The organism is Bradyrhizobium nanningense, assembly GCF_004114535.1.
In the GTDB taxonomy this organism is placed as follows: domain Bacteria; phylum Pseudomonadota; class Alphaproteobacteria; order Rhizobiales; family Xanthobacteraceae; genus Bradyrhizobium; species Bradyrhizobium nanningense.
Genome location: NZ_LBJC01000023.1, coordinates 221,504 through 277,795, shown reverse-complemented (window position 1 = coordinate 277,795; position 56,292 = coordinate 221,504). Strand labels below are relative to the sequence as shown.

At 64.9% G+C, this 56,292-nt stretch carries 51 protein-coding genes, 1 tRNA gene and 2 pseudogenes (2 of these 54 only partly in view); 28 read left to right on the top strand and 26 right to left on the bottom strand.

Annotated elements, in window-relative coordinates; all coding sequences use genetic code 11:
- Positions 1-15: the end of an MgtC/SapB family protein gene (locus tag XH84_RS17470; RefSeq protein ID WP_128921710.1), read on the top strand. It extends 702 nt beyond the left edge of the window; the window shows 15 of its 717 coding nt (coding positions 703-717); the start codon falls outside the window, past its left edge; the stop codon is at positions 13-15.
- Positions 16-116: 101 nt separating this feature from the next.
- Positions 117-455, top strand: a complete 339-nt coding sequence (locus tag XH84_RS39880; RefSeq protein ID WP_164936535.1) for a hypothetical protein — start codon at positions 117-119, stop codon at positions 453-455.
- Positions 456-570: 115 nt separating this feature from the next.
- On the opposite strand, the gene XH84_RS17460 is transcribed toward XH84_RS39880, so the two are convergent.
- The 5 genes from XH84_RS17460 to XH84_RS17435 form a co-directional block, all read right to left on the bottom strand.
- Entirely contained in the window at positions 571-2,013 is a 1,443-nt protein-coding gene (locus XH84_RS17460) for a homospermidine synthase (RefSeq protein WP_128921709.1), read from the bottom strand.
- A 64-nt stretch (positions 2,014-2,077) separates the two neighbouring features.
- Positions 2,078-2,467, bottom strand: coding sequence for a RidA family protein (locus tag XH84_RS17455; RefSeq protein WP_128921708.1), 390 nt, complete (start codon positions 2,465-2,467; stop codon positions 2,078-2,080).
- Positions 2,468-2,614: 147 nt separating this feature from the next.
- Positions 2,615-3,202, bottom strand: coding sequence for a GNAT family N-acetyltransferase (locus tag XH84_RS17450; protein ID WP_128921707.1), 588 nt, complete (start codon positions 3,200-3,202; stop codon positions 2,615-2,617).
- A gap of 145 nt (positions 3,203-3,347) precedes the next feature.
- The gene (locus tag XH84_RS17445) at positions 3,348-4,490 is read right to left on the bottom strand and encodes a type III PLP-dependent enzyme (RefSeq protein ID WP_128921706.1); all 1,143 of its coding nucleotides are present in this window, start codon (positions 4,488-4,490) and stop codon (positions 3,348-3,350) included.
- A gap of 671 nt (positions 4,491-5,161) precedes the next feature.
- Positions 5,162-5,416 carry a hypothetical protein gene (locus XH84_RS17435; RefSeq protein ID WP_128921705.1) on the bottom strand — a complete coding sequence of 85 codons (255 nt, stop codon included), beginning with the start codon at positions 5,414-5,416 and terminating at the stop codon, positions 5,162-5,164.
- 140 nt (positions 5,417-5,556) lie between these two features.
- On the opposite strand from XH84_RS17435, the gene XH84_RS17430 reads away from it, so the two are divergent.
- Genes XH84_RS17430 through XH84_RS17420 form a run of 3 tightly spaced genes read left to right on the top strand, consistent with a single transcriptional unit; the run spans position 5,557 to position 9,385 of the window.
- Positions 5,557-7,638: a M3 family metallopeptidase gene (locus XH84_RS17430; RefSeq protein WP_128921704.1), complete on the top strand. Its 2,082-nt coding sequence runs from the start codon at positions 5,557-5,559 to the stop codon at positions 7,636-7,638.
- The gene (locus XH84_RS17425) at positions 7,638-8,276 is read left to right on the top strand and encodes a DUF1007 family protein (protein WP_128921703.1); all 639 of its coding nucleotides are present in this window, start codon (positions 7,638-7,640) and stop codon (positions 8,274-8,276) included. The genes XH84_RS17430 and XH84_RS17425 overlap by 1 nt, the downstream gene beginning before the upstream one ends.
- Positions 8,267-9,385, top strand: a complete 1,119-nt coding sequence (locus XH84_RS17420; protein ID WP_128921702.1) for a nickel/cobalt transporter — start codon at positions 8,267-8,269, stop codon at positions 9,383-9,385. Before XH84_RS17425 ends, XH84_RS17420 begins: the two co-directional genes overlap by 10 nt.
- Before the next feature lie 276 nt (positions 9,386-9,661).
- Here the strand turns inward: XH84_RS17420 and XH84_RS17410 are convergent, their stop codons facing one another.
- Positions 9,662-10,060, bottom strand: a complete 399-nt coding sequence (locus XH84_RS17410) for an MAPEG family protein (RefSeq protein ID WP_128921701.1) — start codon at positions 10,058-10,060, stop codon at positions 9,662-9,664.
- Positions 10,061-10,142: 82 nt separating this feature from the next.
- Here XH84_RS17410 and hemH point away from each other — a divergent pair, with 82 nt between their 5' ends.
- The 5 genes from hemH (at position 10,143) to XH84_RS17385 (ending at position 14,577) form a co-directional block, all read left to right on the top strand.
- Complete coding sequence (hemH, locus tag XH84_RS17405; RefSeq protein WP_128921700.1) at positions 10,143-11,180, top strand: ferrochelatase; 1,038 nt, start codon at positions 10,143-10,145, stop codon at positions 11,178-11,180.
- Between the two features lie 4 nt (positions 11,181-11,184).
- The gene (locus XH84_RS17400; RefSeq protein ID WP_164936534.1) at positions 11,185-12,159 is read left to right on the top strand and encodes an ABC transporter substrate-binding protein; all 975 of its coding nucleotides are present in this window, start codon (positions 11,185-11,187) and stop codon (positions 12,157-12,159) included.
- A gap of 85 nt (positions 12,160-12,244) precedes the next feature.
- Positions 12,245-12,871, top strand: coding sequence for a 2-hydroxychromene-2-carboxylate isomerase (locus XH84_RS17395; protein ID WP_128921699.1), 627 nt, complete (start codon positions 12,245-12,247; stop codon positions 12,869-12,871).
- A 203-nt stretch (positions 12,872-13,074) separates the two neighbouring features.
- Complete coding sequence (locus tag XH84_RS17390) at positions 13,075-14,079, top strand: SPFH domain-containing protein (RefSeq protein ID WP_128921698.1); 1,005 nt, start codon at positions 13,075-13,077, stop codon at positions 14,077-14,079.
- A gap of 54 nt (positions 14,080-14,133) precedes the next feature.
- A complete protein-coding gene (locus XH84_RS17385) occupies positions 14,134-14,577 on the top strand; it encodes an NfeD family protein (protein WP_128921697.1) in 444 nt (147 codons plus the stop codon).
- Positions 14,578-14,612: 35 nt separating this feature from the next.
- Here the strand turns inward: XH84_RS17385 and XH84_RS17380 are convergent, their stop codons facing one another.
- Positions 14,613-14,939 carry a winged helix-turn-helix transcriptional regulator gene (locus XH84_RS17380; protein WP_128921696.1) on the bottom strand — a complete coding sequence of 109 codons (327 nt, stop codon included), beginning with the start codon at positions 14,937-14,939 and terminating at the stop codon, positions 14,613-14,615.
- 72 nt (positions 14,940-15,011) lie between these two features.
- On the opposite strand from XH84_RS17380, the gene XH84_RS17375 reads away from it, so the two are divergent.
- On the top strand, positions 15,012-15,575 hold the full coding sequence (locus XH84_RS17375; protein ID WP_128921695.1) for a carboxymuconolactone decarboxylase family protein: 564 nt from the start codon (positions 15,012-15,014) through the stop codon (positions 15,573-15,575).
- Between the two features lie 104 nt (positions 15,576-15,679).
- Here XH84_RS17375 and XH84_RS17370 read toward each other — a convergent pair whose 3' ends face one another.
- On the bottom strand, positions 15,680-16,687 hold the full coding sequence (locus tag XH84_RS17370; RefSeq protein ID WP_128921694.1) for a KpsF/GutQ family sugar-phosphate isomerase: 1,008 nt from the start codon (positions 16,685-16,687) through the stop codon (positions 15,680-15,682).
- A 193-nt stretch (positions 16,688-16,880) separates the two neighbouring features.
- Here XH84_RS17370 and XH84_RS17365 point away from each other — a divergent pair, with 193 nt between their 5' ends.
- The gene (locus tag XH84_RS17365) at positions 16,881-18,638 is read left to right on the top strand and encodes an outer membrane beta-barrel protein (RefSeq protein ID WP_128921693.1); all 1,758 of its coding nucleotides are present in this window, start codon (positions 16,881-16,883) and stop codon (positions 18,636-18,638) included.
- 221 nt (positions 18,639-18,859) lie between these two features.
- Here the strand turns inward: XH84_RS17365 and XH84_RS17360 are convergent, their stop codons facing one another.
- The gene (locus XH84_RS17360; RefSeq protein WP_128921692.1) at positions 18,860-20,311 is read right to left on the bottom strand and encodes a glutamate synthase subunit beta; all 1,452 of its coding nucleotides are present in this window, start codon (positions 20,309-20,311) and stop codon (positions 18,860-18,862) included.
- Between the two features lie 158 nt (positions 20,312-20,469).
- Complete coding sequence (gene gltB, locus XH84_RS17355; protein ID WP_128921691.1) at positions 20,470-25,203, bottom strand: glutamate synthase large subunit; 4,734 nt, start codon at positions 25,201-25,203, stop codon at positions 20,470-20,472.
- Between the two features lie 493 nt (positions 25,204-25,696).
- Between gltB and XH84_RS17350 the strand changes: the two genes are divergently transcribed.
- Positions 25,697-26,440 (top strand): hypothetical protein, encoded by a 744-nt coding sequence (locus XH84_RS17350; RefSeq protein WP_128921690.1) that lies wholly within the window; start codon positions 25,697-25,699, stop codon positions 26,438-26,440.
- Between the two features lie 236 nt (positions 26,441-26,676).
- Here the strand turns inward: XH84_RS17350 and XH84_RS17345 are convergent, their stop codons facing one another.
- Positions 26,677-27,447, bottom strand: a complete 771-nt coding sequence (locus tag XH84_RS17345; RefSeq protein WP_128921689.1) for an alpha/beta fold hydrolase — start codon at positions 27,445-27,447, stop codon at positions 26,677-26,679.
- Between the two features lie 151 nt (positions 27,448-27,598).
- Entirely contained in the window at positions 27,599-28,072 is a 474-nt protein-coding gene (locus XH84_RS17340; protein WP_164936533.1) for an Hsp20 family protein, read from the bottom strand.
- 219 nt (positions 28,073-28,291) lie between these two features.
- Between XH84_RS17340 and XH84_RS17335 the strand changes: the two genes are divergently transcribed.
- Positions 28,292-29,239, top strand: coding sequence for an alpha/beta fold hydrolase (locus XH84_RS17335; RefSeq protein WP_128921687.1), 948 nt, complete (start codon positions 28,292-28,294; stop codon positions 29,237-29,239).
- Between the two features lie 72 nt (positions 29,240-29,311).
- Here XH84_RS17335 and XH84_RS17330 read toward each other — a convergent pair whose 3' ends face one another.
- Both XH84_RS17330 and XH84_RS17325 read right to left on the bottom strand, forming a co-directional pair.
- Complete coding sequence (locus XH84_RS17330; RefSeq protein ID WP_128921686.1) at positions 29,312-32,086, bottom strand: di-heme-cytochrome C peroxidase; 2,775 nt, start codon at positions 32,084-32,086, stop codon at positions 29,312-29,314.
- Positions 32,087-32,277: 191 nt separating this feature from the next.
- A complete protein-coding gene (locus XH84_RS17325; RefSeq protein ID WP_164936532.1) occupies positions 32,278-34,074 on the bottom strand; it encodes an adenylate/guanylate cyclase domain-containing protein in 1,797 nt (598 codons plus the stop codon).
- Positions 34,075-34,292: 218 nt separating this feature from the next.
- Here XH84_RS17325 and XH84_RS17320 point away from each other — a divergent pair, with 218 nt between their 5' ends.
- Entirely contained in the window at positions 34,293-34,925 is a 633-nt protein-coding gene (locus tag XH84_RS17320) for a LysE family translocator (protein ID WP_128921684.1), read from the top strand.
- A gap of 96 nt (positions 34,926-35,021) precedes the next feature.
- Here XH84_RS17320 and XH84_RS17315 read toward each other — a convergent pair whose 3' ends face one another.
- Positions 35,022-35,774, bottom strand: a complete 753-nt coding sequence (locus XH84_RS17315; RefSeq protein ID WP_128921683.1) for a sulfite exporter TauE/SafE family protein — start codon at positions 35,772-35,774, stop codon at positions 35,022-35,024.
- A 172-nt stretch (positions 35,775-35,946) separates the two neighbouring features.
- Between XH84_RS17315 and XH84_RS17310 the strand changes: the two genes are divergently transcribed.
- Entirely contained in the window at positions 35,947-36,837 is an 891-nt protein-coding gene (locus XH84_RS17310) for a LysR substrate-binding domain-containing protein (RefSeq protein WP_128921682.1), read from the top strand.
- Positions 36,838-36,903: 66 nt separating this feature from the next.
- On the opposite strand, the gene XH84_RS17305 is transcribed toward XH84_RS17310, so the two are convergent.
- The 3 genes from XH84_RS17305 to XH84_RS17295 all read right to left on the bottom strand — a co-directional run bounded on the left by XH84_RS17305 (position 36,904) and on the right by XH84_RS17295 (position 40,096).
- Positions 36,904-37,869, bottom strand: coding sequence for a Bug family tripartite tricarboxylate transporter substrate binding protein (locus XH84_RS17305; RefSeq protein ID WP_128921681.1), 966 nt, complete (start codon positions 37,867-37,869; stop codon positions 36,904-36,906).
- Positions 37,870-37,891: 22 nt separating this feature from the next.
- Positions 37,892-38,674, bottom strand: coding sequence for a histidinol-phosphatase (gene hisN, locus XH84_RS17300; protein WP_128921680.1), 783 nt, complete (start codon positions 38,672-38,674; stop codon positions 37,892-37,894).
- A 531-nt stretch (positions 38,675-39,205) separates the two neighbouring features.
- Positions 39,206-40,096, bottom strand: coding sequence for an N-formylglutamate amidohydrolase (locus XH84_RS17295; protein WP_128921679.1), 891 nt, complete (start codon positions 40,094-40,096; stop codon positions 39,206-39,208).
- Between the two features lie 333 nt (positions 40,097-40,429).
- Between XH84_RS17295 and cpdR the strand changes: the two genes are divergently transcribed.
- From cpdR to XH84_RS17265, 5 genes are all read left to right on the top strand, one after another.
- Positions 40,430-40,789: a cell cycle two-component system response regulator CpdR gene (gene cpdR, locus XH84_RS17285; RefSeq protein ID WP_007597092.1), complete on the top strand. Its 360-nt coding sequence runs from the start codon at positions 40,430-40,432 to the stop codon at positions 40,787-40,789.
- Positions 40,790-40,864: 75 nt separating this feature from the next.
- Positions 40,865-40,939 (top strand) — tRNA-Val (locus XH84_RS17280).
- 201 nt (positions 40,940-41,140) lie between these two features.
- The gene (locus XH84_RS17275; RefSeq protein WP_128921678.1) at positions 41,141-41,368 is read left to right on the top strand and encodes a hypervirulence associated TUDOR domain-containing protein; all 228 of its coding nucleotides are present in this window, start codon (positions 41,141-41,143) and stop codon (positions 41,366-41,368) included.
- Between the two features lie 25 nt (positions 41,369-41,393).
- Positions 41,394-41,930 (top strand): DUF488 domain-containing protein, encoded by a 537-nt coding sequence (locus XH84_RS17270; RefSeq protein WP_128921677.1) that lies wholly within the window; start codon positions 41,394-41,396, stop codon positions 41,928-41,930.
- Positions 41,931-42,002: 72 nt separating this feature from the next.
- The gene (locus XH84_RS17265; RefSeq protein WP_128921676.1) at positions 42,003-42,476 is read left to right on the top strand and encodes an L-2-amino-thiazoline-4-carboxylic acid hydrolase; all 474 of its coding nucleotides are present in this window, start codon (positions 42,003-42,005) and stop codon (positions 42,474-42,476) included.
- A 171-nt stretch (positions 42,477-42,647) separates the two neighbouring features.
- On the opposite strand, the gene XH84_RS17260 is transcribed toward XH84_RS17265, so the two are convergent.
- On the bottom strand, positions 42,648-43,739 hold the full coding sequence (locus XH84_RS17260; protein WP_128921675.1) for an enolase C-terminal domain-like protein: 1,092 nt from the start codon (positions 43,737-43,739) through the stop codon (positions 42,648-42,650).
- A gap of 188 nt (positions 43,740-43,927) precedes the next feature.
- On the opposite strand from XH84_RS17260, the gene XH84_RS17255 reads away from it, so the two are divergent.
- The gene (locus XH84_RS17255) at positions 43,928-45,490 is read left to right on the top strand and encodes an adenylate/guanylate cyclase domain-containing protein (protein ID WP_128921674.1); all 1,563 of its coding nucleotides are present in this window, start codon (positions 43,928-43,930) and stop codon (positions 45,488-45,490) included.
- A 231-nt stretch (positions 45,491-45,721) separates the two neighbouring features.
- On the opposite strand, the gene XH84_RS17245 is transcribed toward XH84_RS17255, so the two are convergent.
- The 3 genes from XH84_RS17245 to XH84_RS17235 all read right to left on the bottom strand — a co-directional run bounded on the left by XH84_RS17245 (position 45,722) and on the right by XH84_RS17235 (position 49,171).
- Positions 45,722-46,945, bottom strand: a complete 1,224-nt coding sequence (locus tag XH84_RS17245; RefSeq protein WP_164937392.1) for an ABC transporter substrate-binding protein — start codon at positions 46,943-46,945, stop codon at positions 45,722-45,724.
- Between the two features lie 415 nt (positions 46,946-47,360).
- Positions 47,361-48,290 (bottom strand): alpha/beta hydrolase, encoded by a 930-nt coding sequence (locus XH84_RS17240; protein ID WP_128921739.1) that lies wholly within the window; start codon positions 48,288-48,290, stop codon positions 47,361-47,363.
- A gap of 311 nt (positions 48,291-48,601) precedes the next feature.
- Complete coding sequence (locus XH84_RS17235; protein WP_128921672.1) at positions 48,602-49,171, bottom strand: alpha-ketoglutarate-dependent dioxygenase AlkB; 570 nt, start codon at positions 49,169-49,171, stop codon at positions 48,602-48,604.
- 81 nt (positions 49,172-49,252) lie between these two features.
- On the opposite strand from XH84_RS17235, the gene XH84_RS39875 reads away from it, so the two are divergent.
- Complete coding sequence (locus tag XH84_RS39875; protein ID WP_164936531.1) at positions 49,253-49,393, top strand: hypothetical protein; 141 nt, start codon at positions 49,253-49,255, stop codon at positions 49,391-49,393.
- Positions 49,394-49,463: 70 nt separating this feature from the next.
- Here the strand turns inward: XH84_RS39875 and XH84_RS17230 are convergent.
- From XH84_RS17230 to XH84_RS17220, 3 genes and pseudogenes are all read right to left on the bottom strand, one after another.
- Positions 49,464-49,790: pseudogene (locus XH84_RS17230) on the bottom strand (histidine kinase dimerization/phospho-acceptor domain-containing protein); the annotation flags it as partial.
- A 188-nt stretch (positions 49,791-49,978) separates the two neighbouring features.
- Positions 49,979-50,531: pseudogene (locus tag XH84_RS17225) on the bottom strand (DUF892 family protein); the annotation flags it as partial.
- 102 nt (positions 50,532-50,633) lie between these two features.
- On the bottom strand, positions 50,634-51,242 hold the full coding sequence (locus XH84_RS17220; protein WP_128921671.1) for a TetR/AcrR family transcriptional regulator: 609 nt from the start codon (positions 51,240-51,242) through the stop codon (positions 50,634-50,636).
- Between the two features lie 103 nt (positions 51,243-51,345).
- Between XH84_RS17220 and XH84_RS17215 the strand changes: the two genes are divergently transcribed.
- The 3 genes from XH84_RS17215 (at position 51,346) to XH84_RS17205 (ending at position 52,735) form a co-directional block, all read left to right on the top strand.
- Positions 51,346-52,041 carry a PspA/IM30 family protein gene (locus XH84_RS17215; protein ID WP_128921670.1) on the top strand — a complete coding sequence of 232 codons (696 nt, stop codon included), beginning with the start codon at positions 51,346-51,348 and terminating at the stop codon, positions 52,039-52,041.
- A gap of 39 nt (positions 52,042-52,080) precedes the next feature.
- A complete protein-coding gene (locus tag XH84_RS17210) occupies positions 52,081-52,356 on the top strand; it encodes a YiaA/YiaB family inner membrane protein (RefSeq protein WP_128921669.1) in 276 nt (91 codons plus the stop codon).
- A 172-nt stretch (positions 52,357-52,528) separates the two neighbouring features.
- Complete coding sequence (locus XH84_RS17205; protein WP_128921668.1) at positions 52,529-52,735, top strand: hypothetical protein; 207 nt, start codon at positions 52,529-52,531, stop codon at positions 52,733-52,735.
- Between the two features lie 54 nt (positions 52,736-52,789).
- Here the strand turns inward: XH84_RS17205 and XH84_RS17200 are convergent, their stop codons facing one another.
- A complete protein-coding gene (locus tag XH84_RS17200) occupies positions 52,790-53,635 on the bottom strand; it encodes an SDR family NAD(P)-dependent oxidoreductase (protein WP_128921667.1) in 846 nt (281 codons plus the stop codon).
- 183 nt (positions 53,636-53,818) lie between these two features.
- Between XH84_RS17200 and XH84_RS17195 the strand changes: the two genes are divergently transcribed.
- The gene (locus tag XH84_RS17195) at positions 53,819-55,315 is read left to right on the top strand and encodes an aldehyde dehydrogenase family protein (protein ID WP_164936529.1); all 1,497 of its coding nucleotides are present in this window, start codon (positions 53,819-53,821) and stop codon (positions 55,313-55,315) included.
- Positions 55,316-55,547: 232 nt separating this feature from the next.
- Positions 55,548-56,292, top strand: the 5' portion of a protein-coding gene (locus tag XH84_RS17190) for an alkene reductase (RefSeq protein ID WP_128921665.1). The gene runs 383 nt beyond the window's last position; only the first 745 of its 1,128 coding nucleotides appear in the window; its start codon is at positions 55,548-55,550; its stop codon lies beyond the right edge, outside the window.

The following is a 56,292-nucleotide window of genomic DNA, read 5'->3' as shown; positions in this document are numbered from 1 at the left end:
AGCACGACGGAATAAACGCGTCGTTTTGGCGCGCAGGCGGTCGGTTCCCGGCTTGTTGGGGACGGAACTCCGGTGGGGCGATTTCGTTGATTCCGCGGACAAAGGCGGTGATCGACATGCCCGGCCAAAATGACAAGCGCAGACTGAAGCTCGACCTGACCATCGCAGCCTCGCTGTTCGCAGCAGGACTCGTGGTGTCGGTGATATCGCTGGCGCAAATCCGCGCCGAGAGCCGGATGCAGATGGCGCAGGCGACGCAACCGCTTCAGGGAACGCCGTCCGACGAGCAGAGCAAAGTGCCAGCGGAGGCCAAGCCCGGCGGCGACCGGCCGACCACGCCGGCGCCCGAGCCCGCGCGGCCGGAGCCCCAGACGCAAGGCGCGGCGGGCGCGGCCAAGCCAGCACTGCCGCCGGCACCGGCCGAGAAAATCGCGCCGCCGATCGAGAAGAAGTAGGCGAACCGCCAGCTATCGCGTCATGGCCGGGCTTGTCCCGGCCATCCACGTCTTTGGCGCCTCTTGAAGGAAAGTGCGTGGATGCCCGGGACAAGCCCGGGCATGACGGTCGTGATTACCGCACCAGAATATTCTTGAACTGCCACGGATCGCTGGTGTCGATGTCTTCCGGGAACAGTCCCGGGCGATCCGTCAGCGGCGTCCAGTCGGTGTAGAAGCCCTTCACCGGGCCGAGATAGGGCAACTGGATTTCTAGGAGACGATCGAAATCCATCTCGTCGGCTTCGACGATGCCCTCGGTCGGGTTTTCCAGCGCCCACACCATGCCGCCGAGCACGGCGGAGGTCACTTGCAGGGCGGTGGCGTTCTGGTAGGGCGCGAGTTCGCGGGTCTCTTCGATGGAGAGCTGCGAGCCGTACCAGTACGCATTCTTGTCGTGGCCGAACAGCAGCACGCCGAGCTCGTCGATGCCGTCGACGATTTCGTCCTCTTCGAGAATGTGGTGCTTTTCCTGCATCTTGCCGGCACGGCCGAACAGCTCATGCAGCGACAGCACGGCATCGTCAGCCGGATGATAGGCATAGTGGCAGGTCGGCCGATAGATTGCGTTGCCCGATGGGTCACGCACCGTGAAGTAATCGGCGATCGAGATCGACTCGTTGTGGGTGACGAGGAAGCCGTATTGCGCGCCGCGGGTCGGGCACCAGGTGCGCACGCGCGTATTGGCGCCCGGCTGCATCAGATAGATGGCGGCGCCGCAGCCGGCCTCGTGGGTATGCGCATTCTCGGGCATCCATTTCTCGTGGGTCCCCCAGCCGAGCTCCGACGGCTGCATGCCCTCCGAGAGGAAGCCTTCCACCGACCAGGTGTTGACGAAGACGTCGGGCTCTTTCGGCTTCTTGGAGCGCTGGGTGTCGCGCTCGGCGATGTGGATGCCCTTGATGCCGGCTTGCCGCATCAAATCCGCCCATTCGGCCTTGGTCTTCGGCTTGGGGGCATTGAGCTTCAGATCCGCGGCGACGTTGAGCAGTGCCTGCTTGACGAAGAAGGAGACCATGCCCGGATTGGCGCCGCAGCAGGAGACCGCCGTCGTCGAGCCCTTAGGCCGCGCCTTCTTGGCGGCCAGCGTCACTTCGCGAAGGGCGTAGTTGGAGCGGGCTTCCGGACCCTTCGATGAATCGAAATAGAAGCCGAGCCAGGGCTCGTTGACGGTGTCGATATAGAGAGCGCCAAGCTCGTTGCAGAGCTCCATGATGTCGGTGGAACCGGTATCGACCGAGAGATTGACGCAAAAGCCCTGGCCGCCGCCTTCTGTGAGCAGCGGGGTCAGCAATTCGCGATAATTGTCCTTGGTCACGGCCTTCTGGATGAAGCGGACATTGTGCTTCTCGCAATGCGCCTTGCGGCCCTCGTCCTTGGGATCGATCACGGTGACGCGCGATTTGTCGTAATCGAGATGCCGCTCGATCAGCGGCAGCGTGCCTTTGCCGATGGAGCCGAAGCCGACCATGACGATGGGACCAGTGATCTTCGCGTAGATCTGCGAGGGAGGGCTCATGGGACGGTTTCTCCGTAACGTGCTGGCTGGCAAAGGGTGGGTGGCTCAGGCGCTGCGGCGCTTATCAGACGCTGCGGCGCTTGGCGGTGACTTCGATCTCGACCTTCATCTCGGTCTTGGCGAGGGCGCTGACGACCAGCAAGGTCGCGGCCGGCCTGATGTCGCCGAGAACCTCGCCGCAGACGGCGAAGTGGGCATCGATGTAGCTCGGGTCAGTGACGTAGTAGGTCGCACGGACGATATCGGCCATCTCGAAACCGCCTTCCTTCAGGGCGGCTTCGATGGTCTTGAAGCAGTTGCGTGACTGGCTCGTGACGTCGGCCGGCATCGTCATCGTGCTGTAGTCATAGCCGGTGGTTCCCGCGACGAAGGCGAAATCGCCGTCGATCACGGCGCGGCTATAGCCGACGGTCTTCTCGAGCGGAGAGCCGGTGGAGATCAGGCGACGGGGCATGGTCGTGGGCCTCGAGGGAAGGGGGAATTTCGTGGGGTTAAAGGGCGTTTCCGGCGCCCGCGCAACCCCAAAGGAACGGGCGTGGCGCAGGCGCGGCCGGGCGTTACCGCTTAACGCGGCTTGGGTTTTCGCGACGAAGGCGATCCCTTAGGCCGCGTGCGCCACAGGTGCGCGAACCGACCTCCGTTTGGGCAGGGTCGCGCCGGTCGGGACGATCATCCCCTCGGCACCATCCAGCGCACCGTCGGCGAACTCGATCGCCAGCAGGCGGTCGCGCTCGAACGGGCCGGGCAGCGCGAGCTCAGTCGTCTTCTCCGCCGAGAAGCCGAAGCGGGCGTAATAGAGGGCATCGCCGAGCAGGATCACGGCTTCATGCCCGCGCGCCCGGGCGGCTGCCAGCGCTTGATGCATCAGCGCGGCGCCGATCCCGAGCTCGCGGCAGGCAGGGTCGACCGCCAGCGGTCCGAGGACCAAAGCGGGCCTGCCTCCGGCGCTGACGTGCCATAGCCGCACGGTTCCCACGAGCTTGCCCTCGCGCACAGCCGACAGGGCCATGCCTGCGGCAGGTGCACGTCCGTCGCGCAGGCGCTGGCAGGTGCGGCCATGGCGGTCCTCGCCAAAGCTGGCATCAAGCAGCGCCTCACGCATCGCGACGTCGGCAGCACGCTCCGCACGGATTGCGAACGGAGCGGCTTTCGAGGTGAGGGCGATCTGTGGCTTCCGAAAAGCAGTCATGGCGCGTCAGTCCCCGTTTGAACCGACGTGCGCGAAGCACGCCTGTTCAAGGCGTCGTCAGAAATCGGGATGTTGGGTAAGGAGCCGGCAAGCCGGCTCCCGGGTTGGTCAGGCCTCGAAAGAGAGGCGGATCAGATGTGGCAAATCAGATGTGATACGTCTTCAGCGGCGGGATGCCATTAAAGGCCACCGACGAGTAGGTCGACGTATAGGCCCCGGTGCCTTCGATCAGAACCTTGTCGCCGATCTCGAGCGTGACCGGGAGCGGATACGGGTTCTTCTCGTACAGCACGTCGGCGCTGTCGCAGGTGGGCCCAGCGAGCACGCACGGCGTCATGTCCGCGCCGTCGTGACGGGTGCGGATGGCGTAGCGGATCGACTCGTCCATGGTCTCGGCGAGCCCGCCGAACTTGCCGATGTCGAGATACACCCAGCGGACCTCGTCCTCGTCGCTCTTCTTCGAGATGAGCACGACCTCGGATTCGATGATGCCGGCATTGCCCACCATGCCGCGGCCCGGCTCGATGATGGTCTCCGGAATCTGGTTGCCGAAGTGCTTGCGCAGCGCGCGGAAGATCGAGCGGCCGTAGGTCACGACCGGCGGCACGTCCTTCAGGTACTTGGTCGGGAAGCCGCCGCCCATGTTGACCATGGTCAGGTTGATGCCGCGCTCGGCGCAGTCGCGGAACACCTGCGAGGCCATCGCCAGCGCGCGGTCCCACGCCTTCACCTTGCGCTGCTGCGAGCCGACATGGAACGAGATGCCGCACGGCTCCAGGCCCAGACGCTTGGCGGCGTCGAGCACCTCGACGGCCATTTCCGGGTCGCAGCCGAACTTGCGCGACAGCGGCCATTCGGCGCCGGCGCAGTCATAGAGGATGCGGCAGAACACCTTCGCGCCGGGAGCGGCACGGGCGACCTTCTCGACCTCGGCGGCGCAATCGACCGCGAACAGCCGGATGCCGAGCGCGAAGGCGCGCGCGATGTCGCGCTCCTTCTTGATCGTGTTGCCGAAAGAGATGCGGTCGGGCGTCGCACCCGCGGCCAGCGCCATCTCGATCTCGGCAACCGTCGCGGTGTCGAAGCAGGAGCCCATGGAGGCGAGCAGGGCCAGCACTTCCGGCGCCGGGTTCGCCTTGACGGCATAGAACACGCGGCTGTCGGGCAGCGCCTTGGCGAAGCTCTGATAATTGTCGCGCACGACCTCGAGGTCGACGACGAGGCACGGCTCGGTGTCGAGGCCATTCTTGCGGCGGTTGCGCAGGAATTCCTGGATTCGTTCGGTCATGGCACTCTCCCAAACGGCCCAGCGACGGGCCCGTTCAAAACATGACGTCGGATAAGAGTGCTCTGGCCGGATCGCGCGATGGAGGCGCGACGAAGCCAAAAGACTCAAACCAGACTGTGCTGCCGTGGATTGGTTGGGAGTGTTCCCGCCCGCACACCTGGCAATGAAGGACAAGCCTTTTCAGTAGCCCGCGCCGGCGTTGGACTGCCGGTAGAGACCAAAAAAGCCCGATCCGTCGTTGCTTTAAGTCGCGTCCCCCGTTGAGAGCGGGGTGCGCCGGTTCGCCTCCGGCTGCCAGTCACGGTTGCAAAGAGCGAAGTCACCTTCGACAAGGCACCTCTTGAGAGAGATGCTGGACGCTCCGGGTTTGCTTTCGTCTTCCGGCTAGGAGCCTTCCGACTTCCGCACTTCCGAAGAGCCCCTCGGCTTCTTCACCCCTTGGCGGCTGTCCGGCCTCTTGTCCGGATACCTACCGACTGACACACGACCACAGGCACGTGCGAAATTGGGCAAGTCCGCACATAAGTGTTTTGACTCGGCTTCGCAAGAATTTTTTTAGGCTGCGAACAGAATTGCCTAACATCTGCTTGCGCAGTGTTGCGCGCGCGACGCGGAAGATGAACGGGTGTTAAGCTTTCTGTGGCAGCGCGCGCGCTCTCGCGCGAGATGCGTCAGCCGCGCTTCGTGAAGGGCTCGACGCGTTGGGCTCCGCGGATGAACGCCGTCATCACCAGCACGCCGAGTGCGAACAGCACCGCTTGCAGGATGTGTGTGCCCTGGTCGCCGAGCCCGATCAGGATCGCGAGCGCCCAGCCGCCGGCGAACGCCGCGCCAAACACTTCGGCACCGATCAGGATGGCGGCGCTGATGACGGTGATGACGCTTGGCCAGACGATCCGGCGGGAAGACGAGGAAGGCGCGTTCATGAGCTTAAGGGGTCCGTGGTCTGTCGAGGGCCGCAATCTCCCCGAAAAGGCGGCCGGGAGCAAGGCCAAATGGCCCAAAAAAGCCCCATCGCGTGCTATAGCTGACCGCAACAATCGAGCCATGAAAATCGGGACGTGCGATGTCAGAACCCCGCCAAATTACGGCCTCCGAGGCCAATCCGCTGCTGAAGGCCTGGGTGACGCCGTTTGCGACCCCGCCCTTCGACGAGATCAAGCCGGAGCACTTCCTCCCGGCCTTCGAGCAGGCCTTCGCCGACCACTCCGCCGAGATCGCGGCCATCACCAACGATCCGGCTGCGCCCGACTTCGCCAACACCGTCACGGCGCTGGAGCGCTCCGGCAAGCTGCTGAGCAAGGTCGCGGCCGTGTTCTACGACCTCGTCTCGGCGCATTCCAATCCGGCCATCCTGGAGATCGACAAGGAGGTCTCCTTGCGGATGGCGCGGCACTGGAATCCGATCATGATGAATGCCGTGCTGTTTGGCCGCATCGCCCAGCTGCATGAGAACCGCGCCAATCTCGGTCTTTCGTCCGAGCAGCTCCGCCTCCTGGAGCGCACCTATACCCGCTTCCACCGCGCCGGCGCCGGCCTCTCCGAGGAGGCCAAGACCCGGATGGCCGAGATCAACGAGAAGCTCGCCCAGCTCGGCACCGGCTTCAGCCATCATCTGCTCGGCGACGAGCAGGACTGGGTCATGGAGCTTGGCGAGGCCGACCGCCAGGGCCTGCCGGAGAGCTTCGTCGCCGCCGCCAAGGCTGCGGCGGAAGAACGCGGCATGGCAGGCAAGGCCATCGTTACGCTGTCGCGTTCCTCGGTCGAACAGTTCCTGAAGAGCTCGGCCCGGCGCGACCTCCGCGAGAAGGTCTACAAGGCCTTCATCGCCCGCGGCGACAACGGCAATGCCAACGACAACAATCAAACCATCGTCGAGGTCCTGAAGCTGCGCGAGGAGAGCGCGAACCTGCTGGGCTATCCGACCTACGCCGCCTACCGGCTCGAGGATTCCATGGCCAAGACGCCGGATGCGGTGCGGAGTCTCCTGGAGCGGGTCTGGAAACCGGCGCGCGCCCGGGCGCTTGCCGACCGTGACGAGATGCAGACCCTGATCACGGCGGAGGGCGGCAACTTCAAGCTCGCCCCCTGGGATTGGCGCTTCTACGCCGAGAAGCTGCGCCTTCAGCGCGCCAATTTCGACGATGCCGCGATCAAGCCGTATCTGTCGCTCGACAACATGATCGCCGCCGCCTTCGACTGCGCCACGCGCCTGTTCGGCGTCACCTTCGAGGAGCGCAAGGACGTCCCAGTGTGGCATCCCGACGTCCGGGTCTGGGAGATGAAGGGCGGGGACGGCAAGCACAAGGCGCTGTTCTACGGTGACTACTTCGCCCGCCCGTCGAAGCGTTCCGGCGCCTGGATGACCTCGCTGCGCGACCAGCAGAAGCTCGATGGCGACGTCGCGCCGCTCGTCCTCAACATCTGCAACTTCGCCAAGGGCGCCGATGGCGAGCCCTGCCTGCTGTCGCCCGACGATGCCCGCACCCTGTTCCACGAGTTCGGCCACGGCCTGCACGGCATGCTCTCCAATGTGACCTACCCGTCGCTGTCGGGCACCTCCGTGTTCACCGACTTCGTAGAGCTGCCGTCGCAGCTCTACGAGCACTGGCAGGAACGGCCCGAGGTGCTGCAGAAGTTCGCCCGTCACTACCAGACCGGCGAGCCGCTGCCGGACGACCTGCTGCAGCGCTTCCTGGCCGCGCGAAAATTCAACCAGGGCTTTGCCACGGTCGAGTTCGTCTCCTCGGCCCTGGTCGATCTCGAGTTCCACACCCAGCCGGCCGCCGCCGCGCAGGACGTCCGCGCTTTCGAAAAGCAGGAGCTGGAGAAGATCGGCATGCCCGAGGAGATCGCGCTGCGTCACCGCCCCACGCAGTTCGGTCACATCTTCACCGGCGACCATTATGCCGCCGGCTATTACAGCTACATGTGGTCGGAGGTGATGGACGCCGACGCCTTCGGCGCGTTCGAGGAGGCCGGCGACATCTTCGATCCCGCCGTCGCCAAGCGCCTGCACGATGACATCTACGCCTCGGGCGGATCGGTCGATCCGGAAGCCGCCTATGAGGCCTTCCGCGGGCGGCCGCCCGAGCCCGACGCGCTACTGCGCCGGCGCGGCCTGCTCGATGCCGCCAAGGCAGCCTGATGGGTATGCGCGCACTTTTCGGCCTGCTGTTCGTCGCAGGCCTCACGCTCGCGGCGGGTGCGGCGAACGCGCATCCGCACGTCTGGATCACCGCGACCAGCGAGCTGCTCTACGCCGAGGACGGCTCGATTACCGGCGTCCGCCATGCATGGACCTTCGATGACATGTTTTCGGCCTATGCGGTGCAGGGGCTCGAGAGCAAGACCAAGGGGGCCTATACGCGCGAGGAGCTCGGGCCGCTGGCGCAGACCAATGTCGAGTCGCTGAAGGAATATGCCTACTTCACCTTCGCGCGAGCCGACGGCAAGAAGGAGCGATTCCAGGAGCCGGTCGACTACTTCCTCGACTACAAGGATACGGTCCTGACCCTGCACTTCACGCTGCCGCTGAAGAACCCGGTCAAGCCCAAGCAGCTGGTGCTCGAAGTGTTCGACCGCTCCTTCTTCATCGATTTCCAGATGGCCAAGGAAAGCCCGGTCAAGCTGGTCAGCGCGCCCGCCGGCTGCCAGATGAAGCTGGACCGTCCCAGCGACGGCACCGCGAGCGCGCAGAAGCTCAACGAGCAGACCTTCATGAGCGGCGAGAACACCAATTTCGGCATGATGTTCGCCAACAAGATCACGGTGGATTGCCCTTGATTGGTCGTCTTCAGTCTCCGCTCGCGCGCGGGCTGCTTGCCTGCGCCGCCGTCCTGCTGGCAATCAGCGTGGCCGATGCCGCGCTTCACGATGTCCTCGCGCAGAATCCGTTTGGTGCGCCTCGCCCGGCGCCGACTGCCGAGCCCGAAGCCAGCGGCATCATCGGCTGGCTGCTGGCAAAGCAGTCGGAATTCTATCGGCAGATGTCGTCTACGATCCGCGCCGCGAAATCCGACGGCTCGGCGGTGTGGACGCTGCTTTTCATCTCGTTCGCCTACGGCGTCTTCCACGCCGCCGGCCCCGGCCACGGCAAGGCGGTGATCGCCTCGTATCTCGTCGCCAACCGCGAGACCGCGCGGCGCGGCATCGCGTTGTCGTTTGCCTCGGCGCTGATGCAGTCGCTGGTGGCGATCCTCATCGTCGGCATCTCGGCCTGGGTCCTGAATGCGACCGCCAAGACCATGTGCAAGGCGGAAGGGGCGATCGAGATCGCGAGCTACGCATTGATCGCGCTGTTCGGGCTGCGCCTCGTCTGGGTCAAGGGCCGCACCTTCATCCGGGCGCTGCAGGCGGCCCAGCCGGTGCCGGCGATCGCCGGCGTGCCGCACCATCATGACCATCATCATGACGCCCACGATCATCACGATCATGATCACCATCACCACGACCAGGATCACGCGCTCACCCATGCCCCCGACGGGCATGGCCACGTCCATGACGAGCATTGCGGCCATTCCCACGGTCCCACGCCGAGAGAGCTCGCCGGGCCCGGCGGATGGCGGCGTGGCTTTGCCGCGATCCTCACCGTCGGCATCCGTCCCTGCTCCGGCGCCATCCTGGTGCTGGTGTTCGCGCTCGCCCAGGGCCTGTTCTGGGCCGGCATCGCCGCGACCTTCCTGATGGGGCTCGGCACCGCGATCACGGTCGCGGCCATCGCGGTCGTCGCCGTCTCCGCCAAGGACATCGCCGCGCGCCTCAGCGCCGGGCGCGACGGCGGCGGCGCGCTGTTCATGCGCGGCATCGAATTCGCGGCCGCGGGCGTCGTGCTGCTGTTCGGCGCGGGTCTCTTGTTCGGCTACATCGCGGCTGAGCGGACGACGTGTTTCTGAGGCACACTCGTGCCCCGGACGCAGCGCAGCGTCCCTTCGACGGTGCGCTGCAGAGCCGGGGCCCATCTCGCCATGTGGTAACTTGGCCTTTTGGGTCCGGCTCTGCGGAGCAGCGCAAGCGCGCTGCACCGCGTCCGGGACACGAGAGCTGCGTAGTCAGGACGGAGCGCAGCGCAATCCGGGACGGCATCAATCCATCACCGTCATCCTGAGGTGCTCGCCTTGCAACGCAAGGCGAGCCTCGAAGGGCGACGGGTTGAAGAGCACCATGCCGCCTCACACCGGCAAGAGCCGCTTCAAGGCCGGCATGAAGAAGATCCCGAGATTGATCGCAAAGCCGATGGTCCAGAGGATCGAGCGCAGCGTCGGGCGGTTGCCGAGATAGGTCAGCACATAGGCGAGGCGGACGATGAGGAAGAGGGCCGCAAGTTCGTCGATCAGCCGCTGCGGCGAATCTCTGTATTCGGCGAGCAGCACCGCGAAGGCGAAGAACGGGAAGGTCTCGATACCGTTCTGGTGCGCGCCGAGCGCGCGCTGCGAGAGCGGGTCCTCATAGAAGGCAGGGTCGCGCGGCCGGGAATTGTCGAAGCGGCGAAACCCGATCCATTTGATCGAGGCGATCGTCGACAGATAGAGCAGCAGCGCTCCAAAGACGCACCATTCCGCGAGTGTCATCGTCCTTCCCTAGCCTGGGTGCGACTCTAGCGAAACCGGCCTCATCTTGACAAGTTCGGACCAACGCGCGACCCACAGAGCCATGACCAGTGTCGTCCCCATCGAGGCCGCGAGACCGGCCGCCCAGTCAGCTTTGCCGCGCGTCGGCGTGCTCCTGATCAATCTCGGAACACCCGACACGGCCGATGCGCCGGGCGTGCGGGTCTATCTGAAGGAGTTCCTCAGTGACGCCCGCGTCATCGAGGACCAGGGGCTGATCTGGAAAGCCGTGCTGAACGGGATCATCCTGCGCAGCCGCCCCCGCACCAAGGCGCTCGACTACCAGAAGATCTGGAACACGGAGAAGAACGAGTCGCCGCTGAAGACCATCACGCGGTCGCAAGCCGACAAGCTCGCCGCCGCATTGCCGGACTGCGCCCACGTCGTGGTGGATTGGGCGATGCGCTACGGCAATCCCTCGATCAAGTCGGGCATCGATGCGCTGGTCGCGAAGGGATGCGAGCGCATCCTCGCCGTGCCGCTCTATCCGCAATACTCCGCCTCGACCTCGGCGACCGTCTGCGACGAAGTGTTCCGCGTGCTCGCCCGCCTGCGCAACCAGCCGACGCTGCGGGTGACGCCGCCTTATTATGAGGATGCGGCCTATATCGAGGCGCTCGCGAGCTCGATCGAGACGCATCTGGCGAGCCTGCCGTTCGCGCCCGAGCTGATCGTGGCGTCCTTCCATGGCATGCCGAAGTCCTATGTCGAGAAGGGCGATCCCTATCAGCAGCACTGCATCGCCACCACGGCGGCGCTGCGCCGTCGGCTCGGGATGGACGAGACCAAGCTGCTGCTGACCTTCCAGTCGCGTTTCGGCAATGCCGAGTGGCTTCAACCCTATACCGACAAGACCATGGAGCGGCTCGCGAAGGGGGGCGTGCGCCGCATCGCGGTGGTGACGCCGGGCTTTTCCGCCGACTGCCTGGAGACGTTGGAGGAGATCGCGCAGGAGAATGCCGAGATCTTCAAGCACAATGGCGGCGAGCAGTTTTCCGCGATTCCCTGCCTCAACGACAGCCAGCCCGGCATGGACGTGATCCGCACCCTGGTGCTGCGCGAGCTCCAGGGCTGGATATAATTTCGTGAACCGTCGCGAGCTCCTGACGCTTGGGATGATTGCGGCGTTGCCGGCCGCGGCACTGGCGCAGCAGCCGAATGCGACGCGCCGGCTCGGCGTGCTCTCGGTCACGGCTGCCGATGACGCGATCGGCCAGACGCGCAGCATGGTCCTGGTCGAGGCGCTCGCCGGCCTCGGCTGGAAGGAGCGCGACAACCTCAAGATCGACTGGCGGAGCGGTGGCGGCGACCGCGTCCGGATCGCGCAGCTTGCCGACGAGTTGATCGCGCTCAAGCCCGACATCCTGCTCGCGGTCGGCACGCCCTCGGTCGAGGAGCTGCGCCGGCGCACCACGACGATCCCGATCGTGTTCGCCGTCGTCACCGATCCCGTCAGCCAGGGCTTTGTCGAAAACCTCGCGCATCCCGGCGGCAACGTCACCGGCTTCACCGATTACGACGGTCCACTGGCCGGCAAATGGCTGGAGATGCTGACGCAGGTCACGCCGAAAGTGTCCCACGTTGCCGTCGTCTACAATCCCGCCACCGCGCCGTTCGCGCCCCTGATGCTGCGCACGATCGAGGATGCGGCACGGACCCTTCACGTGACGGTGGAGCCCGCGCCGGTAAATGACGCCGTCTCCATAGCAGCGCTGGCCTCGCGGAAGGTCGATGGGCTGCTCGTCCTGCCGGATTTCTTCACCATGGCCAATCGCGGGCACCTTTTGGCAACCATTGTGAAGGCGCGCGTGCCGGCTGTATTTTGGAGCCGTACTTTCGTCGACGAAGGTGGGTTGATGTCCTACAGCACCGACAGCACCGAGCAGCTCCGCCGCGCCGCCTCCTACGTCGACCGCATTCTGAAGGGAGCGCAGGCCGCCGACCTGCCGGTCCAGAACCCCACCAAGTTCGAGCTTGCGGTCAACCTCAAGACGGCGAAGTCACTCGGCGTCACACTTTCTCCAGCCTTGCTCGCCGTCGCCAACGACGTCATCGAATAGAATTGGCGGTGGCCGGAAATCTTGAATGCTGCAAGTGTCCGATATGGGCTGTCGTCGTCTTTCTGGATGCTGGAAATCGTGAGCCATGACCCTCAAGATCGAAACCTATTATGATTTCAGATCGCCCTACGCTTATTTCGCCGATTACAGGGTCCGCAAGGCCGACTTCGGCTTGACGACCGGAGTTGAATGGGTCGGCCGGCCGATCTTCATCGACGTCATCCTCAATCTCCAATCTGGCCGCGAGCCATGGGCGCCCTATGTCGACACCCTCATCCCTCCCAAGCGCGCCTACCTGATGGCGGACATCCGCCGCATGGCCAGGTTTTACGGGGCGCCCCTCAAGCCATCGTGGAAGTGGCCCAATCGGCCCAACCAAATTCCCGCATTGTGCGTCGCGTCCCTGCTGTCGGGGCCGGTCGAGCAGGTTTTCCGCAGCGCCATCTTCGATGGTCTGTGGCACGAGCAGCGCGACATCTCCGCCCCTGCGGTGTTGAGGGAGGTCGTTGCCCGCGCCGGCGGCGATCCCGCCATCGTGGAGCGGGCCGGTGATCCCGCTGTTCGCGATGCCTTGACGGAACGGACGGTGGAAGCTTATGCGGTCGGAATATTCGGGACACCCACGTTCGTCTGGAATGGCGAGATCTTCTTCGGCGCGGATCGGCTCGACGTATTGGCTTGGAACGTGAACCGCATGGCCGCCGAACGGTAGCGAAATCCTTAACGATCGCCGCTAGGTCTGCGCCGAGGCGCTTTCAAGAGCCTGTCGCGAATACATATCGTGGCCATTCCCTGACTGGACGCCTTGTGCAGAATTGCGCCGATACCGACGTGAATTGCGACCGCTGAACCGATAGGCTTGCGCTCCCGACCAATGACAGCGCAGGAAAGGCCTTTTCCTGTCTTGGAGGAAATATGAGCGGTTTCGACATTTTCGCGATTGTTCTCGTCTTGCTGGTCATCGTCACGCTGGTGGCCGGCGTGAAGACGGTGCCGCAGGGCTATGACTGGACCATCGAGCGGTTCGGCAAATACACGCAGACGCTGAGCCCCGGCCTCAATTTGATCGTGCCCTATTTCGATCGCGTCGGACGCAAGATCAACATGATGGAGCAGGTGATCGACATTCCCGAGCAGGAGGTGATCACCAAGGACAACGCCACGGTGACGGTGGACGGCGTTGCCTTCTACCAGGTGTTCGACGCCGCGAAGGCAAGCTACGAGGTTTCCAACCTGACGCAGGCCATCACCGTGCTGACCATGACCAACATCCGCTCGGTGATGGGTGCGATGGATCTCGACCAGGTGCTGTCGCATCGCGACGAGATCAACGAGCGCCTGCTGCGCGTTGTCGATGCCGCGGTGTCGCCCTGGGGCCTGAAGGTCAATCGCATCGAGATCAAGGACATCGTGCCGCCGGCCGATCTCGTCGAAGCGATGGGACGGCAGATGAAGGCCGAACGCGTCAAGCGCGCCGACATTCTCGCCGCCGAAGGCCAGCGCCAGTCCGAAATCCTGCGCGCCGAGGGCGCCAAGCAGGGCCAGATCCTGCAGGCCGAAGGCCGCAAGGAAGCCGCGTTCCGCGACGCCGAGGCACGCGAGCGCTCGGCGGAGGCGGAAGCGAAGGCCACGCAGATGGTGAGCGAAGCCATTGCTAAGGGCGACGTCGCCGCGTTGAACTATTTCATCGCCGATAAATATATCAAGGCGTTCGGGCAGTTCGCGGAGGCGCCGAACCAGAAGATCATCATGCTGCCGATGGAAGCCACGAGTATGCTCGGTTCGCTCGCCGGCATCGGCGAGATCGCCAAGGCGACGTTCGGGGAGAGTGCGGCCTCCGCGGCCGCTGCCGCGCGCCGCTCCGGCTCGGTGCCGCCGACCGGCAGCACGCCGCCGGCGGTGCCGCCGCGGCAGGGATAGTCACCGGCGCATGACCCTTCGATTGGGCCTGCGCCAATGATAGAAGGTCGTGTCATGACCGACATGTTCGCATCGCTCGGCACCTGGAACTGGCTGATCTTCGGCTTCATCCTGATGGCGCTGGAGGTGCTGGCGCCGGGTGTCTTCCTGTTCTGGCTCGGGCTCGCAGCGCTGCTAGTGGGGTTGATCTCGTTCGCCGTTGCCATGTCCTGGCAGCTGCAGCTGGTGATGTTCGCGCTGTTCGCCGCCGCCGCCGTGCCGGTGTGGCGGCGCCTTGCCCGGCCGAAGCTCGATGCCAGCACCAGCCCGTTCCTCAACAAGCGCACCGAGGCCTTGCTCGGGCGCGAGTTCACCCTCGAGAAGCCGATCATCGACGGCAGCGGCACCGTGCGCATCGGCGACACGGTGTGGCGCGTGGCGGGCCCCGACACGCCCGCCGGAACGCGGGTGAAGGTGGTGCAGGTCGATGGCGCCAACCTGACGGTCGCGGCGGCGTAGTCGCTCTCACCCTCCGGGGGAGGGTAGGAGAAGCGCTACCTCTTCCACCGCTCCGCAAACCGGTGCAGCGGCATGACCATCTCGCACAGGTCCCGCCCGAGCGGCGTCAGCCCATAACCTCCTGACTCGCCAAGCTCGACGAACCCGGCCTCGCGCAGCTCGGTGAGCCGCGCTTGCAGTACCGTGGGCGAGGCCTCGTCGCAGGCGGTGCGCAGCGCGCGGGAGGTGAGGGGCTCGCCGCGCAATTCCCACAATATTCTCAGGCTCCAGCGCCGGCCGAGCAGATCCAGCAGCGCCATGATCGGCCGTCCGGTGCGGGAGCCACGGACGCTGTGTGTCTTTGAGTCGGCCTGTTTCGCCATCGGCGGTCCCTTGCGTGGCGCTACAAATAGTGTAGCGTGTTGCTATGATAATAGTAGCAATGGAAGTGCCCCATGTCTTCCGCCACGCCTCAGACTTCGCCGCGCATTGCGCCGCTCACCCCGCCTTATCCCCCGGAGATCCAGGCGCAGTTCGACCGCATCATGCGCGGCGCGCCGCCGCTGGTGCTGTTCCGGGTGATGGCGGGGCACAGCCGCGCCTGGGACAAGTTTCGCGTCGGCGGCTTGCTCGATCCCGGCCCGCTGTCGCTGCGCCAGCGCGAGATCGTCATCGATCGCACCTGTGCGTTGAACAAGTGCGAATATGAATGGGGCGTGCATGTCGCGATCTTTGCCGGGCCAGCGCGGCTCAGCGAGGAAGAGGTCCGCGCCACCGTGCAAGGCGATGCTGCGTCGTCATGTTGGTCACCGGCCGAGCAGGCGCTGATTGCGGCGGTCGACGCGCTGCACGCCCGTGCGACGCTTGACGACGTCGAGTTTGCCGCGCTGTCAGCGCATTATGACGAGGCACAGATCCTGGAGCTCATGCTGCTGTGCGGCTTCTATCGCACGGTGTCGTATCTGGCGAACGGGCTGCGGTTGCCGCTGGAGGAGACCGCGGCGCGGTTTCCGGTATAATTCTCTCCGCCGTCATTGCGAGCGCAGCGAAGCAATCCAGAATCCCTCCGCGGAAAGACTCTGGATTGCTTCGCTGCGCTCGCAATGACGGAGGGGTGCGCGCCCTACGCGACGCCTGCCCGCAGCAGATCGTGCAGATGCACGATGCCGACCACCTTGCCCGCCTCGGTCACGACCAGCGTCGTGATCTTGCGGGTGTTCAGCACCTCGATCATTTCGGTCGCGAGCATCGAGGGCGGCACCGTTTTCGGCTGCTTGGTCATGATGTCGTCGACCGATGCCGTCAGCAGGTCGGGCCGCATGTTGCGCCGCAAATCGCCGTCGGTGATGATGCCGACGGCCTCGCCCGCGTCGTTGACGATGCAGACGCAGCCGAGGCCCTTGGCCGACATCTCGACGACGGCCTCCGACATCTCGGTGCCCTCAGGCTTGACCGGGATTTCCGCGCCGGTACGCATGTAGTCGCGGACGAATTTCAGCATCGCGCCCAGCTTGCCGCCGGGGTGGAAATGCGCGAACTCGAGGGCGGTGAAGCCGCGACTTTCGAGCAGCGCGATCGCGAGCGCATCGCCGATCGCCGCCTGCATCAGCGTCGACGTGGTCGGCGCCAGGTTGTGCGGACAGGCCTCGCGCGCCTTCGGCAGCTCGATCACGATGTCGGCGGCTTGTCCCAGCGACGACGAAGCGTTCGAGGTCACCGCGATCATGGGAATCGCGAAGCGCGCCGAATAGTTCACGAGGTTCTTCATCTCCGGCTGCTCGCCGGACCAGGACAGCGCCATGATGACGTCGTCCGCTGTGATCATGCCGAGGTCGCCATGGCCGGCCTCGGCGGCGTGCACGAAGAAGGCGGGCGTGCCGGTCGAGGCCAGCGTCGCCGCGATCTTGCGCCCCATATGGCCGGATTTTCCGAGTCCGGTGACGATGACGCGGCCCTTGGCGTTGCGGATCAGGTCGACCGCCTTGGCAAACGTCTCGCCAAGCGGACCGCGCAAGGCGGCTGCGAGCGCGTTGATGCCGCCGCTCTCCGTTTCCAGCGTGCGGAGCGCGGATTCGACGCTGTCGGGGATGGGGCCGGATGATGCGGTCATCAGCGGTTTCGAGCTCGGCATAATCTGGTCCAGGGAGGAGGGCGCGTTCGCCCGGTCGGCGCCTCCTTAGCACGCCGCGGCTCTGGAGGCGACGCGCCTGCCCGGGCCCTCAACGGGTCATTAACCATAATTGTTTTAACTCCATTAACGATGGTTCCCGCCGACCGGTGGGGACGATCGCGAAAGTGTTTGATTTCGTTGGAGTTATTCCATCGTGGGGTCGTCTCCAGGCACCGGCCGGAGCAAACGCGCGCACGTTCTGCGCGCGGCTTTGCCGTGCCTTGTCCCCTGCCTTGCGCTGACCAGCCTCGGAAGCACCCCCGCGGCCGCCCAGAGCATCACGCCCGACCTGTTCAATCCCAATCGTGGCGGCTTCGCCTCGCCCGAGACGCTGCCGACCCGCCGCACGGCGGGCGTGCCGCAGGCGCCGTCGGATGCGTTGCCGGCGCTGCCCGATCCCAATGCCGATCCGCGCAAGGCCCGCGACAAGCCGGCGACCTCGCGCATCGGTCAGGTCCCGACCTATGGCCTTCCGGCCGCCACCGGCGCGAGCGGCTCCGGCTACGACTCGCTCAACCGCAAGCGACAGCAACCCAGGCTCTATCCCGGCCAGCCGAAGCCGAAGCGCGCGGCCGGTCCCGGCTCGCCGGCGCCGACCACAGCGCCGCCGCCGTCTACGCTCGGCCTGCCCAGAATCGCGCCGCCGCCATCTGCGTCCGCCAACAAGGCGCCGGTGCCGGCGGCGATGGCGGGCACCGTGCCCGGCCAGCCGCTGCGCCGCCGCCTCAAGGCGGATGACGATCCGTTTGGAGCCGTCGGCGACTACGCCGGCAGCTTCCTGATCAAGGGCGGGCTCGAGCTCTCCACCGGCTATGACACCAATCCGGCGCGTCTCAACAAGCCGGTCGGTTCGCCGGTCTATGTGGTCGCGCCCGATCTCCTTGTCGTGTCCGACTGGGAGCGCCACGCGCTGGTCGCCGACCTGCGCGGCTCGTTCTCCGGCTATACCAACAACATGCCGGCAACGATCGACGGTTCTCCCTCGCCGTCGCCGGTCGAGATCAATCGTCCTGACTTCACCGGCCATGTCGATGGCCGTCTCGACGTCGACCGCGACCTCAAGCTGACCTCCCAGTTGCGCCTGCGGCTCGCCACCGACAATCCCGGCAGCCCCAACGTGCAGGCCGGCCTGCAGAAATATCCTGTCTACGCCGCCTACGGCACAACGGTTGGCTTCGACCAGACCTTCAATCGCTTCCAGGTCGCCGCCGGCGCCACCGTCGATCGCACCGCCTACACGGATTCCAAACTCACCGACGGCTCGACGTTCAGCAACAATGATCGTGACTTCAACCAATATGGCGGCGTGGGGCGCTTCTCCTACGATCTCAAGCCGGGCCTGAAGCCGTTCGTCGAGGTCCAGGGTGACACCCGCGTCCACGACCAGGCCGCCGACCGCAACGGCTACTTCCGCGATTCAAACGGCGGCTACGCCAAGGTCGGATCGTCCTTCGAGTTCTCGCGCATTCTCACCGGCGAAATCTCGGTCGGCTATTCCGCGCGCAACTACACCGATCCGCGTCTCAGCCAGCTCTCGGGCTTCCTGACCTCGGGCTCGCTGATCTGGAATGCGAGCGGGCTCACCACGGTGAAGTTCTTCACCGACACGCAGATCGCCGAGACCACGGTCGCCGGCTCCTCCGGCGTTCTGGTGCGCACCTATTCGGCCGAAGTCGACCACGACTTCCGCCGCTGGCTGACCGCCGTCGGCAAATTCACCTACGGCACGCTCGACTACCAGGGCCAGAACCGCAACGACAAGACCTACTCTTTCGAAAGCAATTTGATCTACAAGTTCAACCGCAACATCTGGGTCAAGGGCACGCTGCGTCACGACATCCTGGATTCGAACCAGCCGGGCTCGAGCTCGCAGGGGACGGTGGTGATGGTGGGCGTGAGGCTGCAGAATTGAGAGCGGCGGCAAGCCGCGTTTGAGCGCATGCCGCTTCGTTGGCCCCGGCTCTCGCCACCCACTCCGCTGTCATGCCCCGGCTTGACCGGGGGCATCCAGTACGCCGCGGCCTATCCGTATACGTCTGACGTCTCTGGAATACTGGATCGCCCGCTCCAGGGCGCAATTGCGCACAAGGCGGACGATGACACTGTTTGCTGATCAGGTGGCTCGCGCCTCGCTCAGCGCGGCAGATCCGTCTTCCCCATCAAAAACGTGTCGATCGACCGGGCACACAGCCGGCCCTCGCGGATCGCCCACACCACCAGCGACTGGCCGCGGCGCATGTCGCCGGCGGAGAACACGTTCGGACGGGAGGTCTGGTAGTCCAGCGTATTGGCCTTGACGTTGCCGCGCGGGTCGAGCTCGACCGAGAGCAGCTTCAGGAGGCCCTCGTGCACGGGATGGACGAAGCCCATCGCGAGCAGGACGAGCTCGGCATCGAGCTCGAACTCGGTGCCGGCGATCGGCTTGAACTTGTCGTCGACGTGCACGCAGTGCAGCTTCTTGACCTTTCCGTTCTCGCCGGAGAACTTCTGGGTCAGCACGGCGTATTCGCGCACCGCGCCTTCGGCCTGGCTGGAGGACGTCCGCATCTTCAAGGGCCAGTTCGGCCAGGTCAGGCCCTTGTTCTCGCGCTCGGGCGGGGCGGGCATGATCTCGAGCTGGGTCACCGACAGCGCGCCCTGGCGCAGCGAGGTGCCGATGCAGTCAGACCCGGTGTCGCCGCCGCCGATGACGACGACGTGCTTGCCGCCCGCCAGGATCTCCTGGACGCCGCCGAGCGGCTCCTCGGAGACGCGGCGGTTCTGCTGCGGCAGGAAGTCCATGGCGTAGTGGATGCCTGACAGCTCGCGGCCGGGGATCGGCAGGTCGCGCGGGGCTTCCGCGCCGCCGGTCAGCGCGATCGCATCGTACTCGTTGAGCATCTCGCGCGGATCGACATTGCCGTCCGCGCCGACATGGCTGTTGTAGTGGAAGGTGACGCCTTCGCCTTCCATCTGCTTGACGCGACGGTCGATGACGCCCTTCTCCATCTTGAAGTCGGGGATGCCGTAGCGCAGCAGGCCGCCCGCCTTGGCGTACTTCTCGAACAGGTGCACGTCATGGCCGGCGCGGGCGAGCTGCTGCGCGCAGGCCATGCCGGCCGGACCCGAGCCGATCACCGCGACCTTCTTGCCGGTCTTGACCGCCGCCACTTCCGGCTTCAGCCAGCCATTGTCCCAGGCACGGTCGACGATCGCGCATTCGATGGTCTTGATGGTGACCGGGTTGTCGTCGATGTTGAGCGTGCAGGACGCTTCGCACGGCGCAGGACAAATGCGCCCCGTGAACTCCGGGAAATTGTTGGTCGAGTGCAGGTTGCGCGAGGCTTCTTCCCAATTGCCCTGATAGACGAGGTCGTTCCAGTCGGGGATCTGGTTGTTGACCGGGCAGCCGGGCGTGCCGGGCGCGACCGAGCCGGTGCCGTGGCAATAGGGAATGCCGCAGTTCATGCAGCGCGCGGCCTGGTCGCGCACCTCCTTCTCGGAGAGGGGAACGACGAATTCCTTGTAATGCTTCACGCGTTCGGCGACCGGGGTGTACTTGCGGTCATGCCGTTCGATTTCGAGAAAACCCGTGATCTTGCCCATTAAACCCGAAGTCCCTGCCGCTTAATTCGTTTGTTCTCTCACTCCTCATCCTGAGGAGCGGCGCGCTCTTCGCGCCGCGTCTCGAAGGATAGAGGCCCGGATGGTGGTCTCATGGTTCGAGACGGCGCTTCGCGCCTCCTCACCATGAGGCTTCTCTCTTACGCCCCGATCGCGATTTTCGGCTCGGCGTCCGCGTTGGCGGCCATTTCGCGCAGCGCGCGCCGGTACTCGACCGGCATCACCTTGCGGAATTTGGGCAGCCAGTCCTTCCAATTGGCAAGGATGTCGGCGGCACGCTTGGAGCCGGTGGCTTTGGCGTGGCGAGAGATCAGGACGTGCAGCCGCTCGACGTCGGAGGCGAGCAGGTTCTTGAACACGTCGACCCGGCCGTGCGCCTCGAGGTCACCGGCATGGTTGTAGGTGCCGGCGTTGATCAGCTCTTCGGACAGCACCGGCTCGAGTTCGACCATGCTGAGGTTGCACAGCTTGTCGAAGTCGCCGGTCTCGTCGAGCACATAGGCGATGCCGCCGGACATGCCGGCCGCGAAGTTGCGCCCGGTCTTGCCGAGCACGACCACGATGCCGCCGGTCATGTATTCGCAGCAATGATCGCCCGCGCCCTCGACCACGGCGATCGCGCCCGAGTTGCGCACGGCGAAACGCTCGCCGGCGATGCCGCGGAAATAGCACTCGCCTGCAATCGCGCCGTACATCACGGTGTTGCCGACGATGATGCTCTCTTCCGGCACGATGCTGCTGTTGGCCGGCGGCTTGACGATGATCTTGCCGCCCGAGAGGCCCTTGCCGACATAGTCGTTGCCTTCACCCTCGAGCTCGAAGGTGACGCCGTGGGCGAGCCAGGCGCCGAAGGCCTGACCGGCGGTGCCCGTGAGGCCGACATGGATGGTGTCGTGCGGCAGGCCGGCATGGCCGTAGATCTTGGCGACGGCACCGGACAGCATCGCGCCCGCGGAGCGGTTGGTGCTGTTGATCTTGGCCTCGATCTTCACCGGCGCGCCGCGGTCGAGTGCAGGCTTTGCCTGCTCGATCAGCGAGCGGTCGAGCACCGCCTCCAGGTGATGGTTCTGGCGCTCGGAGTGATAGATCTTCTGGCCCTTGTCTTCCTTCTGCTTGACGAACAGCTTGGAGAAGTCGAGCCCCTTGGCCTTCCAGTGCGCGACCAGCTTGGTCTGGTCGAGCAGCTGCACCTGGCCGATCATCTCGTTGAAGGTGCGGAAGCCGAGCGAGGCCATGATCTCGCGGACTTCCTCCGCGACGAAGAAGAAGTAGTTGATCACGTGCTCGGGCTGGCCGGTGAAGCGCTTGCGCAGGACGGGGTCCTGGGTCGCGACGCCGACCGGGCAGGTGTTGAGATGGCACTTGCGCATCATGATGCAGCCGGCCGCGATCAGCGGCGCGGTCGCAAAGCCGAACTCGTCGGCGCCGAGCAGCGCGCCGATCACGACGTCACGGCCGGTGCGGAAGCCGCCGTCGACCTGGACCACGATGCGGCTGCGCAGCCGCTCGCGCACCAGGGTCTGGTGGGTTTCGGCGAGGCCGATCTCCCAGGGGCTGCCGGCATGCTTGATCGAGGTCAGGGGCGAAGCACCGGTGCCGCCCTCGAAGCCCGCGATGGTGACATGGTCGGCGCGCGCCTTGGCGACGCCCGCAGCCACCGTGCCGACGCCGATCTCGGAGACGAGCTTGACCGAGACGTCGCCCGTCGGGTTGACGTTCTTGAGGTCGTAGATGAGCTGCGCCAGATCCTCGATCGAGTAGATGTCGTGGTGCGGCGGCGGCGAGATCAGGCCGACGCCCGGCGTCGAGTGCCGGACCTTGGCGATGGTCGCGTCGACCTTGTGGCCGGGCAGCTGGCCGCCTTCGCCGGGCTTGGCGCCCTGTGCCATCTTGATCTGCATCATGTCGGAGTTGACGAGATACTCCGTGGTGACGCCGAAGCGGCCCGAGGCGACCTGCTTGATTGCCGAGCGCATGGAATCGCCGTTCGGCATCGGCTTGAAGCGGTCGGCTTCCTCGCCGCCTTCACCGGTGTTCGACTTGCCGCCGATCCGATTCATGGCGATCGCGAGCGTGGTGTGCGCCTCGCGCGAGATCGAGCCGAAGCTCATCGCGCCCGTGGCGAAGCGCCTGACGATGTCCTTGGCCGGCTCGACCTGGTCGAGCGGGATCGGCTTGCGCTTCTCTTCCTCCGCGTTCTTGATCCGGAACAGGCCGCGCAGCGTCAGCAGGCGCTCGGACTGCTCGTTGAGGGTCTTGGCGAAGGCGCGGTAGCGCTCCTGCGAATTGCCGCGCGCGGCGTGCTGCAGCAGCGACACCGACTCCGCGGTCCAGGCATGGTCCTCGCCGCGGCTGCGATAGGCATATTCGCCGCCGACATCGAGCGCGGTCTTGTAGACCAGTGCCTCGCCGAACGCGTCGGCATGACGGCGCACGGCTTCTTCAGCGATTTCGGCAAGGCCGACGCCCTCGACGCGGCTGTGGGTGCCGGCGAAGAACTTGGCGACGAAGTCGGCCTTGAGGCCGACGGCGTCGAAGATCTGCGCGCCGCAATAGGACTGGTAGGTCGAGATGCCCATCTTGGACATCACCTTGAGCAGGCCCTTGCCGATCGACTTGATGTAGCGCTTGACGATCTCGTAGTCGTCAAGCGAGCCGGGCAGGCGGTCCTTCATCGCGACGATGGTTTCGAACGCGAGGTAGGGATTGATCGCCTCCGCGCCGTAGCCGGCCAGGCAGGCGAAGTGATGCACCTCGCGCGGCTCGCCGGATTCGACGACGAGGCCGACCGAGGTACGCAGGCCCGTGCGGATCAGGTGATGATGCACCGAGGCACAAGCCAGCAGCGACGGGATCGGCACCCGGTCGGTACCGACCATGCGGTCGGACAGGATGATGATGTTGACGCCCTCGCGCACCGCGCTCTCGGCGCGTGCGCAGAGCTCGTCCAGCACCTGGTCCATGCCGGCCGCACCGAGACCGGCGTGGAAAGTGGTGTCCAGCGTGCGCGACTTGAAGTGGGTGTCGGCCACGTCCGAGATCGAGCGGACCTTTTCGAGGTCCGCGTCGGTCAGGATCGGCTGGCGCACTTCGAGACGCTTGGTGGTGGCCATGCCCTGCAGGTCGAACAGGTTCGGCCGCGGTCCGATGATGGAGACGAGGCTCATCACCAGCTCCTCGCGGATCGGGTCGATCGGCGGGTTGGTGACCTGCGCGAAGTTCTGCTTGAAGTAGGTGAACAGCGGCTTGGCCCTGTCCGATAGCGCCGAGATCGGCGTGTCGTTGCCCATCGAGCCCGCGGCCTCTTCGCCGGTGGCTGCCATCGGCGTCATCAGGATGGCGATGTCTTCCTGGCTGTAGCCGAACGCCTGCTGGCGATCCAAAAGCGACAAATTGGAGCGCACGCCTGTTGTCGGCACCTTCGGCAGCTCTTCCAGCACGATCTGGGTTCGCTCCAGCCACTCCTTGTAGGGGTGGCTCCGGGCGAGGTCGGCCTTGATCTCGTCGTCAGGAATGAGGCGACCCTGTTCGAGGTCGACCAGCAGCATCTTGCCGGGCTGCAAGCGCCACTTGGTGATGATCTGGTCCTCGGGAATCGTCAGCACGCCCATCTCGGACGCCATCACGATGCGGTCGTCCTTGGTGACGAGATAGCGCGCGGGCCGGAGGCCGTTGCGATCGAGTGTGGCGCCGATCTGGCGGCCGTCGGTAAAGGCGATCGCGGCGGGGCCGTCCCATGGCTCCATCAGCGCGGCGTGATATTCGTAGAAGGCGCGGCGCTTCTCGTCCATCAGCGGATTGCCGGCCCAGGCTTCCGGAATCATCATCATGACGGCATGCGGCAGCGAGTAGCCGCCCTGCACCAGGAATTCGAGCGCGTTGTCGAAGCAGGCGGTGTCCGACTGGCCTTCATAAGAAATGGGCCAGAGCCGGTTGATGTCCTTGCCGTACAGCTCGGAGCTCACCGAAGCCTGCCGCGCCGCCATCCAGTTGGTGTTGCCGCGCAGCGTGTTGATCTCGCCATTATGCGCGATCATGCGGTAGGGATGCGCCAGCGACCAGGCCGGGAAGGTGTTGGTCGAGAAGCGCTGGTGAACGAGCGCGAGCGCGCTCTCAAAGTCCTTCTCGTGCAGATCGGGATAGTACTTGCCGAGCTGGTCGGCGAGGAACATGCCCTTGTAGATCACGGTGCGGCAGGACATCGAGCAGGGATAGTAGCCTGCAAGCCCGCGGTCGCGGCGCTGGTAGATCGCCTGCGAGATCGACTTGCGCAGGATGTAGAGCCGGCGCTCGAACTCGTCCTCGGTCTTGGCGGTGCCGTTGCGGCCGATGAACACCTGCATGCAGGCGGGCTCGGTCGGCTTCACGGTGACGCCGAGCGAGGAATTGTCGGTCGGCACGTCGCGCCAGCCGAGCAGGGTCAGACCCTCTTCCTTGATCTGGTCGGCGATGATGCTCTTGATGACGTTGCGCCAGGCGGTGTCGCGCGGCATGAACAGCGCGCCGATGGCGTACTCGCCGGGCGCCGGCAGCGCGAAGCCGATCTCCCCAGCCTTGCGGCTGAAGAAGGCGTGCGGGATCTGCACCAGAATGCCGGCGCCGTCACCGGCGCGCGGGTCGGCGCCGACGGCACCACGATGCTCGAGGTTGCAGAGGATGCTCAGCGCGTCCGCGACGATCGCGTGCGACTTCCGGCCCTTGATGTTGGCGATGAAGCCGACCCCGCAGGAATCCTTTTCGAGGGCGGGGTCGTACAGGCCTTCGGCCTTGGGGCGCGAATTGTGCTCCTGAATCGGATCGGTCGTTTTCGAGGCGGCCGTCGCCGACAGCTGTTCTGCCACGATGCTTGCGCGCTCGAATTGCGACCCGTTCATTGTTCCTGTCCTCTCCATGCGGCAAGCTGCCTCACCGCCATCTTCGGCGCACCTTGGGCGTTCCGCGGCACCCGCCTCTGGGTTACCGCTCGTCCGTTAGCGAGCCGCATTTTCTTAAATTCAGGCCTAGGCGCTCTTCGTCCCCGAGAACGGCTTTGCCTGGTACCTTCCTGGGGCTCAAGAGCACCAGGATTCGCTGCAATCCCTGTGCCGGGACCGCAAGCAAAATTGAGACAGTCTTCCTGTCCTAACCATCACCTTGCCAAATTTTTGTCTAGCACACAAGCGTGCGGAAGTCCCGATTCCCGATAAGTCAATCAATCGCTTTCCAAAAGTTGCGCAGCCTCGCTTTTGGAGCAAACGCGCCCCGATCCGGCCCTGTGGACGCCGGAATCCCGAATGAAGCTTCGCCTCAGCCCTTCGAACGGAGCGCCACGCCGCAAGAAGCGAAAGAGCGCGAGGCGTTCGGGGGCCTGACAGGAGCGTATCGACCATGAAGTTTTTCACAGGATGTGTGGCTGCTGTCGCGCTGGCGCTGGCTGCAACCGCCGCTCGGGCACAAGTTCCGGCGAGCGGTATCGGGGGCGGGGGCTATGTCGCGGTGTCGGATTTCGACGGACCGTACGTGCCGGGCGAAGCCGCGCCGCCGCCGCGTTACGGCTATGAGGAGCGCGGCCCGGCGCCTGCGCTGCTGCCGGCCACCGAGGTCTATGCGGTCCTGCGCGACAACGGCTTCTCGCCGCTCGGCATCCCGCGCCTGCGCGGCAGCGTCTACACCATCGCGGTGATCGATCGCCGCGGCGACGATGGCCGGCTCGTGATCGATGCCCGCGACGGCCGGATTATCCGCTTCCTGCCGGCCGCCGATGCCTATGGCATGGCGCCCGTCTATGAGGAACGCGCGGTTGCGCCTTACGGGCCGCAAACCGCGCTGCCGCCGCCAACCATGGTCCGCAGCGGTCCGCCGCGCCCGCCGGCCGCGATTCCGCATGTGGCAAGCCGTAAGGTACCGTTGCCCAAAGCCGCTCCGTCGCGCGGCGAGACGCCGGTCGCCGCCAAGCCGGCGGAGACGGTGGTGCAGCGGGCTCAAGCACCGGCCCCGCAGCAAACCGCGGCCGCGCAGGCGAAGCCGGCCGAGGCTGCGGCGCAGGCCGCCGCGCCGACCGTCGGCCAAGCCAAGCCTGCCCCGACGATCCTGCCGACACAGGACATGCCGGCCGCGCAGGGGCTCGATTAGCGCTGCGAGTTTGGCGCGACGGCGCCAACCAAATCAACGGTGTCGTCCCCGCGAAGGCGGGGACCCATACCGCGTGATCGATCGGTGGGGATGAGGCGCGAGTACCGGATCACCAATCTTCGCCAAACTTCGCCCTGTGGCTATGGGTCCCTGCGTTCGCAGGGACGACGATGGGGTGAGAGCTAAGCAAGACCGCCCGAAAATTTCGGGCGCTTCTGCGTGACGGCGGCTAAGCCTCAGCTCCGCGTATACCCCGCGGCTTCCAGGATCAGATTCGCCACCTCCTTCGGATGTGACACCAGCGAGAGATGGCCGGCATCGAGCTCGATCGTGGTAGCGTTCATGCGCTTGGCGAGGAAGCGTTCGAAATCCGGGTTGATGGTGTAGTCGTTCTTCGACACCGCGTACCAACTCGGCTTGCTGTGCCACGCCGCTTCCGTGGTGCGGCCGGCGAAGATCGAAGCGGCGGTCGGCCATTGCACGGCATAGAGCTCCCTGGCCTGCTCGGGCTTCACGCCATTGGCAAAGTACTTCAGGAAGGCGTCTTCCGAGAGCTTGGTAGTGCCGTCGCGCTCGACGATGCCGGCTCGCGCGGGACCGGTCGGAAACTGCTTCGACAGCGCGACGAAATCCTCGTTCGCATCGGGCGCGCGTGCGGCGACATAGACGAGTCCGGTCACCTTTGGATCGGTGCCGACCTGGCTGATCACGGTGCCGCCCCAGGAATGCGCGGCCAGCACGGTGGGACCGTCCTGCTCGGCCAGCGCGCGCTTGGTGGCCTCGACGGAGTCGCTGAGCGACGACAGTGGATTCTGGACCGCGGTCACGTGCAGGCCCGCGGCCTGCAGGATCGGGATCACCTCGGACCAGCTCGAGCCGTCGGCCCAAGCGCCGTGCACCAGCACGACGTTCGTCGCCTTCACGGTCTGCCGTGTCTGCGCGTGGGCGAGGCTGAGAGGAGCCACAAGCAGGCTCGCGGCGACGAAAAGGCTGCGCCAGAGTGACATGATCTTTCTCCGTCTTGTTCTTGGGTTCGATGTCCAAAGGACGGAGCGCGCAGCGGCGACGTTACGCGTCCTCACTGCTCTGTGATGCAGCGCAAAATAAAAACGCCCCGGGGCACCGGGGCGTTTTCGTAACCTGGAAGTTGCGCGTGATTTACGCGGCGGCTTGCGCGGCCGAGTTCTCGATCACCTGCGCCTTCGGCGCGCCGGTGTTGATCGAGATCTGGCGCGGCTTCTTCGCCTCGGGAATCTCACGGACGAGGTCGACGTGAAGCAGCCCGTTCTCGAGCGAGGCGTCCTTCACCTGCACGAAGTCGGCGAGCTGGAAGGCGCGCTCGAAGGCACGCGCGGCGATGCCGCGGTAAAGCACCTCGTTCTTGCTGTTCTCGTTGGCGACCTTTTCGCCCTTGATCGTCAGCGTGTTTTCCTTCGCGACGATGGAGAGCTCATCCTTGGCGAAACCCGAAACCGCAACGGTGATGCGGTAGGCGTTCTCGCCGGTACGCTCGATGTTGTAGGGGGGATAACCGGGGCTGCCGCCGTCCGAACCGGCCTGGTCGAGCAGGCTGAAGAGGCGGTCGAAGCCGACGGTGGAACGATAGAACGGGGTGAGATCGTAGCTACGCATGGTCAAGTCCTCCATTGAGCGACTGTTGGTAACCCGCCCGCCAATCGGGCCGGGCTTTCAGCTGTGTGCAGCCTGATGTTCCGGTTCCGAAACACTGGTAGCGGCCTGCACGAAGGTGATATGGGTGGAACGAGACGGCGTTCAAGAGGGCGGCATTGGCGCCTTTTCGGCGCTTTGGCCCCTTGATTTGCAGCACTTCGCGCCCAAGCACCTCCAATCATGACGCTGGTCTCGATCCCGTCCAATCCCGTGCCCGAAAACGTCGTCAGCGGCACCATCAAGACCCCCGATGGCGCCGAGCTGCGCTTTGCGCGCTGGGCGCCGCCGGCGAACCGCAAGGGCACGGTCTGCGTCTTCACCGGGCGTAGCGAGCAGATCGAGAAGTATTTCGAGACCGTGCGCGACCTGCGCGACCGCGGCTTTGCGGTGGCGATGATCGACTGGCGCGGGCAGGGCCATTCCTCGCGGCGCCTGCGCGACCCGCGCAAGGGCTATGTGCGCGATTTCTCCGATTTCGAGGTCGACGTCGAGGCCTTCGTGCAGCAGGTGGTGCTGCCGGATTGTCCGCCGCCGTTCTTCGCGCTGGCCCACTCCATGGGCGGCACGGTGCTGCTGCGGGTGGCGCATGCGGGCAAGCGCTGGTTCGACCGCATGGTGCTGTCGGCACCGATGATCGACCTGCCCGGCCGCACCACCTCGTTTCCGGTGCGGGCGTTGCTGAAGACGATGCGCCTGCTCGGGCAGGGAGGCCGCTATGTCCCCGGCGGCAGCGACCGCCTCACCGGGTTCGATCCCTTCATCAATAATCCCGTGACCAGCGATCCGGTCCGCTATGCCCGCAATGCCGCGATCCTGGAGGAGGACCCGACGCTCGGACTGGCGTCACCGACCGTCGCCTGGGCCGATACCGCCTTCCGCGCGATGCACACGTTCAAGCGAACGAACTACCCCTCCGAGATTCGCCAGCCGATCCTGATGCTGGCGGCCTCCAACGACACCGTGGTCTCGACCGCAGCGATCGAGGAGTTCGCCTATCATCTGCGCGCCGGATCCCATCTGGTGATTGCCGGCGCCAAGCACGAGATCCTGCAGGAGCAGGATCGCTACCGCTCACAGTTCTGGGCCGCCTTCGACGCCTTCGTGCCGGGCACGCCGCTGTTCAAGTGAGGACTTGGGCGAGGCATCGTGCTGCAAGCTCGTCATGCCCGGCCATGACGGCGACGAAGAGCGTTGGTCGCACTACAGCGTCTTCAGATACTCGATCAAATCGTAGCGCTCGGCATCGTCCTTGAACATGCGGCCGATCACGCCGGGGCGTTTCGGCTCGCCGTCCTTGCGCTCGAAGGAATGGCCGAGCACGCTGTTGCCCTGGATCGGCTTGCCGTCAGATCCCATTGCAGAGAACTCGGTTTCACCCGTCTTGCACTTTTCGTCCGCGGTGACCGCAAAGCCGACGGTCACGGGATCATAGTCGCGGTGGCCCATGCAGAATTTGGCCGGGCGCTCGCTCGCCGGCTTCAGCAGCCAATACAGCGACGGCACCGAACCGTTGTGCAGGTAAGGCGCGGTGGCCCAGATGCCGTTCAGCGGCCGCGCGCGATAGCGCGGATCGGGCGCCGGATTGAGGCAGTTCTTGCGCGCCAGATTCCACAATTTCCCCCGCTCCGCCTCTGGGACCTTCTCGTCGTCCATCCATTTGCGCGCGACGAGGTCGACCACCGTCATCAGGCCGAGCGCATAGACCATCTCGTTGGGCGATTTGCTCGCGGTCGGGATCTCGCATTGCCACCATGTCTGGAGGTCGGCCGTATTCACTTTCAGGAAGCCGGGCACGTCGACGACCCTGTTGCCGAGCACGAGGGATTGTTCGGGATCCGTCTTGATCTCGTCGAGGGGGATCGTCACCGCGTTCAGGACCTTGCTGTCGCCGTTCGGCTCCCAGTGCTTCGATGACCAGAACGCGGGGGTGTCGACGGCGGGCAGGTGGCATCCGGAGCACATCTCCGTATAGATGGCTCGGCCGCGCTCGACGCGATCGGGCTTCAGCCTCCAGGCGTCGCCGAGGATCTGCGAGGGCCATTTCGGCGCGAGCAGGCCGCCGAACTTCGGACCGGCGGAAGGATCCGCCGGCTTGAATGGATCGGGACCTCTCAGCATGTCCTCGATCCAACCGAGCGTCCTGATGTTCACCGAGGAGCGCCACAGCCTGTCCTCCGGATAAGCGTCGGACAGGTTGAGCAGGGCCGTCACGCCAAGGGCTTCGCCGGCGTTGCGGATCAGCGGCTGCTCGATCGAGGCGTCGTACTGGGCGAACTTGAACCACGGCACCGTCCAGATCGCGGGGTAGCTGACCGGGGCGTCCTGGGCGTGCAGGTTCTCTTCGAATCCCTTGACCCCGCTCAGCGCCAGATCCTGCGAGAAGACCTGGTTGCCGATGCGGTTGAGGGCATCGAGACGCCCGAACCCTTCCTCGGTGTCCTTCTGCTGCTTGCCGTCCCAGGTCTTCTTGCCTTCAACCGTTTTTTGCTGCGTTTGAGCCCAGTCGATCAGGAATGTGCCGATTGCGCTGAGCTTCTGCTTGAGCGCCGCGCGGTCCGTCTTGCTGGAATCGGGGCCGAGCACGCGATCGGCAAAGCGGTCGAAGCGGAACGGGACGTAGAGCGTGTAGGCGATCGACAGCCCGGTGGAGAGCTCCAGCTTCTTCAGGTCGGTCATGGCCGGGCCGCCGTCGAAGCGGACGTCCACGCCCTGGTAATGGATCTGGCCGGTGTGGCAGGCCGCGCAGGTCAGTCCGATCTTGTCCTCCTCGCGACGGCCGGTCGCGGGATCCGCGACGCCGGTCATCCGCGCGAAGCCGACCGGCAGGCCGTCGACATTCTCCGCCGGCGTCCACCTGGCCGACCAGTCCGGCACCTGCGTCGTCTCGTAGACATTGGCGTAGCCGAAGCGGCGCAACGTCGTCGTGTCGGTCTGGATCGATTGCGGGCTCGGGATGAAGCCGAAGCTTTCGAGATAGGTGCTGTCCTTCATCATGCCCGGCTTCGAGAACAAGTGCAGGCGTGGCTGCTCCAGGGCCATGAACCACTCATAGGGCACCGGGAAGGTCGCGGTGCCCTGGCTGGCATGATGGAACCAGTGCCGGTCCTTCAGCGACCAGTTTTGCTCGAGCCAGAAGGCGGCCTTCGTCTCCGGGACCGCAGGCAAAGGCGGCGGAAGAAAATTCACGAGGATGCCCTTTTGGGGCAGCATGGCGCGGACCTGGTTGGGAAACTCGGCGATGGCCACCAGGGCGACGAGGCCAAGGCCGATGACGAGCGCCGTCAGCCCGACCGCCCAGCGAAAGCGGAGCTGGCAGGCCGACAGCAGCGGCTGCGACAATATCCGCTGATTGATGCGGTCGGGGAATCGGCGCTCGTTGAACAGCGTGCCAACGTCAGCCACGCTGAGATAACGCTCTTCGTCCCCCTTGCCCTTGCCGATGATCTTCAAGAGGATGGGCCATTCGAACTTCATCAGCAGCGGGTAGTACCAGCGGGCGGCGCTGCCGGCGCGCTTGAGGTTGTCGCGCATGAAGGACTTGATTTCCGCAGCGTTGAGGCCGGGCTCGCTGCTGCCGGTGTTCGGGTCGGTGTAGGTCCGGCCAAAGCTCGCGAGCCGCGCGATCTCGTCCTGGTTGACCTTGCCGTCGACGCCGAGGATGCGCGAGCCGGCGCCGCGCTTGTCGAGCGGACCGCCGCGCAGCGCGTCGAGCTGCGCGCCCGACCAGATGCTCTTCAGGATGTGCTTGAAGCCGTTGGCGATGAGCGCAACGCCGCGGACCTGGATGCGGGCCGAGACCTTCTTCAGCCCCGTTTCGCCGGTCGCATTCGCGATGGTCTGCGACAGCGTGTTGAGAGGGACGGTGCCGCCCTCGACGAAACCTTCGCCGACGAGGCCGCGCAGGAACGGGCATGGATTGTTCGGCGAGACCGGGATCGAGGGATCGAAGGGAGGCTTCGAGGCGGGGTGATGCATGGCCCAAATCCTGAAAACAGCGAATCGTGAAATGGCGCGCCGATCAAGCGCGGAAAGTCCTAACAAACCGACAGCAAGCTATACTACTTGGGCGTGTGGCGAAGTGTGGCCGAATTCACTGTCCTGTCAACCAAAGCAGGCGTGTTTTGGCAACGAAGTGCGAGAACGCCCCTGGGGCGGCGGCCCGCCGGTCAGGACTCGGCGGCGCGTTTGACGTCGCTCTGCACCAGGGTCAGCTTGCCGAGCGGCACGCCGGCCTTCAGCAGCCCTTCGCGGTAGTGAGCGAGATGCTCGGGGTTCTTCCAGTGGAAGTTGCGCAGGTGGCGGTCGACGTTGAGGGTCGGGTAGTTGCTCATCAGCACGCGGGCGGCTTCGCTCGCCTCGTCGCTTCGTCCCAATTGCGCCAACGCAGCGGCGCGGATCGCCAGCGCCTGCATGTGGTTGGGATTGATGTAGAGCTGCTCGCGCGCCCATGACAAGGTCGCGTCATATTGGCGCAATAGATAGTGGCTGAAGGCGTTCAGTGCCGCCCATTGGTAGCGCGGGTCGCTGTTGTCGCGCTGCGCGGCCATCGAGAACAGCTCGATCGCCTCGCGGTGCTCGCCGATGACGAAATGGCAGATGCCGAGCACGCCGCGGGCGCCATTGTCGTAGGGGTTGAGCGCGACGGCGCGCTTGGCGGCGTCCATCGCGGCCTCGTAATGGCCCTCCATCGCATGCGCCCACGACAGGATCGAGAACGCGAAGGACGACCGCGGGTCGAGCCGGACGCTGGTTTCGGCGAGGTTCATCGCCTCGGCCCACATCTCGCGCGTGCCCTTGACCCAGCCGAACTGGATGCTCTGGATCTGGATCGTGGCGAGATAGGCGTGCGCGATCGACAGTTTGGGATCGAGCCGGATGGCTTCGCGGAACAGCTCGACGGCGACGGCGAGGTCTTCCTTGGTCTGGCGGTAATAGTGCGACAGTCCCTTGAGGAAACGGTCCCATGCGGTCACGTCGGTTGACAGGCGTGCCGGCGCCGAGGCCTCGGCCCGGACGATTTCGGTGGCGATGGCGGCAGACAGGTTGGTGGTGATCTCGTCCTGCATCGCGAACAAATCGCCGATGTCGCGATCGTAACGCCCGGTCCAGAGCTGCTCGCCGGTCTCCGGCGCGATCAGCTCGGCGGTGACGCGGATCTTGGCGCCGGCGCGCCGCACCGAGCCCTGGATCAAGTAGGTGGCGTCGATCTCGCGCGCGATCAGGCGCGTGCTGGTGTTCTTGCCCTTGAAAGTGAAGGTCGAGTTGCGGCTCAGCACGCGATAGAAGGATTGCAGCGACAGCGCGTGGATCAGATCCTCGGTGAGGCCGTCCGAGAAATATTCGTCCTGGGCGTCGCTGAGATTGGCGAAGGGCAGCACGCCGACGATTGCGGTGCGGTACTGCTGCGAGAGGGTGGATGCCTCCCGAAGCTCGGGGGCGAGCGCCGGCGTGCCCTCGGGCGTCCAGGTAAAGACCCCGATCGGATCCTTGATGTTCTTGAAGCGATGGTTGCCGGCATCGGTCAGCGGCACCGTGAGATGCTTGCTCGCCTCGCGGAAGGCCTTGGCCGAGATGGCGAAGCCGCCGGGGTTCGCCACCGATTCGAGACGGACGGCAATGTTGACATCGTCACCGAAGACCTCGTCCTCGTCGGCGATGACGTCGCCCATGTGGATGCCGAGGCGGAACTGCATGGCGCGGTCGGCGGGCAGGTGGTGGTTGCGCTCCGCCATCAACATCTGCATCGCGATCGCGGCCTCGGTGGCGCCGACGATGGAGGCGAATTCCAGCAGGAAGCCGTCGCCGGTGTTCTTCACGACGCGGCCGCCGTGATTGAGGATGATGGGGTGGATCGCGGCGCGATGAGCCTTGAAGGCGGCATGGGTGCCGGCCTCGTCGCTGCCCATCATGCGCGAATAGCCGGCGACATCGGCGCAGACGATGGCAGCCAGACGTCTTTCCATATTCTCGCAGCTCCAAGGGAGGACAGACCGGCCACGGCGTGGCAGTCGCCTCGAATTCCGCATTTCAAGAACCCTACCTTTATAGAGCAGATGCGGCCGAGCGATAGTAGGCTCCGCATTGCAAATTCGAGGTAAATCCTACGCAATCCCGGTGGTGGACGGGGCGGGACGAACGGACTAAGCCCGTGCTCCGGAGCCGGAGGTGAGGCACGTCACATATGCTGGGCATTCACGAAATCTGGCTGTTCATCCTATCGGGAGTGCTGCTTAACGTCACGCCCGGACCTGATTCCGTCTACGTCATCGGCCGCAGCATGCAGATGGGCTGGCGAGGCGGCGCTGCGGCCGCATTCGGCATCAGTTGCGGCTGTTTCGTCCATGTCGCGGCCGCGGCGATCGGCCTTTCGGCCCTGCTGATGGCCTCCTCGACCGCCTTCTCGATCCTGAAGCTGGTGGGCGCGGCCTATCTCGTCCTGACCGGGCTTCAGATGCTGTGGTCACGCCCGGTGCTGGCAGCGGCAATCGACGAGCCGGTGCGCAGCTCGCTGCGGCGGGTTTTCCTCCAGGGCGTCTTCACCAACGCGCTCAATCCCAAGGTCGCGCTGTTCTTCCTGGCTTTCCTGCCGCAATTCGTCGCAGCCGACTCAGCCCACAAGCCGCTCGCCTTCCTGACGCTCGGCCTGATCTTCATCTTCACGGGAACGCTGTGGTGCCTGGTGCTGGCGGCGTTCGCGGCGAAAGCCGCCCACCGGCTGCGCGAATCCGAGGGCGCAATCGCCTGGGTCAACCGCGCGCTCGGCGGCCTCTTCATCTATCTCGGTATCCGCGTCGCCATGCTGGAGACGCGGTAACTCGTTCGAACGAATGAGGGAAGCTGCGTAGGGTGGGTTACGCCCAGCGTCTGCGCTGCGCGCAACCGCAGTTCTAACCCACCCTATGATCTGTGTTTACGCAAATTCCTTCAGCAGCGCGCTGCCGGCGAGATAAAGACCGAGTAGGATCATCGCGATCAGGAACCAGCGACGGAACGCTTCGGCCGGCATCCGCGCCCGCACCGACTGGCCGATGAGCATGCCGGCAAAGGCCATGGCGAGGCCCACGGCGCCCGGCACGGCATTGGTTGGCGTCAACAGCCCAACGGTGGTGAGGTTGAAGGCGAGCGCCAGCGTTGCCGTGGTGAAGAACACGCCGAGCGCCTGCACCAGCTCGTCCTTCTCCATGCCGATCGCCTGCATGAAGGGCATCGAGGGGATCACCTGCACCCCGGTCGAGGCCGAGATCATGCCGGTGACGACACCGACCACACCGCCGACCCATTTCTCGTTTTGAGACGCAACGTGGAATTGGAACTTGTTCAGCCCGATCACCGCGTAGACGACAAGCAGGACGCCGAGCACGATCGTGCCATAGCGCGCATGCGGGCCGGTTAGCGCGCCGGCATTGAGCCAGCAGCCGATCACGGTGCCGATCATCAGCGGCCACAGCCGCCGCAGGATGTCGCGCAAATACGGGCCGCCGAAGGTCTGCCAGATGTTGGTGACGATGGCGGGCACTATCACGATGGCAATCGCGCGGCTCGGCGCCATGCTTACCGCGAGCAGGCCCATGGACACGGTCGGCAGGCCGAGGCCGACCACGCCTTTGACGAATCCGGCGATCAGGAAGACGGCGGCGATGAGAATGAGAAGCGGGTCGATCATATCAGGTACATTGACCGAAGCCGTGCCGGCGCACAATCTGGAGGTTACGGAGCAAGCCTTCGTTTGAAACGAAGGCTAGAGCATGATCCGGACCCAAAGGGGCCATGTTAGCGCAAAGTGCGCAGCGGTTTTCCGACAAGATCATGCTCCAAGGATGAGAAAGAGACCCGCCATGCGCTTCGACCTTGTCGACCTCCAGCTCTTCATCGCGGTCGCCGACCAGCGCAGCATCACCCGCGGCGCGGAACGGTCGCATCTGGCCCTGGCCTCGGCCAGCGCGCGCATCAAGGGGCTCGAGGACGCGCTCGGCGTCGCGCTGCTCAAGCGTGGCCGCCGCGGCGTCGAGTTGACCGCGGCCGGCGAGAGCCTGCTCGATCATGCGCGGCTTGTGATCCACCAGATCGACGCGATGCGCGGCGATCTCGCCGGCTTTGCCTCTGGCGTGCGCGCCAGCGTGCATTTCCTCGCCAATACCTCGGGCCTGTCCGAGCATCTGCCCAAGGCGCTGGCCGGCTTCCTGCGCGAGCATCGCGACGTCGCCGTCGACATCGAGGAGCGCGAGAGCACCGACATCGCGGCGGCGATCACTGCGGGCGCCGCGGATCTCGGCTTTGCCGCCGAGCACGCGCTGTCCGATCATATCGAGCGTTTCGTGTTCAGCGAGGATCGCCTGACGTTGGTCACATCGCGCCGCGGCCCGTTCGCCGGACGGCGGCAGATCGACTTCCAGGAGGCGGGAGCCTGCGATTTCGTCGGGCTGACCAGCGCCACCGCGCTTCAGATGCACATTTCCAAGCACGCGGCTCGGCTCGGCATGCGTCCGCATGTTCGCGCGCGCCTGCGCGATTTCGACGCGATCTGCCAGATGGTCGCGGCCGACGTCGGCGTCGCCCTGGTCCCCGAATCCGCCGCCCGCCGCTGCGCCAAGCTGATGCCGCTCTCGGTCGTTCGACTACGCGACGCCTTCGCCAACCGTCGCCTCGTGATCTGCGCGCGCAGCTTCAAGGCGCTGCCAAGGCCGGCGAAGATGCTGGTGGAGCATTTGCGGGCGGAGGCAGTGTGAGTGTGTTGATGTGAGCCGACGCTGTGGCCGCGTTGTGAGAGGTCGGCTCTTACCCCCTAGAGAACTCTACTTCGCCGTCTCCACCCCGGCGTCCTTGATCACCTTCGCCCACTTCGCGGTCTCGTCGGCGATGAATTGGCGAAAATGCTCCGGCTCGTCGCCGACCAGTGTCGCGCCTTGGGCTGCGAGCTTCTCCTTTACCGCCGGCTCCGCCATCGCCTTTGTCGCCAGTGCATGCAGCGCGGTGACGATCTCCTTCGGCGTGCCCTTCGGCGCGACCATGCCGTACCAGTTCTCGATGCGCAGGCCAGCAAAGCCTGCCTCCGCGGTGGTCGGCACCTCAGGCGCTGTCGGGGCGCGGGCGGCCGAGCCGACCGCAATGGGGCGCAAGGCACCCGCCTTGACCTGCGGCAGCAGCACTGGAAGGTCGAGGAACGTCATCTGCACCTGCTGGCCCAGCAGGTCGTTCACCGCCGGCGCGGCACCGCGATAGGGTACGTGCACGATGTCGATCTTGGCCGTCAGCTTGAACAATTCGCCGGCCAGATGCGGCAGGCTGCCGGGGCCGGAGGAGGCGAAGTTGAGCTTTCCCGGCTGCGCCTTGGCGAGCGCGATCAACTCGCCGATGTCTTTCGCGGGCACGTTGGTCGCGACCACGAGCATTTCCGGCACGGTGGCGACCAGCGTCACCGGCGTGAGATCGGTCAGCGTGTCGTAGGCGACTTTCTCCATGCTCGGACTGATCGCGAGCGCGCCGGCTGAGGAGATCGCGACGGTGTAGCCGTCGGGCGGGGCCTTGGCGACGGCGTCGGTGCCGAGCACGCCGCCCTGGCCGCCGCGATTGTCGATCAGGACCGGCTGGCCCGCGAGCTCCGACATGCGCTGGCCGATCACACGCGCGATGATGTCGTTCGGCCCGCCGGCCGGGAACGGCACGATCAGCTTGATCGGTTTTGCCGGAAAATTCTGCGCCGCCACCGCTGACGGCAGCAGCAGGAATAAACCAAGGAGAAGCCTGCGTGAGATGGTCATGCAAGCCTCCCGCTCGCGTTTGTTATGGGTTGAGCAGCCTCAAGGCTTCTTCGTGAACCCTGGCGTCGCCGGCCGCGATGATGCGGCCGCCGCCCTGGGCCGGCTTGCCTTCCCAGGTGGTGACGACGCCGCCCGCACCGGTCACGATCGGGATCAGCGCCGCGATATCATAAGACTTCAGCTCGGTCTCGACCACGAGGTCGACGTGACCTGCGGCCAGCATGCAGTAGGAGTAGCAGTCGCCGCCATAGCGCGACAGCCGTGCGCCCTTTTCGATGCGGCCGAAGATGGCACGATCGCTCTCGTTCATCAGCAAGGGGCTCGTGGTGTAGGACGTCGCTTCCGCGAGCGAGGTGCAGCGGCGGACCTGGAGCCGGCGCTCGCCGGAGGGGCCCTTGTAATTGGCCGAGCCGTTGTCGCCGGAGAAGCGCTCGCCGATGAAGGGCTGGTGCATCATGCCGAACACCGGCGCGCCCTTATGCAGCAGCGCGATCAGGGTCCCCCAGATCGGAAAGCCGCCGATGAAGGATTTGGTGCCGTCGATGGGATCGAGCACCCAGACATAGTCAGCGTCCTCGCGCTCGTTGCCGAATTCCTCGCCGACGATGCCGTGCTGGGGGAAGTTGGCCTTGATCAGCCGCCGCATCACCGCCTCTGCGGCGCGGTCGGCTTCGGTGACCGGATCGAAATCCTTGGTCTTGCTCTTGTCGTCGATCGACAGCGAGGTGCGGAAGAACGGCAGGATGGTTTCGCCGGAGGCGGTGGCGAGCCGTCCGATGAAGGCGGAGAAGTCGATCACCGTCACAGGCCAGGTCCTCAAAGCGAAAGTTGGATGAAGCTCGCCTCCTGCCTAGCTCAATTCGCCTCCCGCGTGCAGCGCTGTCTTGATTTGCACCCTGGTATTTTGGATGCCGAAGCGAGCCTGCCTCCTCTCAGTCATCTCCTGGCCAAATATCGATCATGGCGTTGAAAACTTAGTTCCGACCCTGCCTCGTTCGTATGCAAACATCTATCAACCCATTGAATTTCCTTATCAAAGAAACTGAATCTGGGTTTCCGTGGAAGCAACCGAGCCATGTGCATATTGCATGGGAAACGGCTCAAAAGGCCTTGCACTTTGTGCGGCGCGGTCGCATATTGTTGCGGTGCGGTAGCGCTTGGCGTTACCGCTGCCCTCCTTGGGCGTTTCCTCCCTAGACTTGGGCCGCTTGCGTCATTCGCGAGCGGCCCTTTTTTCTTGGGGGCCTTTCGCTTTCGTTTCCATGTGAAAAGCGAGGCGAAGCGAAGACGCGTTCGCGCCAATGCAGACGACGATCTTACGAAGAGAAGCCGGCGTCTATTCCGCCGCCGCCTGGAACGGGCCGAGATCGCCGAACGGAATCGTGGTCGCCAGCACGTCGGCGAGAACGCCGAAATCGGTCGCCACTTGCGCAAAGCGTGGACTGCGCTCGCGCCGCCGCTCGTCCATGTAAATTGCGCGGTTGAGCTCGAGCTGCACCGCGTGCAGGCCGCTCGCGGGATTGCCGTAATGCTCGGTGATGAAGCCGCCGGCATAGGGCTTGTTGCGGCCGATCGAATAGCCGAGTCCGGTCATGGTCTCCTCGACCCGGTCGGGCAGAAGCGGCGTGCAGCTCGTGCCGTAGCGGTCGCCGATCACGACGTCGGGCCGGCGCGGCTCGTCGCGGGACACGCCGACTGACGGCATCGAGTGGCAATCGACCAGCACCACGGTGCCGAACATCTGGTGCACCTTGTTGATCAGCCGGCGCAACGCGCGATGGTAAGGCTTGTACAGCGTCTCGATCCGGCCCAGCGCATCGTCGACCAGGATGCGGTCGCGGTAAATCTCCTGGCCGTCGCCGACCACGCGCGGAATGGTGCCGAGGCCGCCGGCGACCCGCATCGAGCGGGTGTTTGCGAAGCTCGGCAGGCGGCCGGTGAACATGCGCGGGTCAAGCTCATAGGGCTCGCGATTGACGTCGACATAGGAGCGGGGAAAGTTGACCCTGACGGTCGGAAAGCCGCGCTCGCTCAAGTGGCCGATCAGCTCGTCCATGAAGGAATCTTCGGACCGACGCAGCGTCGTGAGGTCGATCCTGGACGCCGCGAGGAATTCGTCCGGATAGGTCGAGCCGGAATGGGGCGAGTTGAAGATGACCGGCGCGCGCCATTGCGCGGGCTCCACGATCTCGAAGGCTGGCGACGTCTTGCCGTCAAACCGGGTCATCTTCTCAGGCTTCGTCCCTTCACGCCGGGATCTGGCAGGGCGCCAGACCGCATTGATTCGGCCGATCGATGCGGCTCTTATGTGTCGTCATTGTCCGGAATCGCAACCATTCTGCCAAGCGAAAAGATGTATTGGTTCATTGGAACACGTCTTAACCGTGCGGGCAGGGAGGCGTGGATGCGCCCGCGCGGCTCGATTGATTCGGGCTGCTTTCCGGTTCACAACAGTGCGGCAGCGCAGCCGTCTCAGGGTAAAGATTTTCACCCCAAATTTACCCTCTGTCGGGCTTAGTGACCTCTGCTGATATCCTCTGGGGATGCGACGATTCCTGCCATGCCAAAGATCCTGCTCGCCGAAGACGACAACGACATGCGCCGTTTCCTGGTCAAGGCGCTGGAAAACGCCGGTTTTCAGGTCTCGTCCCATGACAACGGCATGGCCGCCTATCAGCGGTTGCGGGAAGAGCCGTTCGAGATGCTGCTCACCGACATCGTGATGCCGGAGATGGACGGCATCGAGCTCGCCCGCCGGGCCTCGGAACTCGACCCCGACATCAAGATCATGTTCATCACCGGCTTTGCCGCGGTTGCCCTGAACTCGGATTCGGACGCCCCCAAGAATGCCAAGGTGCTGTCCAAGCCCGTGCACCTGCGCGAATTGGTCAGCGAAGTGAACAAGATGCTGGCGGCCTAAATCGGCCCCGTTCCGTCCTTGCGCCGGGTCCCCTGAGCCGTTATAGGGACCCCACCCGACCTAAGTGGACTATTAGGGCACGTAGCTCAGCGGGAGAGCACTACCTTGACATGGTAGGGGTCACAGGTTCGATCCCTGTCGTGCCCACCATCCTTCGCTCGCGAAGCGAGTGAAGGATGTCACGCCGAAGCCCAACGGGCGCAGGGGGGCTGCGCCGCGAGCTTCGGCTAGGCAAGCCACAACCCATCTCAACAACAAGCGTGTCCGGCGTAGCTCGAAGAGCGAAGACGGACTGGCGCATTCTTACTCCGCTCCTTGGAACACGCCCTGTCGGTCCGGCATTGTTCCGTCATGCCGAAGTCCTCCACAAAACCCTTCAAGCGCGGCGACCACGTCAGCTGGAATTCCGAGGCCGGCCGCGTGCGCGGCCATATCCTGCGCGTTCACACCGAGGACGTCGACTACAAGGGCTACATCCACCACGCCAGCCCGGACGATCCGCAATACGAAATCCGGAGCGACAAGACCGACCACGTTGCCCTGCACAAGCGCCGCGCATTGCGGTTGTTGAAGAGCTGACGGCCCCGGGAGCCGAGTTGCGTCCATGGCTCATCCGTTCTTCACCATCGGCCATGCCACACGCTCGATCGAGGAGTTCGCCCGATTGTTGCAGGATAGCTCCGTCACCTTCGTGGCCGACGTGCGCACCGTGCCCCGCTCCCGCACCAACCCGCAGTACAATCGCGAGACCCTCCCCAAGTCGCTCGCAACCGCTTCGATCGGTTATGAGCACATTGCCTCGCTCGGCGGCCTACGCAGCCGCAAGCGCGAGGTGCCGCGCGAGACCAATGCGTTCTGGCAGAACGGCAGCTTCCACAATTACGCCGACCACGCCATGGGCGCGGCTTTTCATGAAGGGCTCGCGCATTTGCGCGCCGTCGGGCAGGTGCAGCGCTGCGCCATCATGTGCGCGGAGACATTGTGGTGGCGATGCCACCGGCGGATCATCACCGACTATTTGCTCGCGGCCGGCGAGACGGTGTTTCACATTCTCGGGCCCGGGCAAGTCAAACAGGCCGAAATGAATCCGGCGGCGCGGGGCGTGGCCGGCGGCCGCCTGGCCTACCCGGCCGAGGGTTAGCCAACCGTCGCCGGCCAGGTTATGCTCACGCTCCATCCCGGCTACGACGCTGCCTCAGACAAGAGGTCGCCCATGAGCATATCCGTCATCGAGCAAGCAAAAATCCAGGCGCAGGTGCTGGTGCCGCTGGTCAAGGCGCTGCAGGCCGAGCTCGGCGAGGTGCGCGCCAACGCGCTGGTGCGCAAGGCGCTCGGCGATCTCTATCGCGGCTACGGCGAGGAGTTTTGGAAAGCCAAGAACGATAGCGATCTCGGCAAGGCCGTATCGTCGGCGTTCAGGACCTATGCCCGCGACGATGCGCTCGCCTATGACGTGATCGAACAGTCGCATGACGCCTTCGCGTTCGACGTTACGCGCTGCGCCTATGCCGAGTTTTACAAGGCGCTCGGCGAGCCGGAGCTCGGCTTCCTGCTGGTCTGTACTGCGGACTTTGCGACCGCGGAAGGCTTTGGCTCCGGCGTCAGACTCACGCGCACGCAGACGATCATGCAAGGCGCCGATCATTGCGACTTCCGCTACCGGCGCGACAATGGCGGGACGCCATGAAGGCAATGATCCGGGCGATCGGCCTCGCCGTGGCATTGCCGTCGCTGATCGTAACCAACGAATGCCCGGGGGCGATATTCAATATCCAATGACGCAAATCGACGAAAAGGCCCCCGAAGTGCGCGTTCGACAGCAATGACGAACACGCGAAGGAGCATCGCCGATCACAATCTACCCTACCAGATACTTCTTCACCGCCGCCTCGTCCCATTCGATCCCGTTGCCCGGCTCCTCGCCCGGCAGCGCAAAGCCGTCCTTGATCTTGAGGCGCGTTGCCAGCACGGCATCAGCCCAGTCGACATATTCCAGCCAATGCGCAGTCGGTGTCACGCAGAGCAGGTGGGCGCTGACTTCCGAGAACAGATGCGTGGACATCTCGATGCCGGCGGCGTGCGCCAGTGACGCCGCACGCAGCCAACCGGTGACGCCGCCGATGCGCTGCACGTCGGGCATCACGTAGTCGCAGGCTTCCGCCGAGAGCGCGGTCTGCATCGCGAAGGCGCTGTCAAAATTCTCGCCGATCTGGATCGGCGTGCGCAGCGCATCGGCAATGCGGGCGCAGCCGGCATGATCGTCATGGCGGATCGGCTCCTCGATCCAGGTCAACCCTTCGTCGTCGAGCATCTCGCCGCGGCGGATGGCCTCGGTCACCGTGAGCGCCTGGTTGTAGTCGCACATCAGCGTGACCTGATCGCCGACGGCGTTTCGCACCGCGCGAACGACGGCGAGATCCTCTCGCGCATCGGGGCGGCCGACGCGGATCTTGGCGGCCCGAAACCCTTCGGCCAGCAGCTTGTGGGCCTCCTCGACCGCGGCGCCCGCCGGCATGATGCCGAGCCCCTTCGAATTGTAAGCCCTGACCGGCTTCGGCGCGCCGCCGAGCAGCCGCGCCAGCGGCAGGCCCTTGCTGCGCGCGAGCGCATCCCAGGCCGCCATGTCGATGCCGGATTGCGCCAGCCGCTGCAGGCCGGCCAGGCCCAGCAGCGTGAAGCGCTGGGTCAGCTTGCGCTCGATCTCGAACGGCAGCAGTTCGTCACCGGCAAGCAGCTCTGACATTTCCGCGACCATCGACGTCAGCGGTTTCAGGGCCGACGGCGTGATCGAGAACAAATAGGCATGCCCACGGGCGCCCTGGTCGGTCTCGCAGTCGATCAGCACCAGCGGTGCCTTGGCGACCGCGCCCGTCGATGTCTGGAGCGGCAGGTTCATCGGCACGATCACGGGCCGCGCGTTGAAGCGCTTGATGCGAATGGTCTCGGTCATGGGATCTCCCGGCGGGGTGAATGCAGCTTGATGCCGATCTTAAACATTCGTCATGAAACGAAAAGCCGCCTGCCGCGACCACCATAAAATGGGGTTGCGCGGGCGCGCGTTTATCGGCCTTGTGTTGCACATATTGGACCGCAAATTCCCCGAGTTTGCGACAAAACCGCCCACGACGGAGCCACAGCGTGAAACAAGAGATCTCCGAAGAGCAGCGCAAGAGCGGCATCCTGACCGGTGCCGCGGTCGCCTTCCTCCTGCTCGCTTTGCCGCTCGCGGTGTGGCTGGATCTGACCGAGCTCAGCAAGACGGCGTTGCGCCGGCAGGCGGTCGATCTCAACTCGGTGATCACGAGCGTGCGCAGCTACTACGCTTCCAACGTGGTCGGGCGAATCCTTGCCAATCCCGACGGCACGACCCAGGTGGTTCACAATTACGAATCCGTCTCCGGCGCGATCCCGATTCCCGCGACGCTGTCGCTGGAGCTCGGACGGGTGATCGGCGCGCAGCAGGAGAACATCACCTACCGCTTTGTCTCGGACTTCCCGTTCCAGAACCGCGCAACGCACCAGCTCGACAAGTTCGAAAAGGACGCGCTCGATGCGCTTCGCAACGATCCCGAGCAGAAGATTGTCGACACCGAGACCTCGCTGTTCTCAGACAAGGTTCGCCTGGTCGCGCCCGTCGCGATGGGTCCGGCTTGCGTGAGTTGCCACAACAGCCACCCCGAGAGCCCGAAGAAGGACTGGAAGGTCGGCGACGTCAGAGGCATCCAGGAGGTGATCATCGCACAGCCGATCGCCGCCAACATCTTTTCGTTCAAGTTCCTGCTGGCCTATTTCCTGATCGCCGCCGGCAGCGGGCTGGCGTTCCTGTCGCTGCAGCGCAGGCAGGCCGGCCGCATCAAGACCATGAACAGGGAGCTCGAATCCGCCAACGACTTCCTGGCCTCGCTGTCGATGAAGATCTCGCGCTACATCCCGCCGCAGGTCTACAAGAGCATCTTCTCCGGCCAGAAGGACGTCACCATCCACACCGAGCGCAAGAAGCTCACCATCTTCTTCTCCGACATCCAGAATTTCACGGCCACCGCCGAACGGCTGCAGCCGGAGCAGCTGACCCAGCTCCTCAACGAATATTTTACGGAGATGTCGGCGATCGCCCATGACTATGGCGGCACCATCGACAAGTTCATCGGCGACGCCATGCTGATCTTCTTCGGCGATCCCGAGACCAGGGGCGATCGCGCCGATGCGCAGGCCTGTCTGCAGATGGCCTGGCGCATGCAGCAGCGTCTTGCCGAGCTCAATGCGAAATGGCGGGCGTCCGGCATCGAGCAACCGTTCCGCTCGCGCATGGGCATCAACTCGGGCTATTGCAATGTCGGAAATTTCGGCAGCTCCGACCGCATGGACTACACCATCATCGGCGCCGAGGCGAACCTCGCCGCGCGCCTGCAGTCGATCGCCGAGCCCGGCGGCATCGTGTTGAGCTACGAGACCTTCGCGCTCGTCAGCGACATCGTCCGCGCCCACGCTTTGCCGGCGATCACGATGAAGGGCATCAGCCGCGAGGTGATTCCCTATTCGGTCGACGCGCTCAACGACGGGACGGCAGAGCGAAGCGGCATCATCACCGAGCGCGCGCCGGGGCTCGAGCTCTATCTCGATCCCGCGGTGGTGAAGTCAGGCGACGCCGCACGGGTACGCGCGCTGCTGGAGAGCGCGTTGGCCTCGCTGAAGCCGGCGTGAGGGTGGCGAGCTTTTGATTGGGCTCGGATGGTGCCAAGGGACCGGTGTGCTCCCTCTGCCACTTGCGGGCGAGGGTAGGGGTGAGGGCTCCCTCTTCTTGGGGAGTCTCGATTGCGGATGCACCCTCTCCCCAGCTCTCCCCCGCAAGCGGGGGAGGGAGCACACCTGCTCCGTCGATGCACTGCGGTGCTGACCACACGCGCAAGCCGGCAATACGTTACATGGGTTACCTCACCGCGCCGCGCCTTCCGTGAAGGCGGTCTCGATCACATCCCCAAAAGGTTGCCACGACCGCCCGTCGAACTGGACGAGCCGCATCTGCTTGATCGGCAGATAGTTGCTCGGCGAGGTATTCATTCTGATGTTGGGCAGCGCGACGGAGGGGTTGTACCCCCTCAACGAGGCCGCCTGACGCATGATGTTCTCGCGTGACAGGTCGTCGCCGCACTGCTTCAGCACCTGCGTCAACGCCTCGGCCGCGGCGTAGCCGTAGACCGCGGCGTTGTTGTTGTTGCTTTCGACCTGATGGTACTTGTCCATGAAGGCGAACCATTCCTTCATGGCGGGATCGTCTTTCCAGGCGGGGTCGCTCGGGTCCTTCAGGAAGGTCGCCGAGATCACGCCGGCCGAATTCTCCAGGCCCGCGGGCGCCATCGCATTGGCAATCGAGGCGGAGGCATCGTTGACGATGAAGACCGGGCGCCAGTTGAGCGAAGCCGCCAGCTTGATCACCTTGGAGGCCGTCGACGGCACGCCGAGAAAGACGAAGATATCGGCGCCGGCGCGCTTGAGGATCGAGACGTGGCCGTCGAGGTGCTCGTCGCCGATGTCAAAGGCAATGTCGACGAGGACATGGCGGTTCAAGTCGCCCAGTCCGTCCTGGATCCCCTTGTAGAGCATGCGTCCGAACTGGTCGTTCTGCCAGAGCACGACGATCTTCTTCCTGGGGTAATAGGCTTGAATGTAGTTGGCATAGATGCGCCCCTCCGACCGGATCGACGGCTGCCAGCCCATGGTCCAGGGGAACGCCCTGGCCTGGCTCAGCTCCTCGTCGCCGGAGGCGACGAAAAGCTGCGGGACCTTCTTCTCGTTCAGATACCAGCGCGCGGCGAGATTGCCGGGCGTGCCGAACGATCCGAACATCAGGTGCACGTCGTCCTTCTCGACCAGATTGCGCGTCAGCTCCAGGGCGGTCGACGGATCGGAATTGTCGTCGCGCGTGATGAAGCGGATCTTGCGGCCGTTGATGCCGCCGCGCGCGTTGATCATGTCGAAATAAGCGGCTTCCGCCTGACCGATCGCGCCGAATTCAGAAAGCGCTCCCGAATACGGCATGACATTGCCGATGCGGATCTCCTTGTCGCTCGCCGGCTGTTCGGCGTGTTGCTGCGACATCGCCCCCAGCGAGGCGAAAGCGACGATCGAAACGAACAGCACTCTTCCGGTGACGCGCATGCTCGACACCTTGTCGTTGGCCCCGAACGAGGTCGGCTCAATCCGCACCAAGGCCGATTGATGTAGGTCAGGCGTTTGGCGATCGTGTGGCTCGGCCGGGCATTTCAGACGCGCGCATGTAGGGGGCGAATGAAATGGCAGGTGTGTTGACGGGCTGTTGCGGCACTCTGCGTGTGTAGCCCTCCTCTGATCGGGAGAATCCCCGTGTGGTACCCCCTCTCCCTAACCCTCCCCCGCAAGGGGGGAGGGACATACCAAGCGCGTGGTAGGAGACTCGACTTATCAAGACGCTTTCGATGAGCCGCAGTGCAACCGCGCACGCCGCTGGGCTCCCTTCCCCCTTGCGGGCGAGGGCGGGGGAGAGGGGTGGGCCCAGCAAATGGTGTGAGTTGTCGATAGCGGAGCTACGCCCCGGCTACGGCAATCCTCGCGCTTCGAGCTGATGCACCAGCAGCAGCGTCGGCTCGGCGAGGCTGTCGCCGGAGCCGTCGAGACCGAAGGCGCTCGCGATGCCCTCGCGGCTGCGTAGCAATGCGCTGCGCGGGCAATGGCCGGCGCCGCAAAGCGTCTTCTTCAAGGTTTCGCCTTGTGCCACGAGGGCTGCGGAATCGTCCGCAGCCCAGGCCAGTACGATCGGCACATCGACGTTGAGGATACCGGGGAACACCGAGCGCTTGTTGTATTGGCTGACATCGCTGCCGAGATAGGCCTTCTCGCTGTCGCTCGCGTCCTTGCCCGCGCGGTAGATGCCGGACACCAGCACGATTGCGGCGACATCGGCGCGATCGGACTGCAATTCGGGATGCGCCAGCAGGGTCGCGACATGGAAGGCGCCGGCGCCGTAGCCGACCGCGACGATCTCGCGGGCGTCACCGTTGAACAGGTCGATATTGCCGTGAACCCAGGACAGCGCCGCCGCCACGTCGGTCGCCCCCGTCGGCCAGGTCGCCGCGGGGGCCAGGCGATAACTGACACGCACGCCAATCATGTCGTTGCGCGCGGCAAAGCACATCGCCTGGTCCTGGATCTGGCGCGACAAGTCCGGCGCGGCACGGTCGCCGGTAAATGTGTCGCCGGTGACGAACAGCAGCACCGGCCGCGGCGTGTCCGCCTTGGTGGCGCTGCTGGCGACATCGAGCACGTTGGCTTCGCTCTCGCCGTAGCGCAGGCCGCGCGAGAAGGTGACCTGCTCGCATAACCGCGCGGTGCCGCCGGCACTGGTGTCGGAATCGGTGAGGCCCGCTTGCACGAGATCGGAGGGCGGCGAGAGCCGGCTCGGCAAAGGTCCGTGCGCGGAGGCCGTGGTCATGGTCAGAAGCAGCAAGATTGTCGGATAATTCTTCATGGTGATGCCGGCCTTCGGGGGCCCATATTGGCCCGCTGATGTGGCCTGTCTTTTCAATTCGCCTCATTAGTCAGCCGGCCTTGAGGCGAATTCGCGGCATCTCTCGCCGATCTGCGGCCGGCGCGGAACGGGCGGCCGGTCCGGCGCGCAGCCGCGTTTGGAACGCAAGCAGGGGCCCCGGGGCCGGCTGCGCGCCGCCGCCGCTTTGTCTCGATGCGTCAAGCCGTTGCCCGGCGCCGCCGAGGCTCGAGCCGGAAATGGCCTTCTACTGAGCATGGGGTTGTTTTCGAGAGTTTGTTTTGGACGGCTTGTCAGGTCGGCGTCATCGTCCGAAACGTGATGGAGTAACGGCGTGCCTCGACCGGCGGGATGCTGTGCTCCCATTGCGAGCGCGCCTCGCCTTGCATCATGTAGAGCGAGCGCGGCTGCGCCTCGAGCGTATGGCGCTGCCATTTGTCGCCGCTCCGGCGGCGGAAGCGAAACTTGCAGGCCGAGCCCAGCGACAGGCCGAGGATCTCCTTGAAATGCGGCTTGTCGCGGTGCCAGCCAATGCCGACGCCGATGTCGTATTCGGTACAGAGCACCTGGCGGACGCTGGCTTCCGGCAGCCCGGCCCATGCCTCGGTCTGGCGCGCGATCGGCAGGAGCCAGTCCGGGATCGGCTCCGCCTCGGCCAGCCGCTGCAGCGAATAGTCATAGCGGTAGCCGAACGACGCCACCCGGCGGTTGCCCTCGAACGCCCCGAACTGGAAGCGTCGGAGCGGCAATGCTGCGATGCGGCCGATCAGCGCCCGCTCGACGGCGGCTTCGATAAAATTGTCGACATAGCGAAGCCCTGAAGGTCCTGCTTCCGGCTCAGTGAATAATCCGAGCTGCGTCATTCCTCGCATTTCCGTGACGGAACCTTTTGCCGGCTCAAGCGACTTACATATGACGCGGGAAGTAACGTGCGAGAGGCTGTCATGGCACATAAGCATACCGCCGATCCGGCAGAGATCATGCGGGCGACCGGCCATCCCGAGCTGGAATATGCCGCCGGCTGGACCATCGCTGGTCTGGTCACCATCGGCGCCATCGTCGCCGCCTGGGTCTTCGCGATCTAGGCATGATCCGGAAAAGTGTGAAGCGGTTTTCCGAATAGATCATGCCCGACCAAGAAACTGAGGGGTGATGCAGCGCCTTTTCGCCGGACATGCCGATGGCGCGGTCGAGGCTGCCGCTGGCCTCGATCGAGCTCGCTGGAAACCGGCTCCTGAGGTCGGCGATCACGGGCGCGAGTTCGGTGCACTCGTTCTGCGGCAGGCTCTCGGCGCGGACGAGCTCGCGTAAGCGCTGCGCCATTGCCTCCAGCCGCTGCGTGTCGGACACGATGTTGGCGATGAACGTGTTCTGCTCGGCCGGCGTCAGGCCCTCGGATTTGCCTTGAACCGAATCCTGCAACAGCTCGGCCGCGCCCTTGATCGAGGTCAGCGGCGATTTCAGCTAGTGGGAAAGGTGGGCCACACCGGGGCAGGTCGCGCTGTGAGGCCTGTCGATCGACTATCAGGCACGCTCGCGACGCGGTTGTTGACGATGGCGGGCATCGCCGAGAACACGTGCACGCCGAGGCGCAATATTCGGGGCTAGCCGATCGTATCGCCCCGCGTACGACAGCGCGAGGCGATCGGTTACCGTCCTTCGCAAATGTCCTATTCCGCCTGCTCTAGCGCCGCCGGCATTCGCCACCGACATCAATGACCGTGCGACCTGGTTGAGCAGCAGGTCCGCATTCTCTTCCTCGGCGAGGGATTTGGAGAGCAGGGCGACGATGGCGCTATGCCGGAGCTGCTGCGCCAGGCTACGTGCAGTGGTGTAGCCGGACATCTCGTAATGTTCGACGCGCTGGGCCGCTGAGATCAGCGCGAGGTCGGCGGCTGCGTCCTCCTTCTCCTCAGCTTCCTTCATGACCTCCTGGCCTTCCTCGATCAGGCCCATCATGCCCTTGCAGGGCGGCGCGAGCATTCTCGCCGAGCAGTTCGAAGCATTCGTTGATGCGCTCGACCTGATTTTCGGTCTCGGCCAGATGCTGCTCGAACATTCACGCAACTGATCGAAGCGAGCGGACTGCGCCATCTTGGGCAGCGCCTTGGTCAGCTGCTTCTCGGCATGGAGAATGTCACGCAGCTCACGGAGCGGGAGATCGGTCAGACCGGCCTCGTCGACGGGCGGAGAACTCTCCGCGACGATCGATGTGGCGGTGCCGGGGATCGGCGGACTGGATGGCTCGCGCTCTGGGGGAAACGATGCGCGTCAACCAGTGCTCGGAATGTTCGTCTAGCCACGCTCGAGATGCGGATCGCTCCTCTACGCCGCCCGCGCGATCAATCCGTCGATCATCGCGCGCACGAGGCCTGCGATTTCCTTGCGCAGCGCCGGCAACGGCACGGCAACCAGCTTCTGTTCCAGTCCGAGCGCCACCATGCCATGCACCGCCGAGAACAGGCTGCGCGCCGTGATGCCGAGCTCCTCGCGGCTGCGCTTTGGAAACAGCGCGGCCAGCGGTTGGTAGATGTGGCGGAACAGCTGCATCTGATCCTGGACGGACCAGTCGGGGACGACCTTGTCGGCCTCCATGCGGTGCTCGAACAGCGCGCGCCAGAGCTGGAGATTTTCGGCCGCGAAATCGCAATAGGCGAGGGCGATGCGGACCAGCGTCTCTTGCGGTGATGGCTCGCCCGCGTCTTCCGCGGCGCCAAGCGCCTCGTCGAGGCGAAGCAGCGTGCGCGAGCCCACACGCAGGATCAGCTCGTCCATGTCAGCCACGAGATTGTAGACCGCGCCGTTGGCGCAGCCGATCTCGCGGGCGAGATCGCGGGTTTTCACCCCCGACAATCCACGGTCAGCGATCATCCGCTCCGCCGCCAGGACTAAGTCGGCGCGAAGTTTCTCTCGTCGTTCCAATGCTTTAGACATCTATTCGTCAAATTCTTGAGCGGCGCTCAAAATAATCTTGAACTATGTTCAAGTTTCTTGCTACAAAGCCTCTGTGAGCAGCGCTCATAACAGGGAGCAACAGATGTTCAAGACCGTCGTGACACTTTTCCGCGGCAGCGTAGCCGCCGCCGGCGAGGAGCTGGAGGACCGGACAGCCCTCCTCATTCTCGACCAGCAGATGCGCGATGCCGCCGCCGCCGTCGAGCGCAGCAAACGAACGCTGGCGCTGGCGATTGCGCAGGACCAGCAGGAGGGCCGCAAGCTGGAGGCGACCGTTGCCCGCATTGCCGATCTCGAAACCCGCGCGGTTGCGGCGCTCGACGGCGGCCGTGACGATCTCGCCAGGGAGGCCGCCGAAGCCATCGCAGGCCTGGAGGCCGACCGCGATGCCGCGATGACGGCCCGCGCGCTGTTCGCGACCGAGATCGCCCGGCTGAAGCGGCACGTCGCCAACGCTCAGGCCCGCATCACCGAGCTCGATCGCGGCCGCCGCGTCGCCCGTGCCTCGGAGGCGGTGCGCTCGCTTCGCCGCAGCGGCATCGAGGCGGCGCGTCCCTACGAATCTACGCTGCCGGAGGCGGAGAGCACTTTGCGGCGTCTGCGCGATCGGCAGATGGAAGCTCAGGCGGCCGACGATGCGCTGGTCGAGCTCGATGCGGCCACCGGTCCGCTCGCGACCGCCGAGAGACTTGCCGAGCAGGGCTTTGGCCCGCGGCTGAAGACGACCGCGGACGACGTGCTGGCGCGGCTGAAGTCCAGGCGCACGCCCACGACCTGATCCCGAATCCCATCATCATTGAACCAACAGGAGACCATCATGAACCAGAACGGCCAACCCCACAGCAGTGCCTGGGTCACCTTCACTTGCGCGTCCTTCGCAGCTTCCGCCTTCCTCCTCGCCATCGGCATCTTCTTCTTGCCGATCGACTTCTGGATGAAGGGCTATCTCACCATGGGTATCGTCATGCTGGTCCAGACCTGCATCACCCTGACCAAGACGGTGCGCGACAATCACGAGAGCAGCCGGCTGGTCAATCGCATCGAGGACGCGAAGGCCGAGCGGCTCTTGATGGAGGTGTCCAAGGCCGCTTGAAAAAACGCCTTGAGCCGATCCGGACGAGAGAGAGCCTCGGAGCAACACGCGCCGCGGCTCTCGCGTCGCAACCATCCGGAATGACGTCTTGATGGCCGCAATCCGCATCGCGCATTGTGCTTCGGCCGCAGGTGCGATATGGCTCTCGCGCTTTCAGAGGCGGAGACGAGCTTTGTCGAAACAATCGCTGCGTGAGGAGGCCGAGCGCCTGATCCGCGAATCGATGGAAAAGAAATCCATCGTCGTCAAGCAGGGCACGACCCGCATCGAGGCTGTCTGCGGCAAGTGCGGCGCCCCGAACCGGGTCCAGGCGGAGAAGGGCCAGAGCCGCGTCAAGTTCGCCTGCAAGAATTGCGGGCACAAGCAAGAGACGCTGTAGGCTTCTTACCTCTCCCGTAAGAACGGGGCGAGGGAGTGATAGAGCGGTGCAAGCCTACTCCCCCTCCACAAACTTCCTGAACGCGTCCGCGTAATCCGGATGCCAGCGCGACAGCGGCGGACGGTTCTCGACGATGTCGCCGGCGGCCCACAGCATGCGCTTCTCGTCGAGCGCGCGCGGCACGTCGTTGTCCGGGCACAGGATGTAAAAATCGCCGGCCTCCAGGCGCGCCAGCATGAAATCGACCGTCTGCTCCGGCGTCCAGGCGCCGGCCGGCTTCTCGGTGCGGCCCTTCGCGGTGAGGCCGGTGAAGACGAAGCCGGGGATCAGAAGGTGCGCCGTGACGCGACGGTCCTTCGTGTTGCGCAGCTCGTGCTGGAGCGCCTCGGTGAACGCTTTCACGCCGGCCTTGGAGACGTTGTAGGCGGGATCGCCCGGCGGCGTGGTGATGCCCTGCTTGGAGCCGGTATTGATGATGAGGCCGCATTTGCCGCGCGCGATCATGTTGGGCGCGAAGATGCGTGAGCCGTTGATGATGCCCCACATGTTGACGGCGATGATGCGCTGCCAGTGATCGGGCTCGCCGAACAGCGTGCTGCCCGGCTGGATGCCGGCATTGTTCATGAGGACGTCGGTGCCGCCGAACCGCTCGCGCACCGCGCGCTCCAGTTCCGCCAGGCTCTCGGCGTTGCTGACATCGACCGCGAAGGTCATCACGTCTACGGCAGACGTGACGGATGACAATTTTGTTGCAGCGTCTGCCAACCGGGGTTCGTCGACGTCAGCGATACACACCTTCATTCCAGCGCGCGCAAAGGCGGTGGCGGCGGCAAATCCGATGCCGGATGCGCCGCCTGTGATCACGGCAACATTGTCTTTGGCGATCGCGGCATGTGGCATGGTGCGTCTCCGCAAGAGGGGCTTCGCGCGAGCTATAACATGGCGGCTGCGCGACCCTGCACAAGTCGGCATGGGAGGTCTTCGTTCCACGCTGCCTTTACGCCTTTCCGGCCCCGCTGTATCCTTCGACATAACGATCCCGCCCAGATCGAACCAATCAATCACCTGACAGGGAGTGCAGCCATGGCTGTGTCGCAGGCTATTCCGATCACGCGCCATCCGTTCGCGAACGGGTCCTACAAGCAGATGCTGATCGACGGGAAATGGGTCGATGCAGCCTCGGGCAAGCGCTTCGAGACCCGCAATCCCGCAACGGGCGAGCTGCTCGCAACTGTCGCCGAAGGTGACAAGGAAGACATCGATCGTGCGGTTGCCGCCGCCCGCCGCGCCTTCGAAGGACCCTGGAGCAAGGTCAAGCCGTTCGAGCGGCAGAACCTACTCCTCAGGCTTGCCGACCTCGTCGAGAAGAATTTTGACGAATTGTCGCAGCTCGACACGCTGGACATGGGCGCGCCGCTCAGCCGCACCCGGGCCTATCGCCTGCGTGCCGTCGGCATGCTGCGCTATTACGCCGGCCAGACCACCGCGATCCACGGCGAGACCATCGAGAACTCGCTGCCGGGCGAAATCTTCTCCTACACGCTGAAGGAGCCGATCGGCGTCGTCGGCGCCATCATTCCCTGGAACGGGCCGCTCACCGCGACGATCTGGAAGATCGGTCCCGCGATCGCGACCGGCTGCACCGTCGTGCTCAAGCCCGCCGAAGAGGCGCCGCTGACCTCGCTGCGCATCGCCGAGCTGGCGATGGAGGCGGGCATTCCGCCCGGCGTCGTCAACGTCGTGCCCGGCTATGGCGAGACCGCCGGCGCCGCGCTCGCCTCGCATCATGACGTCGACAAGGTCGCGTTCACGGGCTCCCATGTCACCGGGCAATCGATCATCCGCGCCTCCGCCAGCAATCTGAAGCGCGTATCGCTCGAGCTCGGCGGCAAATCGCCGGACATCGTGTTCGCGGACGCCGATCTCGATGCCGCCGTGCCCGGCGCCGCGATGGCGGTGTTTGCCAATTCCGGGCAGATCTGCAGCGCCGGCACGCGCCTGTTCGTCGAGCAGTCGATCTACGAGGAGTTCGTCGGTCGCGTTGCCGAATTCGGCAAGAAGCTGCAGGTCGGCAACGGCCTCGATCCCAATGTGCAGATCGGCCCGCTGGTTTCCGAGCAGCAGCTCGAACGCGTCACCGGCTATCTCGACATCGGCCAGAAGGAAGGCGCACGCGCGCTCGCCGGCGGCGGCCGCGTCACCGAGGGTGCGCTGTCGAAGGGCTTCTTCGTCTCGCCGACGGTATTTGCCGGCGTCCAGGACAACATGCGCATCGCGCAGGAGGAGATCTTCGGGCCCGTCATCTCGGCGATCGCGTTCAAGGACATGGAAGAGCTCGTCAAGCGCGCCAACAACACCACCTTCGGCCTCGGCTCCGGCCTGTGGACGCGCGACGTCAGCAAGGCGCATGCGGTCGCAAAATCGCTGCGCGCCGGTTCGGTGTGGGTGAACTGCTACCAGGCGATGGATCCGGCCGTGCCCTTCGGCGGCTACAAGATGAGCGGCTACGGCCGCGAGTCCGGCAAGCAGCATGTCGAGGAATATCTCAACGTGAAGGCCGTCTGGATCAAGACGGCGTAAGGCCTGTCCTTCTTGGCCTCTCCCCGCCTGCGGGGAGAGGCCGGAATGCGCGCGAAGTGCGGATTCCGGGTGAGGGGCAGTCTCCGCGGACTGCGCTCGCACCGAAATTGCCGAGATAGCCCCTCACCCCAACCCTCTCCCCGTAAGAACGGGGAGAGGGAGAACGAGCGCCGGCCTTTCAGGCTGCCATTTCCCTTCTATCCACATCCTTTCATAGACATCCGGGGACCACATGAAATTCGAAGCGTTGTTTAGACCGTTGCAGGTCGGTCCGTACAAGCTTGCGCATCGCGTCGCGATGGCGCCGCTGACGCGCATGCGGGCCGAGCGCGAGAGCTTTTCGCCGCGACCGCTCAACGCTGAATATTACGCCCAGCGCGCCACGCCCGGCGGCCTGATCATCGCCGAAGCCTCGCCGGTGCTGTCGCACGGCCGCGGCAATCCGGCGACGCCCGGCATCTATTCGCAGGCGCAGATCGACGGCTGGCGCAAGGTGGTCGACGCAGTGCACGCAAAGGGCGGCATCATCTTCCTCCAGCTCTGGCATGTCGGCCGCGTCTCGCATTCCTCCTTCCATGGCGGTGAGCTGCCGGTTTCGGCCTCGGCGATCCCGATCAAGGGGGAGGGGATGAAGGCGATGACGGCCGACGGCAGGATCTCGGACTATGAGACGCCGCGCGCGCTGGAGACCGAGGAGATCAAGAATATCGTCGAGGCGTTCCGGCAAGGCGCGAAGAATGCGCTCGCCGCCGGTTTCGACGGTGTCGAGATCCACGGCGCCAACGGCTACCTGCTCGAGCAATTCCTGCAGTCGCGCAGCAACCAGCGCACCGATCAATATGGCGGCTCGATCGAGAACCGCGCGCGGCTGCTGCTCGAAGTCACGCAGGCGGCGATCGAGGTCTGGGGCGCGAACCGCGTCGGCGTGCGGCTCTCGCCCCACGGCATCGCCAATGATTCCGGCGAGCCGGATCCGA

Excerpts from the sequence above, each read along its gene's own strand:
- XH84_RS39880 (WP_164936535.1), top strand. The coding sequence starts at position 117 with ATGCCCGGCCAAAATGACAAGCGCAGACTGAAGCTCGACCTGACCATC.
- XH84_RS17460 (WP_128921709.1), bottom strand. The coding sequence starts at position 2,013 with ATGAGCCCTCCCTCGCAGATCTACGCGAAGATCACTGGTCCCATCGTC.
- XH84_RS17455 (WP_128921708.1), bottom strand. The coding sequence starts at position 2,467 with ATGCCCCGTCGCCTGATCTCCACCGGCTCTCCGCTCGAGAAGACCGTC.
- XH84_RS17450 (WP_128921707.1), bottom strand. The coding sequence starts at position 3,202 with ATGACTGCTTTTCGGAAGCCACAGATCGCCCTCACCTCGAAAGCCGCT.
- XH84_RS17445 (WP_128921706.1), bottom strand. The coding sequence starts at position 4,490 with ATGACCGAACGAATCCAGGAATTCCTGCGCAACCGCCGCAAGAATGGC.
- XH84_RS17435 (WP_128921705.1), bottom strand. The coding sequence starts at position 5,416 with ATGAACGCGCCTTCCTCGTCTTCCCGCCGGATCGTCTGGCCAAGCGTC.
- XH84_RS17430 (WP_128921704.1), top strand. The coding sequence starts at position 5,557 with ATGTCAGAACCCCGCCAAATTACGGCCTCCGAGGCCAATCCGCTGCTG.
- XH84_RS17425 (WP_128921703.1), top strand. The coding sequence starts at position 7,638 with ATGGGTATGCGCGCACTTTTCGGCCTGCTGTTCGTCGCAGGCCTCACG.
- XH84_RS17410 (WP_128921701.1), bottom strand. The coding sequence starts at position 10,060 with ATGACACTCGCGGAATGGTGCGTCTTTGGAGCGCTGCTGCTCTATCTG.
- hemH (WP_128921700.1), top strand. The coding sequence starts at position 10,143 with ATGACCAGTGTCGTCCCCATCGAGGCCGCGAGACCGGCCGCCCAGTCA.
- XH84_RS17395 (WP_128921699.1), top strand. The coding sequence starts at position 12,245 with ATGACCCTCAAGATCGAAACCTATTATGATTTCAGATCGCCCTACGCT.
- XH84_RS17390 (WP_128921698.1), top strand. The coding sequence starts at position 13,075 with ATGAGCGGTTTCGACATTTTCGCGATTGTTCTCGTCTTGCTGGTCATC.
- XH84_RS17385 (WP_128921697.1), top strand. The coding sequence starts at position 14,134 with ATGACCGACATGTTCGCATCGCTCGGCACCTGGAACTGGCTGATCTTC.
- XH84_RS17380 (WP_128921696.1), bottom strand. The coding sequence starts at position 14,939 with ATGGCGAAACAGGCCGACTCAAAGACACACAGCGTCCGTGGCTCCCGC.
- XH84_RS17375 (WP_128921695.1), top strand. The coding sequence starts at position 15,012 with ATGTCTTCCGCCACGCCTCAGACTTCGCCGCGCATTGCGCCGCTCACC.
- XH84_RS17370 (WP_128921694.1), bottom strand. The coding sequence starts at position 16,687 with ATGCCGAGCTCGAAACCGCTGATGACCGCATCATCCGGCCCCATCCCC.
- XH84_RS17360 (WP_128921692.1), bottom strand. The coding sequence starts at position 20,311 with ATGGGCAAGATCACGGGTTTTCTCGAAATCGAACGGCATGACCGCAAG.
- gltB (WP_128921691.1), bottom strand. The coding sequence starts at position 25,203 with ATGAACGGGTCGCAATTCGAGCGCGCAAGCATCGTGGCAGAACAGCTG.
- XH84_RS17350 (WP_128921690.1), top strand. The coding sequence starts at position 25,697 with ATGAAGTTTTTCACAGGATGTGTGGCTGCTGTCGCGCTGGCGCTGGCT.
- XH84_RS17345 (WP_128921689.1), bottom strand. The coding sequence starts at position 27,447 with ATGTCACTCTGGCGCAGCCTTTTCGTCGCCGCGAGCCTGCTTGTGGCT.
- XH84_RS17340 (WP_164936533.1), bottom strand. The coding sequence starts at position 28,072 with ATGCGTAGCTACGATCTCACCCCGTTCTATCGTTCCACCGTCGGCTTC.
- XH84_RS17335 (WP_128921687.1), top strand. The coding sequence starts at position 28,292 with ATGACGCTGGTCTCGATCCCGTCCAATCCCGTGCCCGAAAACGTCGTC.
- XH84_RS17330 (WP_128921686.1), bottom strand. The coding sequence starts at position 32,086 with ATGCATCACCCCGCCTCGAAGCCTCCCTTCGATCCCTCGATCCCGGTC.
- XH84_RS17325 (WP_164936532.1), bottom strand. The coding sequence starts at position 34,074 with ATGGAAAGACGTCTGGCTGCCATCGTCTGCGCCGATGTCGCCGGCTAT.
- XH84_RS17320 (WP_128921684.1), top strand. The coding sequence starts at position 34,293 with ATGCTGGGCATTCACGAAATCTGGCTGTTCATCCTATCGGGAGTGCTG.
- XH84_RS17315 (WP_128921683.1), bottom strand. The coding sequence starts at position 35,774 with ATGATCGACCCGCTTCTCATTCTCATCGCCGCCGTCTTCCTGATCGCC.
- XH84_RS17310 (WP_128921682.1), top strand. The coding sequence starts at position 35,947 with ATGCGCTTCGACCTTGTCGACCTCCAGCTCTTCATCGCGGTCGCCGAC.
- XH84_RS17305 (WP_128921681.1), bottom strand. The coding sequence starts at position 37,869 with ATGACCATCTCACGCAGGCTTCTCCTTGGTTTATTCCTGCTGCTGCCG.
- XH84_RS17295 (WP_128921679.1), bottom strand. The coding sequence starts at position 40,096 with ATGACCCGGTTTGACGGCAAGACGTCGCCAGCCTTCGAGATCGTGGAG.
- cpdR (WP_007597092.1), top strand. The coding sequence starts at position 40,430 with ATGCCAAAGATCCTGCTCGCCGAAGACGACAACGACATGCGCCGTTTC.
- XH84_RS17275 (WP_128921678.1), top strand. The coding sequence starts at position 41,141 with ATGCCGAAGTCCTCCACAAAACCCTTCAAGCGCGGCGACCACGTCAGC.
- XH84_RS17270 (WP_128921677.1), top strand. The coding sequence starts at position 41,394 with ATGGCTCATCCGTTCTTCACCATCGGCCATGCCACACGCTCGATCGAG.
- XH84_RS17265 (WP_128921676.1), top strand. The coding sequence starts at position 42,003 with ATGAGCATATCCGTCATCGAGCAAGCAAAAATCCAGGCGCAGGTGCTG.
- XH84_RS17260 (WP_128921675.1), bottom strand. The coding sequence starts at position 43,739 with ATGACCGAGACCATTCGCATCAAGCGCTTCAACGCGCGGCCCGTGATC.
- XH84_RS17245 (WP_164937392.1), bottom strand. The coding sequence starts at position 46,945 with ATGCGCGTCACCGGAAGAGTGCTGTTCGTTTCGATCGTCGCTTTCGCC.
- XH84_RS17240 (WP_128921739.1), bottom strand. The coding sequence starts at position 48,290 with ATGAAGAATTATCCGACAATCTTGCTGCTTCTGACCATGACCACGGCC.
- XH84_RS17235 (WP_128921672.1), bottom strand. The coding sequence starts at position 49,171 with ATGACGCAGCTCGGATTATTCACTGAGCCGGAAGCAGGACCTTCAGGG.
- XH84_RS39875 (WP_164936531.1), top strand. The coding sequence starts at position 49,253 with ATGGCACATAAGCATACCGCCGATCCGGCAGAGATCATGCGGGCGACC.
- XH84_RS17220 (WP_128921671.1), bottom strand. The coding sequence starts at position 51,242 with ATGTCTAAAGCATTGGAACGACGAGAGAAACTTCGCGCCGACTTAGTC.
- XH84_RS17215 (WP_128921670.1), top strand. The coding sequence starts at position 51,346 with ATGTTCAAGACCGTCGTGACACTTTTCCGCGGCAGCGTAGCCGCCGCC.
- XH84_RS17210 (WP_128921669.1), top strand. The coding sequence starts at position 52,081 with ATGAACCAGAACGGCCAACCCCACAGCAGTGCCTGGGTCACCTTCACT.
- XH84_RS17200 (WP_128921667.1), bottom strand. The coding sequence starts at position 53,635 with ATGCCACATGCCGCGATCGCCAAAGACAATGTTGCCGTGATCACAGGC.
- XH84_RS17195 (WP_164936529.1), top strand. The coding sequence starts at position 53,819 with ATGGCTGTGTCGCAGGCTATTCCGATCACGCGCCATCCGTTCGCGAAC.